We start from the raw sequence: 55,745 nt of genomic DNA on the forward strand, positions 1-55,745 counted from the left end.
CCTCTACGTACTGCACCACAAGCACTGGGTCAGCGAAATGCTGCGCGCCATCGACAAAGAGCGCAGTCAGTTTATCGCCACCGCGACCGCCTAAGCGCCCGATGCCTAAAGAAAGGAGAGAAAGGCCATGAGTATCAGCTATCACGACATCCAAGCCTTTTTATACCGCGAAGCCCGTCTGCTGGACGACCGCGAGTGGGACGAATGGCTCACGCTGTATCACAAAGACGCCGAGTTCTGGATGCCGGCCTGGGACGACGACGACCAGCTCACCCGCGACCCCCATAGCGAGATCTCCCTGATCTACTACCCCAACCGCGAAGGGTTGGAAGACCGGGTGTATCGCATCAAGACCGAGCGTAGTGGTGCCAGCACACCGGAGCCGCGCACCACGCATCAGGTAACGAACCTTGAGGTCTTGTCGCAGGAAGGAGACACGGTTGCGCTGCGGTTTAACTGGCACACGTTAAGTCACCGCTACAAAAAGACCGACAGCTTTTTTGGCACCTCGTTTTACACCCTGGACGTGTCGGGCGAGCGCCCGCTGATCACACGAAAGGTCGTGCAGCTAAATAACGACTACATCCATCAAGTTATTGATGTGTATCACGTTTGAGAACTAGCGGTGAAGACAAGGATGTCGCTTATCGTGCTTTTTATAAAACAGAAGCACGTTGGAAATAACAATCTAAAACAAAACAATCCTGGTGAAAATATAATGAAAACTTTCAAAAAGACTTCCCTCATTACGTTGCTGGGTACTACAGCCGCTTTGTCAGCAATGAGCGTTTCAGCTAATGAAGACCCTGTAAAACTTGGCTTAATGCTACCTTATTCAGGTACCTATACCGCCCTTGGAGAAGCCATCACTAACGGCCTGAAGTTGGCCATTGAGCAAGAAGGTGGCCAGTTAGGTGGCCGTGATGTGGAGTACATTGAACTTGATTCAGAGGCTGACCCTTCCAAGGCACCTCAGAACATGAGCCGTTTGGTCAATGGAGATAATGTTGACTTCGTAATCGGCCCGGTTCACTCCGGGGTTGCAATGGGAATGTTGCGTGTTGCCAAACAGACTGGCGCTATCACCATCATTCCGAACGCAGGGTTGGGTGCCGCCACCAATGAGCTGTGCATGCCGAATGTGTTCCGCACTTCGTTCAGCATGTGGCAAGACAGCTATCCAATGGGCAAGGTGGCGTACAATCAAGGGCATCGAAAAATTGTCACCATTACATGGGATTACGCTGGGGGCAAAGAAGACCTGGCTGGCTTTGAAGAGGCTTTCACCGCTGAGGGTGGCGAAATCGTTCAGCAGATTTTGGTGCCATTCCCAAGCACCGAGTTTCAGAGCTACCTAACCCAGATTGCCAGCCTAGAGCCGGATGCCGTCTACACCTTCTTTGCTGGCGGCGGCGGTGTCAGCTTCGTTAGAGATTATGCTGCAGCAGGGTTAAAGGAGAGCATACCCCTGCTGGGTTCAGGTTTCCTAACTGAAGGTAACTTGGAAGCGCTGGGCGAGGCGGGTGAAGGGGTAATGACGACGCTGCATTACGCTGAAACCCTCGAAAATAACGCCAATCAGTCTTTCTTGACCGCCTACGAGAATGCTTACGGAGAAACGCCTGATACCTATGCCGTGCAAGGTTACGACACAGGTATGATGCTGGCACAGGCGCTTAGCGTGCTGGGTGGTGATACGTCTGATCGGGAGCGTTTGATCGATGTGTTGGCCAACGTGCAACTGGCTAGCCCCCGTGGCCCGCTCAGCTTCTCTGCTTCCCATCATCCTATCCAGAATGTCTATCTGCGCGAGATTCGCGACGGCAAACATGAGGTCGTCAGTATCGCTGCTGAGAATCTTGAAGTCCCTGATGACGCTTGCCAGATGTAACGGCTTATCGCATCACCTTGGGGCGGGTATAGCCCGCCCCTCACTCGGATTCTCGGAGGGATCGTATGGATCTCGCATTTTTTTAGCGTACAGCTTTTGAATGGATTGCAGTACGGGTTGCTGCTGTTTTTGATCGCCAGTGGGTTAACACTGATTTTTGGCATTATGGGCATCATTAATCTCGCCCATGGTGCCATGTACATGATTGGTGCCTATTTGGTGTATGACCTGACTCTGCGCTTTGGCAATTTCTGGCTGGCCATGTTGGCGGCCATCCCCATCGCGATTGCCCTGGGGCTCATCATTGAGCGCTTGTTTCTCGATACGCTTTACAAGCGTGACCATCTGTACCAGGTCCTGCTGACCTTCGGGCTGATTTTAGTGCTTAACGAAGCACAGCGAATGATCTGGGGAGGCGATGTGCATCGAGTGCCGGTACCCGCACCATTTGACGCCAGCATCCCACTGACCGACAACCTTCAGTACTCGGTCTACCGACTCTTTGTGATGGGCGTCTGCTTGGCCTTGGCCGGGGTGATCTATGGGGTGATTCGGCATACGCGCCTGGGCATCATCATTCGTGCTGGGGCTGTCAATCGCGACATGGTGGAAGGGCTGGGGATCAATGTTCGTACTCTTTTTACGCTCATCTTCAGTGTTGGTGTGGCGCTGACAGCCTTTGCGGGCATGATCGCCGCACCACTCACCTCTATTGCGCCGGGCATGGGCGACAGCATTTTGATCACGTGTTTTGTGGTTGTGGTCATCGGCGGGATTGGTTCCATTAAAGGGGCATTTTGGGGCGCCATTATCATTGGCATGGCCACCACCTTTGGGGCGGTGCTCATCCCCAGTCTCGCCAGCATGGTGATCTATCTGATCATGGCGGCGGTTTTACTGGTGAAACCGCGCGGTCTTTTCGCGTGAGGAGAATAAGCAATGTTACATAGATACCCCAAGCGCGTTGCCTACATCATGCTGGCATTGACGGCGCTGGTAGCTACTTTCCCGCTTTGGGGAGTGGCCGTGTTCGGCAGCCAAGCTAACTTCATGTTAGAGAAGCTGACGTTGATGCTGATTCTGGCTCTGTTTGCGATGAGCCTGGATCTGTTAGTGGGCATCGTAGGCCTAGTAAGCCTCGGGCATGCGCTCTTTTTCGGTTTAGGAGCTTACACGCTGGCCTTGGCCAGTCCTGATTTTAGCCCAGCGTCTATGTGGTGGATGTTACCACTGGTCATAGGCGTCTCGGCCTGCGTTGGGCTAATAGTAGGCATCTTGGTCATTCGTACTAAAGGCATCTTCTTTATTATGACGACCCTGGCATTTGGCCAGATGCTTTACTACTTCATTAGCACTTCCCAGTTTGCGGGTGGAACCGACGGTGTCTTTATTATGTTCCGACCCAGCCTCGCAATAGGCGATACCACGCTGGTGGATCTGGATAACCCTTACAGCTTCTTTTACTTCTGCCTGGGAATGCTGCTGGTCGGGTATCTCTTTCTACGCTGGCTGACCCGTTCCTATTTCGGCCAGGTGCTGGACGGTATTCACGACAACGAGCACCGCATGCAGGCCCTAGGCTATGCCACCAGTGGCTACAAATTGATTGCCTTTGTGATTGCCGGGGTCATGGCAGCCATTGCTGGCATGTTGGCGGCGATGCAGTACGGTTTCGCCAACCCGGCTCAGCTTGGCTGGCACACCTCTGGCGAAGTGTTAATGATGCTGATTTTAGGCGGCATGGGTACCATTTTTGGCCCCATCCTAGGCGCTTTTGCTTACGAGATACTGCTGTTTGTCTATGAACACGCCACAACGCACTGGCCGATCCTGATGGGCTTGACGATTATCGTCGCTGTCTTGGTTCTCCCTCGAGGTATTGCAGGTGTGATGATAGCGCCCCCCTGGCAACGCAAACGCACTACGGTTTCTAGCAACGAGGACGAGACAAAACAAGCATCTTCAGTCTCCGCTCAACCCGCTACACAGAGTAAGGGGGACTAAACCATGCGCAATGATATCGTCTTAGCCACCCAGGGCCTGACCCGTCGTTTTGGTGGTCTGGTCGCCGTCAACGACGTTGATTTTGATGTAAAAGCTCACGAGATACATGCCATCTTGGGACCGAATGGAGCTGGAAAAAGCACGCTGATCAATTTGCTTTCTGGCGAGATTCCACCCTCGGAAGGCGAGGTGCTATATCAACAGCAACCGATTCAAGGCAAAAATGCGCGTCAGATCGCACGCCTAGGTATCGGTCGCAGCCATCAAAAGACCAATATATTCCCCCGCCTTACATGCCTGCAAAACTGTGAGCTCGCAGCGCGTATTCATCTGGGCGGTGTGTTTGGCAGTTGGCGTTCACGGCATACCGCTCGACAGGTGAGCGAGCGGGCTCAAGAGGTACTGGAGACCTGTCAGCTGAACCATCGGGCGCATACGACCGCCTCGGACATGAGCTACGGTGAACAGCGCCAGCTCCAAATTGCCATGGTACTAGCAACTGCTCCGACACTAATGCTGTTGGATGAGCCGATGGCAGGCATGGGGCGTGAAGAGACTGCCCAGGTCACGGAGCTGCTCGCCAGTTTGACCGACCGCTACACCCTGGTGCTGATTGAGCACGATATGGACTCGGTCTTCCGCTTGGCCGACCGTATCACGGTCATGGTCGATGGCTGTGTGCTAGAAAGTGGCCCAACGGAGCAGATACGTAACAGTGAGAAAGTCCGTGATGTCTACCTGGGACGCCATGATGAGGGGGCAACCGCATGACCACAAACGCTACAGAGACGCCCTTGATTGATGCCCGAGGGCTGCATACCTACTACGGCGAAAGCCATGTATTGCATGGGGTCGATTTGACCCTAATGCCCGGAGAGACCCTCAGCCTGCTGGGCCGTAATGGCATGGGCAAGACCACCACGTTGAAGTCTATCCTCGGCTTTGTACCGCCACGCCGGGGGGAAGTCTTTATCAAGGGTGTGTCAACCGCGAAGCGTCGTCCCTGGCAGCTGATGCGTCAAGGGATCGGATACGTGCCGGAAGGGCGTGGGATATTCCCCGGCATCAGCGTGCGTGAGCACCTCATCATGGCGGCGCGCCCCAATGAGCGGGGAGAGACCCCCTGGACCATGGAGCGAGTTTTGGACACGTTTCCGCGCTTGGGGCAGCGCATTAATCATGATGGAGCGCTGTTGTCAGGCGGAGAGCAGCAGATGCTCTCGATTGGTCGCGCACTAACGACGAACCCAGATCTGATGATTCTCGATGAGGCAACGGAAGGGTTAGCGCCGCTGATCCGTGATGAAATCTGGAAGATCATTCGTACGATTAAGGCGACGGGCATTTCGACCATCATTGTCGATAAGAATATCGATAACCTGCTGGAAGTAGCCGAAAAACAATTACTGCTAGTCAAGGGTGAAGTGATGTACAGCGGCGATTCTCAGGGGCTAAAAAACAACCCTGCGCTCCTGGAAACTCACCTAGGCGTTGCCTGAGAAGAGAGCCCGGCAAGCCAATACTTGTCGGGCTATTGATGGCAGGCAGTGCAATTCAATGGCACTAGGAAGTTTGTTGCATGCAATTACATAAGGATTGGTCGGTTCCCGCGATCACCGCAGGCTTTGTGGCAGTGCTGGTCTCGTACTCTGGCCCGCTGGCTATCTTTTTTCAGGCGGCTCAGAGCGCTGACATCTCAAACACGATGATGACCTCTTGGGTCTGGGCCATCTCTATTGGGGCTGCTGTCTCGGGTATCTTGCTGAGCCTGTGGCTGAAAGTACCGGTCGTGACTGCCTGGTCTGCTCCGGGCACTGCCTTGCTGGTCACCCTATTTCCGGGATTATCTCTCAATGAAGCAGTGGGGGCGTATCTGACGGCAGCGATGATCATTTTCGTGATCGGTATAACGGGCTCTTTTGACCGTATTATCCAGATGATTCCGCCCGGCATTGCCAGTGCCATGATGGCGGGCATCCTATTTCAATTCGGTATTGGCGTCTTCGTTTCATTGGAAAGTGTGCCAGCATTGGCGATTGGTATGTTGATTGCCTACTTGGTATTTAAACGGCTAACACCGCGTTACAGCCTAGTACTGCTATTGGTGGTCGGCGTTGCCTTGGCGGTCTTATTAGAAGGTGCAAGTTTGGAAGGGGTTGCAGTGGAGTTTGCGCAGCCGCAGTTCATCCGTCCGGAGTGGACGTGGAACGCTACCTTGAGCTTGGCTATACCTTTGGTCTTGGTCAGTCTAACGGGGCAGTTCTTGCCCGGCATGGCCATTCTGCGTACCTCAGGCTATTCAACACCAGCTAAGCCAATTGTTACTGTGGCTAGTCTAACATCTTTCGGGACGGCCTTTTTCGGCGGTATTACCACTGTGATCGCCGCGATTACAGCAGCTATCTGTACCAGTAAGGAGGCTCATGAAGACCCCGATAAGCGTTACGTCGCAGGTGTAGCAAATGGAGTGTTCTATCTAGTTGGTGGCATTTTTGCGGGCACCATTGTGGCGCTATTTACCTCCTTGCCTAGCGAATTTGTTGCGGTACTTGCAGGCTTAGCACTGATTGGCGCTATCAGTAGCAATATCAGCGCGTTCGCTGCCGAGAAAAGCCATTTAGAGGCCTCTGTGATGACGTTCATTGCCACGGCATCGGGAATCAGTTTTTTAGGTCTTGGTTCAGCTTTCTGGGGAGTGATCGTTGGAGCGCTGGCGTATAACTTGCTGCACCGGCGTTTCACCCTACTTAACCACAAGGCTTAATAACAATAAGGACTGCTTAAACAGTCTTTGGAGAATAACTATGCATAATATAGTGGTTGCTATTGATGACAGCGAGTACTCACTGAACGCTGTAGAGTTTGGACAACGTCTCGCATCGCAGCTGGGCATAGAGGTAAAGGCTATCTCTGTGGTGCCAGAGCAAGATGCGGTAGCTTCACGCCGTGCTACGCTGAAAACACGCTTTGAGGCCCACCAACTCCATAACATAGCTATTGATGTTGTCGTTCATGACAGCGCTAAAGCTTACCTTGGTCAGCTTGCCAGTCGCGAGGATACAGGAGTGTGCATGATGGCACACGGGCGGCGCCCTGTACCGGAGATGCTGATCGGCAGCGTAACGGCAGGCGTTGTGCGGCGCTCTCAGCGGCCGGTGTTTCTGTGCGGGCCGCGCTATAATAACCGTCTTCACCAGCAAGTTGACGTATTGGCTGTTTGCGTTGATGGTTCTACGCTATCCGAACAAATACTGCCCTATGCCGCAGCGCTGGTGAAGCGATTAGGAGCGCGCTTACAGCTGCTTCAGGTAATAGATACGTTTGCTGTTAGCAAACCAACGTCGTTAGGTCATACCGACGTGTTAGAGTCGGCCTATTTGGCTGAATTGGCACGCCGTGTTGAAAGCGAGCAAGCGCTTGAGGTTGACTGGGAAGTGCTCCATGGCGATCCGGCTGACTCTATCGTGAATTACTTAGCAGATAGCCACAATACCATGCTGGCCATGACCACCCATGGCCGTAGTGGTATCACTCAGGTAGTCACAGGAAGCGTTAGCCATGAGGTCGTCCATGAAGCTCCTTGTCCGGTCGCTGTGCTCCGACCTTAAAACAGAACATTTCCACAATTATGGATACCGGCCTGAGCGCCGGTTTTCAACCAGCACATCTAAAATAGCATTGGCTGTTTGCATGAGGTGAGAAGGCTTTTCACCACGACGGCGGCTACATATAACAGGTGATGTGATACTGCTATCCGCTAGCGGTACATAGGTAATACCATCTCGCTGAACACGCTTGACCTGTTCTGGTACGAGTGTAATGCCTATACCTGAAGCTACTAGGCTCAGAGCGGTTTGTACTTCATTCGCTTCCTGAACAACCTGTACTTTCAGCCCCCTTCTACGAAAAATACCCAGCACCATATCAGCTAAGCTCGGGCGTGGCTTGGCTGGGAAGAGAATGAGAGGGTAGCAGGCCAGCTCTTCACAGCTTGGGGCTGTGCCTTCAAGTGGGTGCCCGCTGGGTAAAGCAGCAATAATTGGCTCATCGAAAAGAATTTCTTGCTCTACGTCTGGGTCATCAATCCGTATACGGCCAAACCCCATATCGATCCGACCTGCCTTCAAAGCCTGAATTTGCTGAACTGTCGTAAGCTCTGCTAAAGATAACTCGACATTGTCCATTTGTCGCAAGTCGCGAACCAGCATGGGAAGCTGACCGTAAAAGACGGAAGGAACAAAGCCAATACCAAATAGTTGACGCTTGTTACGGGCCATATGCCGTGTAGCTTCAATGGTGACTTCGACCTTTTCGAGTATCTGGATGGCGTGTTGCTGGAAGAAGATTCCAGAAGGAGTTAACTGTAGCCCTCGTGAGTTACGTTCGAAAAGCTCTGTACCCACCTCTTGTTCTAGCTGCTTGATTTGGCGAGACAGCGGAGGCTGAGACATGTGCAGCCGTTCAGCGGCACAGGTGAAGTTGAGCTCTTCGGCAACAACGCAGAAGTATCTGAGGTGGCGTAGTTCCATGATACCTCCAGAGTATAGTCAGTTATTCAAATAATATTGGAATTGTTGTATGAGAGGCCACAAGCTATCGGCTGTATGGTTTTAATACATAACTGTTTGGAATACTTAAAAAGTATAGCCTACCAGTTTTAAGAAACAAAACGCCTAATGCTTTAGTTGAATAGGAGACGAGGCCCTTATGTATACACGTATTTTGGTTCCCATAGATGGCTCTGCTCATGCACAGCATGCCCTGCGGATTGCTTGCCAGTTATTAGATAGCAACGATGCAACACTCCATCTACTGCATGTGCCCGAATCACTGATGTATGCAGCCACCTTGGTATGGGGGCTTGGTGCCGTTAATGCGGAAGCTTCCAATGCTGAGCGGGAAAAGTTGGGCAACGAGCTTTTAGAGCAAGCAGCAAAATCAGCCAAAGAGCATGGTGCTCAGCATGTGGAAAAGCAGCTTATCAACGGCGATCCAGTACGGGTGATATTAGCGACTGCAGAGGAGTGTGGAGCTGATGCCATTGTTATGGGGAGCCGTGGGCTAAGCGATTTAGGCGGGGTTGTAATTGGTAGTGTTTCACACAAAGTGAGCCACCTCGCTAAGTGCCATGTCATTACCGCAAGCCAGTAGCGCGCAACAACCAAATTGCGTCAACACTAAAAAAGGGTGCCCAATGATAGGCACCCTTCCTTAAGTTTAGAGCATAAGGTTAACGCTCGAAGATAGCGGGTTAGGCGCTTTTCTTCTGGTTTTCCTTCTGATCAACGGTTTTACCTTTCTGGTCGCTCTGCTTGCTGTCACTGGCGTCGCTGGGTTGGGGCAGCGATGGCAGAGATTTGGCTAGCATATCAACACTGTGACGATAGTAGAGCTGGCTCTTGTTGTGCTCGCCTAGGCTTGCGTAGAGGCGAGCAAGCTCGGCACACACTTCGCCATTGGGGCGCTGGCGCTGGCTGGCTTCAAAGTATTCCAGCGCTTTTTCCCACTGGCCAACACGTAGTGACAGGCGTCCACAGGCGAGCAGCAGCTCGGGGTCGTTGGGGCGCTCTTGTAGCCACTTTTCGGCCTTGGCGAGCTGGCGAGCGGCATCGACATTGAGCAGGCCGTAGCGCTTGACCAAGCGGGCGTCCCAGTGGTTATCCAGTGAGTGGTTCAGCAGACGCTCGGCAATCGGCTCTTCGTTGGCATGTAGCAGTGCCTCGGTATAGAGCACGATCAGCTCGGTATTGCCGCGCAGGTAGTCGGGCATATCCGCCCACAGCCCGCGAACCCGTTCGATATTGGTAGGGTTCTTCGCTTCGAAGATGATCAGCTCGCGATACGCTTTGAGTTCCAGCTGTTCGCGCTCTTGCTGGGTAATCAGCTTCTGCGCGGCCAGACGTGGAATCAGGCGGCGCAGGCCTTCCCAGTCGTTGACGCTCAGGTGTACCTGCTTCAAAAGCTTCAGTACCTGCGGGTGATTGGTGAGCTGCTTATCCAGGCGAGTGAGAATTGCCAGAGCCTCTTCCGGCTGCTGACGGTCAATCATCAGCTGCGCCTGCATCAGGCCAACGGCGGTATCCGCACCGTCGGTGGTCAGCTGGGCCTGGTTCAGATGCTCCTGGGACTTCTCGTGGTCGCCCTGATAGTGGGCTGCCAGCGCGGCCGATAGGTAGTTCACCAGCGGTGTGCTGGAGTCGTCGGCGGCGCGCACCAAGGTTTTCTCGGCTTTTTTCCAGCGGCCTTCGGTGAGTGCCACCAATCCACGCACGGTGCGTTTCATGGCGCGACGGTTACGGGCGCGGCTATTCCAGGTACGGAAGCGACCAACCGGGCGAATAATGCCGGTAAGCAGGCGTAGCGCGAAGTGCAGCACAATAAAGGCACCCAGCAGCAGCACCAGACCAAACCAGAACGAGGTTTGAACCGAGGTGTCGCCCACTCGAATCAGCCAGTAACCGGGCACTGACATCATCAGGTGCCCAAAGAGCGCGCCAACCGCAAGGCCCGCGACGATCAACAGGATGAGTTTTCTCATGCATCACCTCCATCCTGACGACGCGACTCGAAACGGTTGTCGATGAAGCTGGCCAGCGCTTGCTGTGAGGCGCTGATATCCGGCAGCTCGGGCTTTACTTCGGCCTGCTTCAGCTCTTGAAGGCGGGCTATGACGCTCTGGGTCTCTGCACGCTCGGTGTCGTAGTAGCCGTTCAGCAGCTCCAGGGCTTTGTCGATGCTCGCTTCGTACAGCTCGGGCTCCTCTTTGAGCAGCGCTAGCTGAGACTGCTCGAGAATCAGGCGCAGGCTCTGGCGCAGGTAGGACTCCTGCTCCGGCGTGATCAACGCTTCCAGCGCTTCATCGTGCTGACGAATGACCACGAGATCTTTTAGCTCTTCACCGAAGCGGGCGAGCTGGCGCTGGAAAGTGCCGGTAGGCGGCTGCTCAATGCTCGACGTCACGGCGCGCTCTTCGATCTCTTGAGATAGGCGCAGACCCGCTACGCGCTCTTGCTGGGCATTCAGAGCTAAGTAAATGCCTGTGCGGTCCACTTGAGGAACGGCGTCCAGCGCGGCGAGCTCGTTGGCAATTTCACGACGCACGGGCGTTAGCGCCGGGTTATCGGCATCGGCCAGACGGGCATCGGCGGTGCGCAGCAGAGCGGCGGCACCTTCCACATCACCCTCCAGCTGCAGGCGCTGATTCGCCAAACGCAGCAAGTAGGCTGCTTCGGCGTGAAGCCAATCGCGCTCGTCGGTGTCCTGCTCTTGTGAGAGCTGCGTCAGCACCTCGTCCAGCGTGCTGTTGATGTCGCTGCGATAGCTATCCAGCTCGCTGCGCAGTTCGCTCACGGTACTCTCCAGCGCTTGGCTTCGTTCGGCTTCGCCCTCTTCGATCCGTGACTCAAGCTCGCTGACCGCTTGCTGGGAAGCGCTGTTTTGCGCTTGCTGGGCCAATTCGTCCAGGCGCTGCTGCTGACTATCCAGGCGCTGCCAGCCTTGCCAAGTGATCAGGCCCAGGGCGAGTGCCAGGATAATCACCAACGCGATGGCAAGACCGCCGCCTTTGCTGCCACCACTACCGGCTGTAGTGGCGGGCGGGATTGGCTTACCGGCACTGCCCGACGAAGCGGCTGGCTTGGTGTCGGCGGCGCTGTTCTTGGCGTCCTTAGTGTCCTTCGTGTCTTTCGTGTCCTTGGTGTTGCTAGCGGCGGACGTTTTGGCCGAGTCAGACGTCGGCCCGTTATTGCTCGCCGTGCCGGTTTGCGGTGCCGAAGAGGCACTGTTGCCACTCTTATGGCGGCGGCGCGAACGGCTATTTTTGGCCGCGTAAGAGGAGGAGACGCTGCCAGCAGTCGACTCGCTTTTCGCCGATGATGCCGTAGTATCGCTCGGTTGCGCGTTATCTTGGGATGCATCGGCAGACGTGTTGTTAACGCCTTCCTGCTCGTTTGGTTGTTTGCTCATCTGTCGCTAGCCCTTATTAAGTTCCTTGATCGACATCGGCACCCTATGGGTTGCAGGACCGATCCAACGCGGCCACCAGCGCAGCCGGCGTTGCTCCCGACGCCACCTTGAGGTCACAAAAACCCAGTTTACCGGCCAGTGTAGCTAAACGGTGACTGGAAACGATTAGCGGTTGGTTCAACGCTGCTGGACCACACCATTTTGCCAGATATTCAAGCAGTTCGCCGCTGGTGACGATGAGCGCCCGGTAGGCACCTGTGGCGAGGCGCTTTTGCATCGCTGGCGAAGGCGGCTGATAAACCCGCCGATAGACCGCCAGCCGGGTAATAGTGGCCCCGCGTGCCGCTAGAGTATCGGCGATCAGCGTGCGGCCGCCTTCTCCTGCCACCAGCAGTACTCGTTGATGTGCTAGGTGGCGAAGCGACGCTAGCGAAAGCAGCGCTTCGCTGGTGTCTTCACCCTGCTGGGGCGGAGGAATACGTACCCGAACCCCAAGCTGATCGAACAGTATGCTGGCAGTGCCCCGTCCAACGCTATAGTAATCAATACCGATAGGTAGCTGTGGCCAGTAGCGATCCAGCGCCTCGCTTAAACAGTAAGCGGCAAAGGGGCTGACCACCACTATCTTATGGTACTGATCAATATCCAACCAGACTTGGCGCTGCGTAGCATCTTCAGGCAGCGCTTCCAGATGCATCACGTCAAGCGACTCCACCCAGCCTTCGCTTGCCCGCAGGGCATCAGCCAGCGTTTCGCCCCGCTCCCCAGGGCGGCAAATCAGTACCGGCTGGCTCATACGTTGCGGCCGTAAACCTCTGCCAAGATATCGCCGGCGCCTTGATCCAGCAGCTCTTCGGCAATACGAATGCCGAGCGCTTCCGGCTCATGGATAGAGCCACGGCCCTCGGCACGCAGTACCTCGGTGCCCTCTGGGTTGCCCACTAGCCCGCGCAGCCACAGGGTATCGTTGGCTTTATCCAGTACGGCGTGCCCGGCAATCGGTACTTGGCAGCCACCTTCCAGGCGCGTGTTCATGGCGCGCTCGGCGCGCACGCGGGTGGCGGTATCCTGATCGTCCAAGGGGGCCAGTAGCGCAATCAATTCGGGGTCGTGCAAGCGACATTCGATGCCTAGTGCGCCCTGGCCGCAGGCGGGCAAGCAGATTTCAGGGGGCAGTGCTTGGGCGATTCGCGCATCGAGCCCCAGGCGCTGCAGGCCAGAGGTGGCCAGAATGATAGCGTCGAACTCGCCATCGTCGAGCTTCCCAAGGCGAGTCTGGACGTTGCCGCGCAGGTTGAGGATTTGCAGGTCCGGACGGGCTTCACGTATTTGTAGGCCACGACGTAGGCTGGCGGTACCGATGCGCGCACCTTCGGGCAGCTCGTCGATGCTGTTATAGTGGTTGGACACGAATGCATCGGTGGGGTCTGCCCCCTCTAAAATCACCGATAGCCCCAAGCCTTCGGGGAAGTGCATGGGTACGTCTTTCATGGAGTGAACGGCAATATCGGCGCGTCCATCCAGCATGGCGTCTTCAAGCTCCTTGACGAATAGCCCTTTGCCACCAATTTTGGAGAGAGGCGTATCGAGAATTTTGTCGCCTTTGGTGGAGAGGGGGACAAGCTCAACTTCCAGACCGCTATGTGCCGCCACCAAGCGGTCGCGGACGTACTCGGCCTGCCACATGGCCAACTGACTTTTACGCGTGGCGATGCGCAATTTAGTGATGGATGACACCTGATTCTCCCTTTGCCGCTGACACGGCGCGTCGAACTGTGATAGTTCTCATCATAAAGCACCCAGCCACACAGTAAAAATAACCGGCCGAATTTAGGGCCAGCGCTGAACGCGTTTAACGCCTGTTAGGAAATGCCATGCCCCCTGTTGAACCGCAAGGCAAGCTAGACCAATTCTTTCTGCTTTCGCAGGATTTGTTCTGCTGCATTGACTTTGCGGGCACGCTGCTCAGCATCAACCCAACCTTTGAGTCGTTACTGGGTTACCAAGCAGAAGCGCTGCTGGGTAGGCCCTGTGGTGTCGTGGTAGAGCCGCGTGATCATCCCGTTATCGAAGCAGCGTTGGCAAGGGTATGCCGGGGTGAAAAAATTAATGCCTTCGATATTTGTGCGTTAGCGGTAGATGGTAGGCGCGTTTGGTTGGAAGTGTCCGCTTCTGCCGGTGAGCAGGTGATTTATGTGATTGCCCGAGATATTTCTCGTCGCAAAGCGGTGGAAAAGCAGCTACGGCGTAATCAGCGGCTGTTCCGTATTGCCGGTGAGACAGCGCATATAGGCGGCTGGTATATGGATTTAGCGGTGGGGCTGCCGATCTGGTCGGAGGAGGTGTGCCGCCTTCACGATATGCCTGTTGGCCACCAGCCCACGCTGGAGGAGGCGATTGCTTTTTACACGCCAAGCTCTCGGTCGCGTATTCAAGCCGTGTTTACCAACTGCTGTGAGAAGGGGATAAGTTTTGACGAAGAGCTGGAGATTATTACCCAGCAGGGGCGACGGCGTTGGGTGCGAGTGATTGGCCGAGCGGTGCGCGATGAGCTAGGAAAAATTATTCAAGCTCAGGGCTCTACTCAGGATATTACCGAGCGCAAAGACACTGAACGGCAGTTGGCGCTGCTGGAGCGCAGCGTGGAGTCTAGCACCAATGGCGTGGTCATTGTGGATGCTCAGCGCCCTGATCTGCCGATAGTGTATGTGAACGCTGCCTTTGAGCGCATCACCGGCTACTCGCGAGAGGCCGCGCTGGGCCGCAACTGCCGTTTTCTACAAGGAATCGACACGGACCCTGCGACCCAGGTGCAATTGCGCAAAGGCATCAAAGAGCAGCGCGAGGTGCACGTGGTGATTCGCAACTATCGCCGTAACGGTGCGCCTTTCTGGAACGATCTTTATATCTCCCCGGTGCGCGATGAAGCTGGCGTAGTCACACATTTTATCGGCGCGCAAAACGATATTACTGCCCAGCGAGAGTATCAGGCCCAGCTGAGCCATAACGCCAATCACGATGCGCTGACCGGGCTGCCCAACCGGCTGTTGCTGGACCAGCGCCTTGCCCAAGGTTGTTTGTTAGCCAGGCGCTACCAGCGTTATTTAGCAGTGCTGTTCATTGATTTAGACGACTTTAAGCCAATCAATGACACCCTCGGCCATGAAGTGGGCGACTATATTTTGCTAGAGGTCGCCAAGCGCTTGGAGGAGGAGCTGCGCCCCTGGGACACCGTGGCCCGATTTGGCGGCGATGAGTTTATCGTACTGTTGCCGGATTTAGCCCACGAAGACGATGTCTTACAGGTGGTCGAGCGGCTGCTGGCACGAGTTTCGGCACCTTACTGGTATCGCAGCAACGAGCTAAGAATTACTGCCAGTATTGGGATTGCCACCAACGATGGCACTATTCAAACGCCGCGTCAGCTCATTCAGCAGGCCGACCTTGCCATGTACAAGGCCAAACGCAGGGGGCGCAACACCTTTCAGTGGTATACCGACGAACTTAACCGCAAGGTCACCGAGCGGGTGAATTTGCGCCATGCCCTGCAGCAGGCCATTGAGCAGGAGCAGTTTGAGCTCCATTACCAGCCGCAAATTCACCATAGTGGGCGGGTCGCTGGGGTTGAAGCGCTGATCCGTTGGTACCACCCAGAGCGTGGCAACATCCCGCCAGGGCAGTTTATTCCTTTGGCCGAGGATACCGGGCAGATTATCCCCATCAGTGAGTGGGTGATGGAAACCGCCTGCCGCGATGCGGTGGTGCTCAATGCCGAAAGCGCGACCCCCATCACCATGGCGATTAACGTATCACCCATGCAGTTTCAGCGCCCAGGCTTTTTAGACTCCGTAAAGCAGGTGCTGGCGCGTAGTGGCTTGCCCCCCGCGCTATTAGAGCTGGAGCTGACCGAAGGTGTGTTAATGGATAGCGCCGAACACACCATTCAGGCTTTACAGGCCCTGCGCCAACTGGGCGTGCACATTGCGCTGGATGACTTTGGCACCGGTTTCTCAAGCCTTAGCTATCTAAAACGCCTACCCATCAATAAGCTGAAGGTTGACCGCTCGTTTGTGGGCGATGTGGCCGTTGATTCCCGTGACGCCGCTATTGTAGAGGGTGTTGTCACCATGGCAGATAAGTTGGGACTCGAGGTGTTAATTGAAGGCGTTGAAACCGCCGAGCAGTTTCACTTCCTGCGTACCCTGCAGTGCGACCACTACCAAGGCTACTACTTTGCTCGTCCCATGGCCTTGAGTGCGCTGAAGGCATATTTGAAAACGCCGCTAGTAGTCGTTGCTAGCCAAGAATCTCCTGCCTCGTTATAAACACTGCCATAAAACGGCATGCCGCTCTACGCAGTGACTCTGGTACACTTTCTTTTAACGACTCCATTAGATTTGTCAGCAGGATATCTCTCCGATGAGCCAAGCTACGAACCAGTCTTGGGGCGGTCGCTTCAGCGAGCCCACCGATGCTTTTGTTGCACGCTTTACCGCGTCTGTGAACTTCGACCAGCGCCTAGCGCGCCAGGATATTCAGGGCTCGATTGCCCATGCCACCATGCTGGCGCGGGTGGGCGTGCTCACCGAAGAGGAGCGCGACGCCATTATTAACGGCCTGACCGAGATTCAGGGCGAGATTGATCGCGGTGAGTTCCAGTGGTCGGTACCGCTGGAAGACGTGCACATGAACATCGAAGCGCGCCTGACCGATAAAATCGGCATTACTGGCAAGAAGCTACACACTGGCCGCTCGCGCAACGACCAAGTGGCCACCGACATTCGCCTGTTCATGCGCGATGAAATCGACGTGATCGAAGCGGAGCTGACCCGTCTGCGTGACGGCATGATTGAGCTTGCCGAGCGGGAAGCCGACACCATCATGCCCGGCTTCACCCACCTGCAGACGGCACAGCCGGTCACCTTCGGCCATCATCTGCTGGCGTGGCAGGAAATGCTGGCCCGCGATCACGAGCGCCTGCTGGATTGCCGTAAACGGGTGAATGTGATGCCGCTGGGCTCCGCGGCGCTGGCGGGCACGACCTACCCCATTGACCGCCACGTGACCGCTGAGCTGCTCGGCTTTGATCGCCCGGCAGAAAACTCGCTGGACGCCGTGTCAGATCGTGATTTTGCAATTGAATTCACCAGCTTCGCCAGCATCCTGCTTATGCACCTGTCGCGGATGAGCGAAGAGCTCGTGCTGTGGACCAGTGCGCAGTTCAACTTCATCGACCTGCCCGACCGCTTCTGCACCGGCTCCTCCATTATGCCGCAGAAAAAAAAACCCCGACGTGCCTGAGCTGGTGCGCGGTAAAACCGGCCGTGTGTATGGCCATCTGATGGCGCTGCTGACGCTGATGAAGTCGCAGCCGCTGGCCTACAACAAGGACAACCAGGAAGACAAAGAGCCGCTGTTCGACGCCGTCGACACCGTGCGCGACTGTCTGAAAGCCTTTGCGGACATGGTGCCTGCCATTGAGCCGAAGAAAGAGAGCATGTACGAAGCGGCGCGGCGCGGCTTCTCCACCGCCACAGACCTGGCGGATTACCTGGTGCGTAAAGGCGTGGCCTTCCGTGATGCTCACGAGATCGTGGGTCTCTCCGTGGCCTACGGCCTGAAAACCAAGAAAGACCTCTCTGAAATGACCCTCGAAGAGCTCCAGCAGTTCTCCGATATCATTGAGCAGGACGTATTTGAAGTGCTGACGCTGGAAGGCTCGGTCGCTGCCCGCAACCACATTGGCGGCACGGCGCCTGACCAAGTGCGCGCCGCTGCAAACCGTGCGCGAGAAGCGCTGGCAGCCCTGAAAGGTGCGTCATGAAACGCAGTGCAATCACACTTAGCGCGCTGCTGATGGCCGCATTGCTGCTTGTTGGCTGTGGTCAAAAGGGGCCACTTTATCTGCCTGACGATACCAATGATTCGGCCGCCGAGCAGGAGGGGTAATGGATCACTTTAACTACCGCGATGGCGTGCTCTACGCCGAAGATGTGCCGCTAACGCAGCTGGCCGCCGAGCTGGGCACGCCCTGCTATGTCTACTCAAAAGCGACCTTTGAGCGCCATTTTCGCGCCTACACCGAAGCCTTGGGTGGCCACTCGCACTTAATCTGCTACGCGGTGAAAGCCAACTCTAACCTTGCCGTGCTGGGCCTTTTGGCCCGCATGGGGGCCGGGTTTGATATTGTCTCCGTGGGTGAGCTTGAGCGGGTGCTAAAAGCGGGCGGCGACCCCGCCAAAGTGGTGTTTTCTGGCGTGGCTAAGCAGCCCCATGAAATGGCGCGGGCGCTAGAAGTCGGCATCAAATGCTTTAACGTCGAGTCGCGCCCAGAGCTTGAGCGCCTGAATGCCGTGGCAGGTGAGCTGGGGAAAATCGCTCCGGTCTCGCTGCGCGTCAATCCTGATGTGGATGCGGGCACTCACCCTTATATCTCTACCGGCCTGAAAGATAACAAGTTTGGCATTCCGGTGGATGACGCGCTGGAGGTGTACCAACTGGCTGCCAGCTTGCCAAACCTGCGTGTGACGGGCCTGGATTGCCATATCGGCTCGCAGCTCACCGAAACCGCGCCGTTTCTAGATGCCCTGGAGCGCCTGTTGGTGCTGATGGAGCGCCTTCGCGAGCGGGACATCGAGATCGACCATCTGGATTTAGGCGGCGGCTTAGGCGTGCCCTACCGTGACGAGAAGCCACCCCAACCGTTCGATTACGCTAGCCAACTGCTGGCGCGCCTCTCCCGCTGGGAAGGCGGCGAAAAGCTCACGCTGCTGTTTGAGCCGGGTCGCTCTATTGCGGCCAACGCCGGGCTGATGCTCACCCGGGTAGAGTTCTTGAAACCCGGCGAGACCAAGAACTTTGCCATTGTCGATGCGGCCATGAACGACCTGATTCGTCCGGCGCTGTATCAGGCGTGGCAGGCGATTGTGCCGGTGGATACCCGCCAGCCTCGTGAGAGCGCCACCTACGACGTGGTCGGCCCTGTGTGTGAAACCGGTGACTTCCTGGGTAAAGAGCGTGAGCTTGCTATCGCCGAAGGCGATCTGTTGGCGGTGCGCTCCGCCGGAGCTTACGGTTTTGTGATGACGTCGAACTACAACAGCCGCCCGCGCCCGCCAGAGGTGATGGTGGATGGCGACACGTACCACGTGGTGCGCGCTCGGGAAACGCTGGAAAGCCTGTGGGCCGGTGAGGCGCTGCTGCCGGAAGGGGCGCGCTGATGCTGCTGCACTTCACCAAAATGCACGGCCTGGGCAACGACTTCATGGTGGTGGACCTGGTCACTCAGCGGGCGCGCCTGCGGGACGAGCAGATCCGCCAACTGGCGGACCGGCGCTTTGGCATTGGCTTTGACCAACTGCTGATCGTCGAGCCGCCCCGCGACCCGGACATGGACTTTCGCTACCGTATCTACAACGCCGACGGCAGCGAAGTGGAGAACTGTGGCAACGGCGCGCGCTGCTTTGCCCGCTTTGTGCGCGACCAGCGTTTAACCCACAAGCATGAAATCCATGTGGAAACCGCCGGTGGCCCGCTGGTGCTCAATGTTCAGCACGATGGCATGGTACGGGTCGATATGGGTAGGCCGCGCTTCAACCCGGCGACGCTGCCGTTTGAAGCGCCGGGTGATCAACCGCTGCATGAGATAGATGTAGGCGGTGAAACGCTGCAGCTTGGCGTGGTCTCCATGGGCAATCCCCATGCTGTCCTCCAGGTAGAGAGCGTGGATAGCGCCCCGGTGGAGCGCTTGGGGCCGCTGTTGGAGTCGCATCCTCGGTTTCCCAAGCGGGTCAACGTCGGCTTCATGCAGGTGGTCTCGCCCAGCGAGATTCGTCTGCGGGTGTTCGAGCGTGGCAGCGGTGAAACCCTGGCCTGCGGCACCGGTGCCTGTGCGGCGGTGGCCAGTGGGATTCGTCAGGGGCTTCTGAAGAGCCCAGTGAAAGTGCACTTGCCCGGCGGGCAGCTCAGTATCGAGTGGCCTGACCCCGAAGCGTCACTCGTCATGGTGGGCCCTGCTACCCGGGTGTTTGATGGTCGGGTATCACTCAACTAATGCGAGGAGAACGGCGATGTCTCAAGCTCCTGAGCCGCGCAAAACGCTCGACCCTGACCAAGTAGCGTTTTGGCTGGCCCGTCACCCCGATTTTTTTATTGGCCGTGAAGGGCTGCTGCAGCAGCTCAAAGTGCCCCACCCGAATATCGATGGTGCTGTGTCGCTGCTGGAGCGGCTGGTGATCGACCTGCGCCAGCGAGCTGAAACGGCGGAAGGGCGGCTTGAGCATTTGCTGGAAACCGCTCGTCATAACGAGGCTCAGTACCGTCGCCTGCGGGAAACGCTGCTCAGCTTAGTTGAAGCGGAAGACCGTGATGCCCTGGCCCAAGCGCTGGCGACTCAGCTTAACGAGCGCTTTCAAACCCCGGCGATGGCCCTATGGTGTCCCGCGTCGTTAAGCGATGCAGAGTCCACGCCACCCCAGCCGCCACGCCATATTCTCGACCAGCACGCCAGCGCTCGCTTGGCGGCGCTGCTGGATGGCCGCACCAGTCGCTGCGCCAAGCTGAGCGTCAGCGATTGGAAGTGCCTACTGCCCCATACCAAAGCACCCCGTAAAGCGGGTTCCTGTGCGATTACGCGTCTCTCGGCGGGGGAGCAGCTGGGTTATTTGCTGCTCGCTAGCCCCGACCCTGAATGTTACCGCGCCAGTATGGATACGCTGTTTACCGAGTACCTGGGCGATATTGTCGCGCGCCTACTGCTGCGGTTGGGATCGGAGCCGCATGGACAGCGATAGCTTGCTGGCAGACACGGTCACTAACTACTTAGCGCAGCTAGCCACCCATGCCAGCCCGGCCACGGTGGCGGCCTATCGTCAGGATTTATCCGCCTTTTGCCAGTTTGCCGAACAGCGTGGCATCACTCAGGCCAGCGCGCTGGACACGGCGCTGGCGAGAGCCTTTTTAGGCGCTGAACGTAGCCGGGGGCTGGCACCGAGAAGCCTAGCCCGCCGACGTGCGGCGCTATCTCGCTTTGCCGATGCGCTAGTGCAGCATCGCGTGTTGGCAGATAACCCGGTCAGCCTACTGCGCACCCCTAAGCAGCCCAGTCATCTGCCCAGACCGCTGGATGTGGATGCGCTGGCGCGCTTTCTGGATACGCCCCACGACGGCTCGCCGCTGGCGCTTCGCGACCAAGCCATGCTGGAGCTTTTCTACTCCAGCGGCCTGCGCTTAGCCGAGCTGGCGGCGCTGGATATGAGCCACTTAACGGCCAATCATGTGCGGGTGATGGGTAAGGGCAGCAAGCCCCGCCAAGTGCCGGTGGGACGGCGTGCCCAGCAGGCACTCACCGCGTGGCTCACCTGCCGGGCCAGTTTGGCGGCCAGCGCTGAAACGGCGCTGTTCGTCGGGCAGCGGGGGCAGCGGTTGGGGCATCGAGCGATCCAGAAACGCTTAGCACAGCTCTCGGTGGTGCGCGGCCTGCCCGAACATCTTCACCCCCACCGCCTGCGCCACTCTTTTGCCAGCCACCTGCTGGAATCTAGCCAGGATCTGCGTGCCGTGCAGGAGTTGCTTGGTCATGCCAATCTATCCACTACTCAAGTGTATACGCGGCTGGATTGGCAGCACTTGGCAGACAGTTACGATGCCGCCCACCCGCGTGCCAAACGCCGCCCCAGTGAGAGTTAATCATGGTCACGTTAGACGCCATCACCTTTGATTTGGACGACACCCTATGGGACAACCAGGGCGTCATGCTGAAAACCGAAGAGGGCCATTACCGCTGGCTGCTGGAAGCGCTGACAGCATGGCGTGCTGCCCGTCAAGAGGCGCCGCTACCGTTAACGTATGATGAGGGCGTAGCGGATTACCTGAAGCGCCGCCAGCAGTGGGCAAGCCAAGTGCCTGAACGGCGAGGTGACTTTACCTGGCTAAGGCTACGAGCGTTGGAGGCCCAATTGGAAACCAGCGGTTTGCCACGCAGCGCTGCGCTGTTATGGGCCGCTGCGGCAATGAATGAGTTCCACCGCCTGCGGGTGCAGGTCACGCCGCACCCAGAGGCTGCTGGGCTGCTATCGGCGCTTGCCGAGCGCTATCGGCTAGCGGCGATTACCAACGGCAATATTCACCTTAAGCGCCAGCCATTGGCGGCCCACTTTCCGGTAGCGATTGCCGCTGGAGAGCTGCTGGCTCCCAAGCCTGACCCCAAGCCTTTTCTCACCGCGCTGGAGCGACTGAATACCGTACCGCAGCGCGCCATGCACGTGGGCGACTCCTGGAATGAGGATGTGCTTCCCGCCCAGCAACTGGGTATGCATGCCGCCTGGGTGGCTGAATGCGGCGACCAAACGCTGCCCGAGCGGGTGCACCGTGTTGCTCATGTCAAAGAGCTACCGGAGCTGATTGAGTGGCTGGAAAAACGCGCCTAGACCACGCCTATTAACGGGCGTCTTCTGGAGTGTGCAGCCACTGGTCTAGTTTTTGGGAAAGGGTATCGACCCCGTCGCGTTTCAGCGATGAAAACAGCTGTACCGATACGAGGTCTTCCCACTCTTTTAAGCGGGAGCGCACTTTCTGCAGGGCGGCGCTGGCTGGACCACGCTTCAGTTTGTCGGCTTTGGTCAGCAGAATATGCACCGGCATCCCGCGCTGGTCAGCATAGTCGAGCATCATTTGGTCGAACTCGGTCAGCGGGTGGCGCACGTCCATAAGCAGCACTAAACCACGCAGGCTAAAACGGCCGCGCAGGTAGTCAGAAAGATGCTTTTGCCACTCGATTTTGACCGCTTCAGGCACTTTGGCGTAGCCATAGCCGGGTAGATCCACCAAGCGGCGCGACTCGTCGTTCATCACAGTGAAGAAGTTGATGAGCTGGGTTCGGCCCGGGGTGCGCGAGGTGCGCGCCAGCGCATTTTGCTGGGTTAGCGCGTTAATGGCGCTGGATTTACCGGCATTTGAGCGTCCGGCAAACGCTACTTCTGCACCGGTATCGTCAGGACACAGTGCCAGGGTTGGCGCGCTGATCATAAAACGCGCCGTGGGGTAGTTCAGCCGAGGGACTGGGCTATCATGGGGGGTAGACATGGAATTAATCCTGAAAAACAAACGTATAACACGGCCCGCTGGCCAACCCTAGTGTGAGAGAGAGCGGTACCGCGACGAATTACCCCAAAAGCAGACCTGGACTTGCATTCCCGCCGCTAGGGTGATTCGTTATAATGCAAGCGGTTTATAACTGCGACCTGGGGCGCTAGTGTACCATCGCGCTTTAGCCAGCAGCGACCAACACGACATTGTTGTTCGTTTTGGCGGAGCTGACCCTGGTAATGTGCTGAACCTGGGCAGCGCCCAGGGTGCGTACCAGTCAATAATCAAACGGCATAGTGGATTAGCAATGAGAAAGTTACTGGCAAGCCTGGCAATTACCATGGGTGCCGTTGGCACCGCCCACGCCCAAGCGGACCTTCAAGCCGACGCTGACGCAGCGGCAGGACGTGAACTCGCCCAAACCTGTGCAGCCTGCCATGGCCAGCAAGGTATCAGCGCAGTGGGTACTTTCCCCAACCTGGCAGGGCAGCAAATGTCCTACCTCGCCAAGCAAATCATGGATATCCGTGATGGCAATCGCGTGGTCCCGCAGATGGCAGGGTTAGTCGATGACTACTCCGACCAAGATGCTTGGGATGTGGCAGCACACTTTGCAGGCCAAGATGCCAACCTCGGCCAAACCAGCGATGAAGATGCTGAGCTGCTGGCCCGCGGTGAAGAGCTTTACCGCGCAGGCGATATGTCCAAAGGCATTCCCGCCTGTAGCGCTTGCCACACTCCCACCGGGGTAGGTATTGGTAGCGCTGTGTATCCGGCTCTTTCTGGTCAGCATGCGGAATATACCATCTCTACGCTGCAGGCATTTGCATCGGGTGAACGTACCAATAGCCCGAACAACCTGATGGGCGATATCGCTTCCAAAATGAGTGACCAGGATATGGAAGCTGTAGCCAACTATGTACTGGGCTTGAACTAATTCCCCCACTGTTGGCCTCCCCATTCTGTGAAACATCAACAGAGTGGGGAACCTGTCTGACACACTAACGGTCACAGGTTCACTTTTGTTGGCCGCTTATTTGGAGAGTGCTCGTTATGTTGAAAACGTTGATGGTCGCGCTTGCTGGTCTTGGCCTGTCTGCTGCGGTAAGTGCCCAGGAGCTGGTAGAAGGTCAGCACTACACGTTGCTTGAATCGCCAGTGGCGACCCAGGTAGACGAAGATCAGATTGAAGTGACCGAAGCGTTCTGGTTTGGCTGCCCGCACTGCTACCGGCTGCAAACGCCAGTAAACGAGTGGTACGAAACCCTGGATGACGATGTCAGCATTGTCAAAATGCCAGCGACCATGGGCGGTGACTGGAACACCCATGCCACGGCCTTCTATGCGGCCAAATCGCTGGGTATTGAAGAGGAGCTGCATGCGGATTTCTTCGATGCGATTCACCAGGATGGCCGTTCACTGACCGACGCTGACAAGATTGCGGAATTCTTCTCTGATTACGGCGTTAGCGAAGAGGAAGCCAAACAGGCGCTCACCGCCTTTAGCGTGCGTAGTGAGGTCAATAAGGCCAACAGCCGTATGCGTGAAATGCGCCTGATGGGGGTTCCTGCGCTGATTGTGGATGGCCGCTATGTAGTGTCACCGCAGTCGGCAGGCAGCTTGGAAAACATGCCGCAAATCGCTGACGCGTTGATCGAAAAAGTTCGCAGCGAGCGCACACAATAACGGTGCTTGAGCACGGCCACACAGGCGGACAGACACGTTCGCCTGCGTCCCCGTCCACCTCCGCGCTGGTTGAGCGTGGTCATATCCGGCTGCTAACATTTAATTTGCAGGTGGGCATTCAAACCTCAGCCTACCACCACTATCTCACGCGGAGCTGGCAGCACGTGCTGCCTAATCCTCAGCGGCTTAAGCGTTTAGCGCTGGTAGGTGGCGTATTAGAGCAGTTTGACGTGGTGGGGCTGCAGGAGGTGGATGGTGGAAGCTTTCGCTCCAGCCGTGTGAATCAGGTGGAGTACTTAGCCGCCCAGGCCAAGTTTCCTCACTACTTCCAGCAACTTAATCGTAACCTAGGCCATTTTGCACAGCATAGTAATGGTCTACTTTCACGTTTAACCCCTAGCCATATTGAAGAGCACCGGCTGCCTGGAATGTTGCCTGGACGCGGCGCTATTCACGTGCGCTACGGCGAAGGCCCTGATGCCCTGCATATTTTTGTGGCGCATTTGGCGCTTAGCCACCGTGGCCGTGTGCGCCAGCTCAATTATTTAAGCGATATTATTGAGCCGTTGCGCCATGTGGTGATGATGGGCGATTTAAATTGTACGCCTGAGCAGCTCCATGCTCACGAGCGGTTTAGTACGTCATTGCCGCTACACCCGGTCAAGCCGCTGCTTAGCTATCCATCGTGGCAGCCGCGCCGCGCGTTGGACCATATTCTACTCTCGCAAACCCTTGAAGCGGCCGATGTGCGCGTGCTGGATCACCTGTTCTCTGACCACCTGCCGATTGCAGTTGATTTGCCGCTGCCAGCGGCGTGTCTCGCGGCGATTCAACCAAGCGTTTAACAAGAAGCTCGCAGAACGCTTGTCGGGCGCTGCATTGTCTGCGTATATGCGCTATTGTCTGGGCCGCTGACCCCCCTTAGTCGTTTTACGCGAGACACTTCCATGTCGGACACAACACAACTACCTGCGTTTATTGGTGCGCTGGACCGCGCTTCGGAGTGGTTCGGGCGTACCCTTGCGTGGCTGATCATCATTATGATGTTGATTCAGTTCGCGATTGTACTGCTTCGTTATATGTTCAGTGTGAATAGCATTTTTATGCAAGAGCTGGTGATGTACATGCACGCCAGCGTCTTCATGCTCGCTGCTGCTTACACCTTTCGCCACGATGGCCACGTGCGCGTCGATATTTTTTATCGAGGCATGACACCCCGCCGACAAGCACTCGTAAATATCCTGGGCATCCTCCTGCTCTTGATTCCGGTGATGGTGTTTGTCATCGCGTCAAGCTATGGCTACGTCGCTAACTCCTGGCGCATCATGGAAACCTCCTCAGATTACGGTGGCATCCCCGCTGTATACGCACTGAAAACGCTCATTCCAGTTTTTGCCTTATTGATGATTATTCAAGGCCTGATTGAAGTAGTGCGCAATGGCTATATCTTCACCGGGCGGATAACGCCGCCAGCCGCCGATGAAAATCACCTTGAGGAGCGTGTTTGATGCTCGAATTTATGCCGCTTATTCTGTTTGCCGCCATCTGTATCGTGTTGATGTTCGGCTTTCCTGTGGCGCTTTCGCTAGCGGGAACCGCGCTGCTGTTTGCTGGCATGGGGCTAGGCCTGGAAGCCGTTGGTATTGATGCCAATTTTGATAGTGGCTACCTTGCCGCCCTGCCGAACCGGCTCTACGGCATTATGACCAACCAGACACTCCTGGCGGTGCCGCTGTTTGTGTTAATGGGCGTGCTGCTAGAGAAGTCAAAAGTGGCCGAAACGCTGCTGGATGCCATGGCGCTGCTGTTTGGCTCCATACGCGGTGGCTTAGGTATTTCGGTCACGCTGGTGGGCATGTTGATGGCTGCCTCCACGGGCATCGTGGGTGCCACAGTGGTGACCATGGGCCTGATGTCACTGCCCACTATGCTTAAGCGTGGCTACAGCACCTCTCTTGCCACCGGTACCATCTGCGCTACCGGTACGCTTGGTCAGATTATTCCGCCTTCCATCGCCCTGGTACTGCTGGGCGACGTGCTCTCTTCTGCATATCAGCAAGCACAGCTGGATATGGGGATCTTCAGCCCGAAAACGGTCTCGGTTGGCGATCTGTTTATGGGCGCGCTGGGGCCGGGCCTGATTCTCGTCGTCATGTACATGATCTACGTGGGTTTGGTGGCGTTTTTCCGCCCCAGCATGGCGCCCGCGGCTGACCGCGAAGAGCTGATGGCAGAGCTTGGCCACACCTCGGGGTTAGGCATCCTGTTGCTCAAAGGCTTGGTGCCGCCAGTAGTGCTGATTGTGGCGGTGCTGGGCTCTATTCTGAGCGGCTTTGCCACGCCCACCGAAGCCTCGGCCGTGGGTGCCTTTGGTGCGCTGGTGCTGGCGTTGGCCTATCGCCAGTTGGACTGGGCCACCCTGAAAGAGGTGCTGCGCTCTACCACCCATGTAACCACCATGGTGTTTCTGATTCTGATCGGTGCGGCGCTATTTTCGTTAGTGTTCCGTGCCTACGGCGGTGAGCACATGGTCACCGAGCTGTTTGAAGGCATGCCTGGGGGCGTGGTGGGCGCGACGATCGTTGTCATGCTGGTAATCTTCCTGCTGGGCTTTATCCTCGACTTTATCGAAATCACCTTTGTGGTGGTGCCGATTGTCGGGCCGATTCTGCTGGCTATGGGATTAGATCCGATCTGGCTGGGTATCATGATCGCCATTAACCTGCAGACCTCGTTCCTGACCCCGCCGTTCGGCTTCGCACTGTTTTATCTGCGCGGCGTGGCACCGCCATCGGTGCCTACCTCGGCGATTTATCGCGGTGTGGTGCCATTTATCTTGATGCAGTTAGGCATGCTGTTGCTGCTAACGTTTTTCCCGCAGCTGGCAACATGGCTCCCGACCCAGTTCTAATGTGTTCTGAGTTGAAAAATAACCCTGCTATCAACGCAAGGGAGTGGCAACCTTAACCAAAAGCAGCCAAGCTGCAGAGCACATAATGGCTTGCTTCCAGGATAAAGTAGAAGATTACCACGCGATTTCCGAGCAGGCGTACTACAACGCCCGTAACCCGGAAGGTGACACCTCGCAGTAACAGGTGTAGCGCAGTACCCTTACCATGGCCGCCTTCGGGCGGCCATTTTGTTATAGGCAGGCTAGGGTTGCGATTAAAGCAGCGTAAGCGCCACCGCTTGGGTATCCTAGGGCATATACTGTTCTGTCTCGTAAGGAGCGCTATGTCTACCGAATCCCGCCTTCGTAATGTGCTCACCATTGCAGGCTCCGACCCTTCCGGTGGTGCTGGGCTGCAGGGCGATTTAAAGACGTTTTCTGCCCTGGGTGTGTATGGCACAAATGTCATCACTGCGGTGATTGCCCAGAACACCTGTGGCGTGGCCTCGGTGTATCCGGTTTCCCCACAGGCAATTCGTGAGCAACTTGAACACCTGTTAAGCGATGTGACCATTGATGCGGTGAAAATCGGCATGGTAGCCAGCCGCGATGTGGCCGAAGTGATTGCCGATGTACTGCGCCAGCAGCGCCCGCGTTGGATCGTGCTCGACCCGGTGATGGTGGCGAAGAGCGGTGACATCCTGGTGGATGACGCGGGTATTCGCGCCGTAAAAGAGATTTTAGTGCCGTTAGCGGATGTGATTACTCCTAACCTGCCGGAAGCCGCCGTGCTGCTCGATTCCCCATCGCCCGCCAGCCTGGACGAGATGGAAGCACTGCTGCCCAAGCTGGTGGGGCTAGGCGCGCCCTATGTGGTGCTGAAAGGCGGCCACTTACGGGGTGATACCTGCCCGGATCTGCTGGCGACCCCTAACGGTCATCAGTGGCTGCCCGCCTCACGCATTGCCACTGAAAATCTTCACGGCACGGGCTGCGCGCTGTCATCCGCTATTACGGCTTGCTTGGCCAAGTTGCCGGAAGATGCCGGGGTAGAGGCCCCCGAGCAGGCGATTACGGAGGCCAAACAGTGGCTTCATAGTGCCCTGGCTGCGAGCCACCGCTTAAGTGTTGGCAAAGGGCGAGGCCCAGTACACCACTTCCATGCTTGGTGGTAACTTCATGGCCGTTGCGTTGCGGCCGCAGAGTCTCCTTGCGGGATAAGCCAACGGGCACCATGCTGAAGGGTGCCCGTTTGTTTGCCTACTAGGCTGAACTGTTCGGCCAAGGAGCTGCCCATGTCCCGCACGCTGCTGTTTGCCACCGACCTCTCCCAGGAAAACCGCGCGGCCTTTGCCCGCGCGCTGCGCTTAGCCCATCAGCAGGGCGCGCAGCTTGATACCCTTCACGTGCTTGACCCTTACCTTCCGCATCGCATGCTCCATGACCTGGAACTCGCGGTAAACGACGATATTAGCGCGATGCTCACCGACCTGCGCGAAGATTACGCCTTGGAACTGCCATCGCTGATGATTCAAACGGTGGTTGGGGAGCCTCATGTAGAAATCGTGAGGGAAGCCCACGAGCGTCAGGCGTCGCTCATCGTGCTGGGTATGCACCGCAAACGTGGTCAAAAAGACCTGCTTTACGGCACCACCATGATGCGTATTTTGCGTAGCGCGCCGTGCCCCGTGGTGGTGGCGTCTTACCTGCCTACTCAGCCGTGGCAACATATTGTGGTGCCTATCGACTTCTCGCTGACGGCTCGGCAGACCCTGAAAGAAGCGCTGATTCGCTTTCCTGAGGCCAAGCTAACGCTTCTACACGCCTGGAGCCTGCCCGGCGAATTGGAGCTGGGGAATCAAGCATTCTACGCCCAGTGGCGTGACCACGAGGTCAGTCGCCTGCGGGAAGCGCTGGATAACGAAGTCGAGAGCCTGCTGCGGGAGTTGGATGGCGTGCCGGACATTGAGCTTGCGCTAGAGCCGGGCCAGCCCTGCGATGTGCTGCATGACTATGTTAAACGGCACTCGCCAGATTTGGTCATGTTAGGCAGCCGCAGTCGACCACACCAACCTAATCCGCTAACCGAAATGCTGCTCAGTGAGCCCCACTGCGATGTGATGCTCTGTCGGCCTTGGTAAAGGCTTTGTGGCGGCGCAATGACTCCTCAATCGAGTGGTTGTATGGAGCCTTTATGAGCTGGTTGTGTGTGTATAGCTATGCATAGTGTTACCCAAACCAACAAAGAGTACGCAGCTGCTAGCAGCGGCACTGGTCGTGACGAGCGTAGCGCCCAGTAACGCGGCTAGCAGCTGCGTCTCGCGCTCAATGGCGAAACGCTCTATGAAGATAGCAGCGCCGAGTTTGCCAGGCTGAAATTGAACTCGCTTGGGTCAGCACTCACCTGCGTTTACACTCTGCCCTTTCAACAGCGCCTAATGAACGGACGAAGGGGCAAGCGTGAAAGCACTGATTCAACGGGTTAAGAGCGCCAGTGTCACGGTGGAAGGCAACAGCGTCGGTGCCATCGGCCATGGGCTGCTGGCACTGGTGGGGGTGGAGAAAGGTGACAGCGAGGTGGATGCCGATAAGTTACTGCATAAGCTGCTTCACTACCGCGTGTTTAGTGACGAGGCGGGCAAGATGAACCATAACCTGCAGCAGGCCCAGGGTGGGCTGCTGCTGGTATCACAGTTCACGCTCGTTGCCGATACCCGCAAGGGTCTACGCCCTAGCTTCTCCAGCGCCGCCCCGCCCGACGAGGGGGAGCGGCTGTTTAACTATCTGGTAAGTCAGGCCCGCGCCGCTTGGCCCCATATTGCGGAAGGGCAGTTCGGCGCGGACATGCAGGTTGCCCTGGTCAACGATGGGCCGGTCACCTTTTTGCTAGAAAGCTAGGGCTGATCAGGCGTTTTCGCTGGCCAGCAGCTCGGCTTCCATGGCCTCTAACGCCTCTTCTGCAGCGAACCATGTCTGCTCGGCGGCATCCAGGCGCGCTTTAATCTCCGCCTGCTTGGCGAGTGCTTGGGTCAGCTCTGCCTTGCGGGTGCTGTCGGTGTAGAGCTCGGGGTCGGCGAGTACCGCTTCTACTTCCTCAAGTGCCTGCTGCGCTTTTTCCATGCTCTTTTCCGCCTGGTCGCGCTCTTTTTTCAGAGGGCGCAGCTTTTCGCGCAGCTCCGCTGCTGCTTTGCGGGCGGCTTTACGGTCGCCGCTGGGCTGTTGGCTCTGGCGTTCGCTCTTTTCGCTACGGGCGTCGCGGCGGTTCTCTTCCAACCGCGCCTTAAGCCAAGCCCGGTAATCCTCCAAGTCGCCGTCGAAGGGCTCAACCCGGTGGTCGGCCACCCGCCAAAACTCATCCACCGTGGCACGCAATAGGTGTCGGTCGTGCGAGACCAGGATGACCGTGCCCTCAAAGCTTGCCAGCGCCTCGGTCAGCGCTTCGCGCATTTCCAGATCCAAGTGGTTAGTGGGCTCATCGAGCAGCAGCAGGTTGGGCTTTTGCCAGGCCACGAGTGCAAGTGCCAGGCGTGCTTTCTCACCGCCAGAGTAAGTGGCCACCTCGCCAAAGGCGTCATCGCCTTTGAAGCCAAAGCCACCTAGGAAGTTGCGAATTTCTTGATCACTTGCTGTGGGAGAGAGGCGTTGTACATGCACAAAGGGCGTGGTGGTCACGTCCAGGCTTTCTAACTGATGCTGAGCAAAATAACCAATGGCTAAATGTTCACCGGGTACGCGTTTGCCTTCTAACAGCTCAAGCTCGCCCGTGAGTGACTTGATCAGGGTCGATTTACCCGCACCGTTCGGACCTAATAAGCCGATACGGCTCCCGGGGAGTAGCGTAATGTTGACCTTCTCTAACTGAGCGATATCGCCCGCTTCGCCGCGATAGCCAAGGGTGGCTTGGTCCAGCACCAGCAGCGGGTGCGACGTTTTATCAGCGGCAGGCAAGGTAAAGTGGAAAGGGGAGTCCGTGTGGGCGACGGCGATATCCCCCATGCGTTCTAGCATTTTTACCCGGCTTTGCGCCTGCTTGGCTTTTGTTGCCTGAGCGCGAAAGCGGGCAATAAAACGTTCAATCTCTTCACGGCGGGCCTGCTGCTTGGCCGCTTCAGCCTGTTGCAGCGCGAGCTTTTCGGCCCGCGTGCGCTCAAAGCGAGAGTAGTTGCCCCGGTAAAGCTCTAGCGTTTGGTGATGCATATGCACAATGTGATCGCACACAGCATCAAGAAAGTCGCGGTCGTGAGAAATCAGCAGCAGCGTGCCGGGGTAGCGGGTGAGCCACTGCTCTAGCCACAGCAGGGCGTCCAGATCCAGGTGGTTGGTCGGCTCATCGAGCAGCAGCAAGTCGGAAGGCATGAACAGCGTACGGGCAAGATTGACCCGCATTCGCCAGCCGCCGGAAAAATCTGAAAGCGGGCGCATCAGGTCCGACTGGACGAAGCCCAGCCCCACCAGTAGCTGGGCCGCGCGGGATTCGGCGGTGTAGCCATCCAGCGTTTCGATCAGCCCGTGTAGCTCCGCTTCGCGATGGGCATCGCCCGCTTCCCGAGCGGCGAGCAAATCGGCTTGCGCCTTGCGCAATGCGTGATCGCCATCCAGCACGTACTCCACGATGGGGCGATCCAGCGCCTCCACTTCCTGGGCCATGTGGGCGATCCGCTGGCCACCGCTCATCTCTACATCGCCCTGGTCCGGGCCCAGCTCGCCCAGCAGGAGTTTGAATAGACTCGACTTACCGGCACCGTTGGCTCCAATGATGCCGGCCTTGACGCCGTTATGGAGCGTCAGATCGGCGTTTTCTAGGAGCGTTTGCGTGCCCCGTTGCAGGGCGACTTGGCGCAGTGCGATCATGTTTTCTCCCGAAAAAAGTGGGTAAACCAATGCGCGATTCTAACCGATTGCAGCGCTTGCAGCAGAGGCCGCTGTGGGATTTTGCCTTAGCGCTTTATGCAAAGCCTGGCGTAGAGCACGCCTGTCTCATCTTGCAAGATGAGGCAGGCGTGGATGTGTGCGAGCTGCTGTTTCACTGTTGGCTTTATGAGCATGGCTTAGCTGCTGAACCCGGCCCACTGAAGGCGATACGTGAGGAGCGATGCCGCTGGCAGCAGCAGGTGACGGCCCCGCTGCGCCAACTGCGCCGAGGATTAAAACCCCAAGCCGCCCAGAGCGAATCCATCAGCACGCTGCGTAAAACGCTACAAACCGCTGAAATTCAAGCCGAACGTGAAAATCTTCAATGTTGGCAACAGTGGGCGTTACTCTCATCGGAGCAGGAGGTGAGTGTAATAAAAGGCAGCATAAACCAGCACAATGTTGCACAGTGGCTGCAAGATACGCTGTTTTCGGCACCGCTTGACAACCGTTCGCCGCAAGCGTCACGCGTACGCGAAAACACACAAACGGCACTAATGGCCCTGACAAGCCAGCTTGACCGCTGTGATCCACCACGTTAGCCTGAATTTAAGCTGTTTTTGATCAACCCGCGTTGGCAGCGCTTATTTCGCCCGCTAACCCACAGCAATGCATACAAAGTTACGAATGACGTTTCTGCGTGTTAGCGGCTGAGCCTGAAAGTGAAGCAGCACGGGATAGACAAAAATTAGATTCTGGCGCTCTCGTACGGCGCGCTTACCACTGCTAGGGGAACTCTGCATGAAGGCAAGCAAATTAGTTTCAACTCGTTCCGTTACCACCAAATTAATCACTACGGCAAGCGTAGGTGCTCTGCTGTTGGGCCTAAGCGCCACTGCCCAGGCGGATAACTGGCGTTATGCCCACGAAGAGTACGAAGGCGACGTGCAGGATGTGTTCGCTTACGCGTTTAAAGAGTACATCGAAGAGAACTCCGACCACTCTGTACAAGTTTACCGTTTTGGTGAGTTGGGTGAGTCTGATGACATCATGGAGCAGACTCAGAACGGCATTCTCCAGTTTGTTAACCAGTCGCCTGGTTTTACTGGTGCACTGATTCCAGAAGCCCAGATCTTCTTTATTCCTTACCTGCTGCCGACCGACGAAGAGACCGTTCTAACATTCTTCGACGAGAGTAAAGCGATCAATGAAATGTTCCCGGAGCTTTATGCGGAACAGGGACTTGAGCTGCTGAAGATGTACCCAGAGGGTGAAATGGTAGTCACTACCGACGAGCCGATCAGCTCGCCGGAAGATATGGATAATAAGAAAATCCGTACCATGACCAACCCGCTGCTGTCGGAAACCTACGACGCCTTTGGTGCGACGCCGACGCCGCTGCCCTGGGGTGAAGTTTACGGTGGCCTGCAGACCGGTATTATCGATGGTCAGGAAAACCCGATTTTCTGGATCGAGTCCGGCGGTCTGTATGAAGTATCTCCGCACCTGACCTTTACCGGCCATGGCTGGTTTACCACTGCCATGATGGCCAATCAGGACTTCTACGAAGGCCTGTCTGACGAAGATAAAGAGCTGGTGCAGGAAGCCTCCAACGCGGCTTACGACCACACCATTGAGCACATCAAAGGTCTGGCCGACGAAGCACTCGCCAAGATTCAGGAAGCGTCTGATGAAGTCACCGTCACGCGTCTGAACGAAGAGCAGATCCAAGCGTTCCGTGATCGTGCGCCGCAGGTTGAGGAAGTGTTTCTCGAAATGACGGGCGATCGCGGTGAAGAGCTGTTGCAGCAGTTCAAGGCGGACCTTGAAGCCGTTAACAGCGACTCCTAATGGGTTAGCGCTTTTACGTTAATCAAGTAACGTCATAAGGGGCAGCCAGCGCTGCCCCTTTTTTGTTGCCAAAGTGCCCTGCAGGTGAGTGGGTTCATCGGCGCAGCTCGCCCCACCACGAAAAAAATGTGTACCTCGGCGGCGTAACACAGAAAAATCTACGTACATCCAGCGTTGAAGCGAAAAGAGTCATTACCCGTTACGCTACAAAATGAAGCAAGGCCGAACATACTCCGTTCGGTGGTCAGTGACGGGAGAGTCGCTACGCTGAGATAGCAAGCGACCACGCTGGGTTTAAAGGAGAACGGCCATGACCGAAGAAGAGTCCGAAAAGAGCTACCGGTCCGGTTTGCCCGGGTTTTTGGGAGTGATCGACACTGCAATTAGCAAAATCGAGTCAGTGATACTGGCGATGGGGGTTTTGCTAATGGCGCTGAATACGGTCACCAACGTGATTGCCCGCTTTGTATTCGGCAATAGCATTATGTTCTCAGGTGAGCTGAACCGTATCTTGATTATCATGATTACCTTTGCGGGCATTGGTTACGCTGCCCGCCACGGTCGTCATATTCGGATGTCGGCGATTTACGATGCGCTGCCGGTGGGTGGCCGTAAAGTATTGATGATCGGCATTGCGTTCCTCACCTCGCTGGTGATGTTTTTCCTACTTTATTACTCGGTGGTGTACATCCTCGACCTGTATAGCAAAGGGCGCGTGCTGCCGTCGCTAGGTTTGCCGGTATGGATTATTTATATCTGGGTGCCCATGGGCTTTTTGATTACCGGGATTCAGTACATGCTGACCGCGATTAAAAACCTGACTACCCGAGACGTGTATCTCTCGACTGGGGTTGTGGACGGCTACAAAGATACCGAAACAGAAGTGTAAAGCAGGGATTGCACCCTAGGGGAACGCTATGACGACGATAATGGTAGTCACCATGATTGCCCTGCTGCTGCTGGGCTTTCCAATGATGATCCCGCTGATCACCGCCGCGGTGATTGGCTTCTATATGATGTTTAACGGCTTTGGCCAAATGGATACGCTGATTCAGCAGATGATGGCGGGCATTCGCCCTGCCTCGCTGATCGCCGTACCGATGTTTATTCTGGCCGCCGATATTATGACTCGTGGGCAATCCGCGAACCGCCTGATTGATATGGTGATGTCGTTTATTGGCCATATTAAAGGTGGGCTGGCGGTGAGTACTGCCGCTTCTTGTACGCTGTTTGGGGCGGTATCGGGTTCGACCCAGGCCACCGTGGTGGCTGTGGGGTCTCCGCTGCGTCCGAAGATGTTAAAAGCGGGCTACTCTGATCCCTTTACGCTGGCGCTGATTATTAATGCCAGTGACATTGCCTTTTTGATCCCACCCAGCATCGGCATGATTATTTATGGGGTGATTTCCGGTACCTCGATTGGCGAGCTGTTTATCGCTGGGATTGGGCCGGGCCTGTTAATACTGTTTATGTTCTCTGCCTACTGCATCGTTTATGCCATCGTAAAAGATGTTCCTACCGAAGAGCGTGCCAGTTGGAAAGAGCGGGCCACCGCCGTGCAAAAAGCGCTCTGGCCGCTGGGTTTCCCGGTGATTATCGTGGGTGGTATTTACGGCGGTATCTTTAGCCCCACCGAAGCGGCGGCAGCCTGTGTGCTGTACGCGGTGCTGTTAGAGTTTGTGGTGTTCCGCTCGCTGAAAATGCGCGATATCTACGCCATCGCCAAATCCACTGGCCTGATTACCGCCGTGGTATTTATCCTGGTGGCCGTAGGCAATGGGTTCTCCTGGATTATCTCTTTTGCGCAGATACCCCAGGCTATCCTGGAGGCCGTGGGCGTGAATGACGCCGGGCCAACGGGCGTACTGATCGCTATCTGTATTTCGTTCTTTGTGGCCTGTATGTTCGTTGACCCTATCGTGGTTATTCTGGTGCTGACGCCTATCTTTGCACCGGCGATTGCGGCCACCGGGCTAGACCCCGTGTTGGTGGGTATTCTGATTACCTTGCAGGTGGCGATAGGTTCGGCAACGCCACCGTTTGGCTGCGATATCTTTACCGCTATTGCAATCTTTAAGCGCCCCTACTGGGAGGTGATCAAAGGCACGCCACCGTTTATCTTTATGCTGATTTTGGCGGCGGCGCTGCTGATTATGTTCCCGCAAATTGCGCTGTTCCTGCGTGATGTTGCCTTCCGTTAAGCAGTCACAAGGAGAACGCAGATGTTTAATCGCATTTTGGTCCCGGTCGATGGCTCCAAGGGGGCCATCAAAGCGCTAGAGAAAGCCGTTGGCCTGCATATGCTCACTGGTGCAGAGCTGTACCTGCTGTGCGTATTTAAGCACCACAGCCTATTGGAAGCGTCGCTCTCTATGGTGCGCCCCAATAAGCTGGATATCCCCGATGATGCGCTCAAAGAGTACGCCACGGAAATTGCTGTGCACGCTAAGTCCCACGCCATTGAGTTAGGGGCGGATAGCATGCGAGTACGTGCCTTTGTGAAAGGAGGACGACCCTCCCGCACAATTGTACGCTTTGCCCGTAAACGGGAGTGCGACCTGATTGTGATTGGCGCTCAAGGCACGAACGGTGAGAAAAATCTGCTGCTGGGCAGTGTGTCCCAGCGTGTTGCCGGGGCCGCCCACTGCCCAACGCTGGTGGTGTAACGTACGCGGTAGCACTGGCTAAACCTCTACGCATCATTGTGGTCTGACTAACACCCGCCGTTTCAGGTAATGCAGCCTGAAGCGGCGGGTGTTAGTCTTTGAGGCACCCAAAAACATTTGGCGCGCTGCGCCGCTGGATAAGGTTTTTTCCATGAAAGCACTACTCTCTTCTACCGCGTTGACTGGCCTTCTGCTGGTAGCGCCGTTTGCCGCCGCCGCCCCGGAAACCGACGAGCAGCGCTTGGCTTACAGCCTGGGTGTTACGCTGGGCGAAAGCATGCAGGCAGATATTGAAGATCTCGATATTGATGCGTTCACCGACGGTATGCGCGATGTCTTCGATGGCAACGAGCTGGCGATGAACGAAGAAGAGATGATGGAAGCGCTAATGGCTTTCCAAGAGAGTTCAATGGAGGCGCGTGAACAGCAAGCCGCCGAGCTGGCGCAGACGAATCTTGAAGAAGGACAAGACTTCCTGGCAGAAAACGCTGAGCGGGATGAAGTCGAAGTAACCGAGTCTGGCTTGCAGTACGAAGTGCTTGAGTCTGGCGACGGCGCAACGCCCGGCGCAGAAGACACCGTAGAGGTGAACTACGAAGGCATGCTGCTCGACGGTACCGTATTTGATAGTTCCTTCGAGCGCGGTGAGTCGGTTAGCTTCCAGGTCAACCAAGTGATCGAAGGCTGGCAAGAAGCCCTGCAACTGATGAGCGTTGGCGATAGCTGGATGCTCTATATTCCTGCTGATCTTGCGTATGGCGAACGCGGCCAAGGCCCCATTGGCCCGAATGAAATGCTCACGTTCCGCGTTGAACTGCTAGGCATTGAATAAGCCATGGGCATAGCCGTTCATCAGCGCCGTCTCATGGCTGCGCTTATTCTGTTGGGCAGCGCCGTTGCCCACGCCAAGGAAGAGGCACCCGGCCTACCTGCGCTGGGTGCTGCTAACGACCAAGCCAGCGTGGTAGGAGTCTCTTCTGGCGGCTATATGGCCTCTCAGTTGGCAGTTGCTTGGCCTGAGCGCTTTAGCGGTGTGGGCATGCTAGCCGCAGGCCCATGGGGGTGCGCTCAAGGGGCATTAAGCCTAGCCCTGAACCAGTGCATGATGACACGCCGCGGGCTCCCATCGCTGGATGAACTGGAACAGCGGCGTGAGCGCTATCTTTCATTAGACCAAGTAGGCAGCCAAGACGCGCTAAGCCAGCTACGCGCTTTTGTGTGGCATGGCGATGCGGACGAGACGGTGTCGCCTGCGTTAGGAGATCTGCTGGCTCAGCAGTGGCAAGGCTGGCTGGAAAGCCCTGAGCAGCAACTGCGCTACGTTCAACGGGCAAACACCGGGCACGGCTGGCCGGTAGCGATGCCAAAAGACGCCCCTATTGACCCGCAGTCTTTGGGCGATTGTCGCAACGGCGGCGGCAGTCATGTGCTGGCGTGTGGAGAAGACGTGGCCGGTGAGATGATGGCTTGGCTCTATCCCGAGCGTGAGACGAACGCCAGCGAAGGCGAGCTGTTAGCTTTTGACCAGTCCGACTTTGCAGCGAAGGGCTTTGCCGATACCGGTTATGTGTTCGTACCAGAGGCATGTGAGGCGGGCGGCTGCCCGGTAACGGTGGCGCTGCACGGCTGCCAGATGAACGCGGAGGCCATCGACGACACCTTTGTTCGCTACAGCGGCTTAAACCGCTGGGCGGCGGAGCATGGTCAGGTGGTACTTTACCCACAGGCAGAGAGCAGCATGGCCAACCCGCAAGCGTGCTGGGACTGGTGGGGCTTTGCCGAGAGTACGTGGCAGATCAATCCGCTGCACGATACCCGCGATGGCACCCAGACACAGGCGCTGATGGCGATGTTGGATCATCTACAATCGGCAACTGCTAACAAAGCCGCAACGGCTGAGTAACTACATGGCAGCTAACTTATTGAGGTTCCCCTTTTAGCGTTAGCTGCCAAGTTCGCTTTCCAGCGCCGATACTAACCCGTGGGGCGTTGGAGAGTAGAGCACCCGCTGCAATATTTCCCCTTCACGGTTGACCAAAAACAGCGAAGCGCTGTGGTCGATGGTATACGCCATGGCCGATTCCGGCGCTTCTACCCGCCGCCAAATCACCCCGTAACGCTCAGCCACATCGGTAAGCTGCGCTTGGCTTCCCACTAAGCCGATAAACTCACTGCCGAAGAATTGCATATATTCGCTCATCCGGTCGAGCGTATCGCGCTCTGGGTCGACCGTAATCATGACAGGCACAACCCGCTCACGTTGAGCATCGCTCAATTGAGCCAGGGCTTGGCGTTTGACCGCCTGATTCATGGGGCAGACATCGGGGCAGTAAGTGTAGCCAAAGGAGATAATGGCAATTTCATCATCGCCTAGCTGGGTAAGGGAGACGTCACCCAGGGTAGAGGGCATTGCGATAGGGCCGCCCTGCGGTTCGTCGCTCTCCTGGCCGACGCCTAGCTGGTAAAGGCCCAGGGTGGCCGCCACCACTAGCACGCCTAACAGGGCTAGGCCAAGCCAAAGCGGCTTGCATTTTATGGAGGCTGCCATGCGCTTAACTCCTTTTAACATCGAAATCGAACCAGCTACCCAGCTTACCGTCAGGCGTCTCCAGAATAACCCTAGCGCGCCACGGCATCACCTCTTGCGTGCAAACGCCCACTTGGCCCTGGCCATGAAAGTGTCCGGGCGCAGTGGTGGTAAGCGCAAAGCGGTTTAACCCCATATCCATATCGCGGCCAACAAAATCCACCGTCACTTGGCTGGGGGTGATGCCCTCCACCTCGACATCCAAGGGCAGCACTTCAAGCGCCTCGATACGGCCATCGGCATCAATGGCTAACGTAAGACGGCCTCTGTCCCCCAGCGTTGTCGAACAGGGAGTCATATGCAAGTTGCATTCGCCGCTAGGAGAGAACCACACGATATCGCTATCGGCGCGAAGCCAGTTAGCGAACACGTACCATGTGCACGCAGCCAGCGCGAGGCCAGTCACCAGGATAAGCACTTTTAGCGCTGGAAAACCCGTAACATCGACAGGTTTAGGCAAATTCTTCATGGCAGAATAGTCGCTACGCAGGCCATAAGGCGGGGAAATTTATTACATGGTATGCGTTTCATGGTAACAGCTATCCCGCAGATGTCGCTGTGCTGGGATGTCGCACTTAATAAGGAAGAACAATGGAGAGCATTACCGGAGCACTAGGACCGCTGTTTTTATTGATTTTATTGGGTGCCGCCATGGGGTATGGGCGCTGGCCTCATCTCGATTTTTGGGCGCAAATGGAGCGGTTTATCTATTTTGTGCTGTTCCCTGCCATGCTGGTGGGCACGCTGGCGACAGCCGATGTGAGCCAAGTGCCCGTTGGCCGGTTGGCGCTGGCATTGCTGGGGGCAATGGCGCTGTTTGGCCTTGTACTGTGGCATTTTCGAGCCTGGTTACAGCTCAGCCCGGCGGCATTCACCTCGGTGTTTCAAGGTGCCGTGCGCTTTAATACCTATGTGGGCGTAGCGGGGGCCGCCGCGCTGCACGGCTCGTTGGGGGCCACAACGGCTGCGGTCGCCGTGGCGCTGATGGTGCCCGTGGTGAACGTTATGTGCGTGGCCAGCTTTGTGGCGGCGGGCACGCTGGGTCGCGCAAGCCTAGGTAAAAGCGCGCTAGCGCTGGCGAAAAATCCGCTGATTTTGGCTTGCTTGGCAGGGATTGGGCTGAATCTTAGCGGCGTTGGCCTGCCCGGCTGGAGCGAAGATACCGTCACGTTACTGGGACGCGCAGCACTACCGCTGGGACTGGTGGCCGTGGGGGTCGCGCTTAAGCCTATGGCGCTGCTGCGTATTGACCGAGGGGTGATTGCTACTAACGCCATTAAGCTACTGTGCATGCCAGCATGTGTACTGCTGTTAGCGTGGCTACTGGGGCTCGACCCCGTCAGCCGGGACGTCGCGCTGCTGTTTGCTGCGCTACCCACGGCCACCTCGGCATACATCCTTGCCCGCCAGCTGGGCGGCGATGCGGAATTAATGGCGGCCATTATTACCGGACAAACGCTGCTTGCCATGCTGACGCTGCCATTTTGGCTCAAGCTGGTCGGCTGAAAAAATAAATAAAAAGTATTCGCATTTGTGTTGACGGGGTAAATGAGAATGATTATATTGTGTTTGTCAGCGTTTGATGAGCCGCTGGCAACCACGACAGCGACTAGGCAGTTCAGCGCCGGTACCCTGTCATGGTTTCTCCCTCTCATTGCTAGTCACGGTCTTTTGCCGCTCCTTTGGAGCGGCTTTCTTTTTTTCTATTCCCCCTTTTGTTGATGCCAGCCAAGCTTTTTCCGCGTGATGTGTGCAGATAATGGCGAGTACGTCGCCTACCCTGATAACACTGCTACCGGGAGTTTTCGTCATGCGTATCGCCGTGTTTAGCGCTAAACCTTACGACCAAACCTTTTTATCCCGCGCCAACGCCGCGGGCCGCCATTCGCTGAGCTTTTTTGATGCGCGGCTCACCGTCGAGACCGCGCCGCTCGCCGTTGGGTTTGAGTGCGTCTGCGCGTTTGTGAATGACCACCTGGATGCAGCGGTGATGGAGCAGCTTCATCAAGGCGGTACGCGGCTAGTGGCGCTGCGTTCGGCCGGGTTTAATCACGTGGATCTAGAAGCGGCGCAGCGGCTGGGGATGACGGTAGTACGGGTGCCTGCCTATTCGCCCCACGCCGTAGCAGAGCACGCAGTAGCGCTGGTGATGAGCCTGAATCGCATGACCTTTCGAGCTTATAACCGAGTGCGGGAAGGTAACTTTGCCCTTGATGGTCTGCTGGGGTTCGATCTACACGGCAAAACCGTGGGAGTCATTGGAACGGGCCATATCGGTCTCATCTTTGCCGACATCATGCACGGGTTTGGCTGCCGCATTGTGGCCTACGACCCTTACCCAAACCCTGAAGCGAAAGCGTTTGTGGAGTATGTGCCGTTAGAAACGCTCTATGTCCAAGCGGATATTATTTCCCTGCACTGCCCGCTTACGCCTGACACCCACCACCTGATTAACGCGAGCGCCATTGCCCAAATGAAGCGGGGAGTGATGCTGATTAACACCGGCCGTGGGCGGGTAGTGGATACCCAAGCCGTCATCGCCGGTCTCAAAAGTGGCCATATTGGCTACTTAGGGTTGGACGTATACGAAGAGGAGGAGCAGCTCTTCTTTGAGGACCACTCCCATCAGGTGATCGACGATGACCGGTTCATGCGCCTAACGACCTTCCACAACGTGCTTATCACCGGCCATCAGGCTTTTTTCACCCAGGAGGCGCTAACCAATATTGCCGAGACGACTCTCGCCAATATCGATGCCTTCGAAAGTGGTAGCGGCACGCTGCATCGGGTATTGCAGAAATAGTTAATTGCTCTGCTTATTATGATCTTTTCATCCAAGTATCGAGCTTATCTAGGAACTCAAGGCACAAGCTTAATTGGTTAATTTCAATAAACTCATCTGGCTTATGAGCTTGTCGAATAGAGCCGGGACCTAAAATCACGGAGGGTATGCCGCCATCTATCTCGAATACGCCGCCTTCAGAACCATATGATACTTTGCCGCCACGCACAGGAAGAATAGGTTCAAGCTTCTTGAACATCTCGCTATCAGTGGCATCACCCATTGCGGGGTATGCAAAGATCTCTTTCCATTCAATAGATGATTCAGCGGATTGGCGCTTCATTTCGGGCAGTAGGGCAGTCTCAATATCGCTGATCAGCGCTTGAATATCAGTGGCGGCCGCTTCCTGATCAATGCTGCGTAGCTCAAAGATGAAGCTACAGGTGTCAGGGGTAACGTTGGTCGCCACACCGCCTTCTATTATGGTGGTAAGTGTTGTGGCGTGGGGAACGGTAAAGTCTTGGTCGAAGGGGCCATCTTGCTCATATCGTCGTGATCGCTCGGCGATCATGGTGATGATGCGCGAGGCATACTCTACCGCATTGACATGTTGAGGGGAAAACGACGAGTGGCCCCCTTCACCGCGTACTGTTACCCGCATGGCGATCTTGCCTTTCTGGCCGTTGATCAGTTTCATTTCGCTGGGTTCACCGATAATCGCCAGCGCTGGTGGCACCTTGAGATCTGCTAAGTAACGGGCAATGGCGGGCGCTCCCAGGCAGCCCACTTCTTCATCGTGAGAGAAGCAGAAATAGTATGGGCGCTGCAGTTCACCGTTGGCAAAAGCCGGTGCCGCGGCCATAACGCAGGCTGCAAAGCCTTTCATATCGCAGGTGCCACGACCAAACAAGCGACTGCCGCGCTGCTCCATTTTGAAAGGATCGCTTTGCCAGCTTTTTGGGTTGGCGGGTACCACATCGGTATGGCCCGAGAGGACGATGCCAGGTACGTCGGCGGGTCCCAGGCGGGCGACCAAATTGGCTTTTTCTCCGCTCTCATCCGGCAATACTGTTACCTCCGCGCCAAGACTGGCGAAGAAACTCTCCATGTGATGAATAAGTTCGAGGTTGGAGTAAGCACTCGTTGTGTTGTAAGCAATCAGGTTAGCGAGATGTGATATCGCGGCTTCCAACTGCGGGTGAGCGTTAGGCGTAGCACTAGCTTGCATAGGGTTAAATCCTTGGCAATAAGGGAATCTTTGGCTCAGACCTTGGCTTTCTTAAGCTGCTGGCGAATCGTCACTACCACCACGAATATCGCCAGCGAAGCGAATAACCAAGTGATAGGTGACGACACCAGAATGCTTGGATCTCCACGAGAGAGCGCAAGTGCACGACGCAGGTTCTCTTCCAGCATTGGGCCAAGAATGAAGGCGATTAAAAAAGGGGCGGCAGGAATGGCGAAAAGGAACATGAAAAAGCCAAATACGCCCATCGCCAACAGCACGATGACGTCATACATGCTGTTGGAGATCGAAAAAATACCGAATACGCACAGAGCGAGTACGATCGGTGCCATTAAGCCGGGAGGAATTCGCGAGATATGCGAGAAAAAGCGCATCGTTGCTTTACCAGCACCAAACAGCAAAACAGATGAGAGCAGCATGCCAATAAACAGCATATAAACTTCATGAAGGTTGTTCTCAAATAGCATTGGGCCTGGTGTCATGCCGTGAATCATAAAGGCGCCCAGCATCACGCCCGTAATCACATCGCCCGGTACGCCCAGTGCTAGCAAAGGGATCATGGTGGAGCCACAGCAACCATTATTGGCTGACTCTGATGCTGCGATCCCTTCTAGTTCACCCTTGCCAAAGTTCTCGCGATTTTTTGAGCTGCGCTGTGCTTCACCATAGGAGGAGAACGCTGCTGCCGAAGGCCCAATGCCGGGGATGGCCCCCATCACGACGCCAATCATGCTCCCTTTGAGCATTGCCTTTAAGGATCGGCGTAGCTCATCTCGCGTCACACGGTTATCGCCCAGCTGCATGGGCTTATGACTTTGGTTGTGTCGAAAGACGATAATTTTAAGCAGCTCAGGAATCGCAAACAGTCCGATGAGCACGGGTGCAACGGCAAGCCCGCTCTGCATATCCACGGTGAGGTCAAAGCGGAACGAGCCGTACATATCTTCGCCCACTGTGGCGAGCAGTAGCCCTAAGCATGCAGAAACAAGCCCAAGCAAAAGTGAGCGCCCTGACACACCAGCGACGGTGGTGAGCGCGAAAATCATCAGCATGAAATATTCGGGTGGCCCAATACGCAGCGCGAGAAGCGCCAGTGGCGCGGCGATAAAAATCAGCGAGAGGTTGGAAATAAAGTCCCCGGTACAGGACGAATAGAGCGCCATGTTGAGGGCTTTGCCCGCCTTGCCTTGTTGGGCCAACGGGTAGCCGTCAAGGGTAGTACAGGCGGCTGAAGCAGTACCTGGCGTCTTGATCAATATCGCGGATACCGAACCACCATAGGTTGAGCCCTTATAAAGCGCGACAAGTAGTAAAATACTCGGAATCGGCTGCATATAGAAAGTAAAGGGCAGCGCCAGCGTAACCGCCATGGTGCCGGTCATGCCGGGAATAGCGCCGATAATTACGCCACCCCAAATACCGGCGGCCATGATTAAAAAATTCTCAATGGTGGCAACCGCCTGGAAGGCTACCAGCAGATCGTTGAGCATAGTGGTCAGTCCTATACGCGGTAGGTTAAATACCGATAGCCTTGAAGAGGCTGCCGACAGGGAAACGCGTATTGAGTGCGCTGGAGAAAAACAGGTAGAGAACCAGTGGGAGTGCGACGGCAACGATGGCCGCCACCACTTTGTGGCGCCAATAACCCGTCAGTATCAGCATCGCTATTAACAGTAGAATGCTTGATAGCAAAAAACCTAGCAGCATCACTGAGCCGATAAAGAGCGCAAAGACAAGCATCGTCCAACCAAAGCGAGTGAGTAGCGTGCCCAGTGGCGTGTCACCGCGGATGGCGCTGGCATCTTCAGGGTCGGCGATTGCTTCGGTTTTACGTGAAAAAGACAACCCAACGAGCAGTATGCCCAGGGCCATGCCTAGCATGGAGACCGTTCTTGGCCACATATCCGGCGGTGGCGCAAACCCAGGAATAAAGCGTGGGCGGGGCACATAGGCTGGAATCAGTAAAAACAGAACGACACCGAACAGCGCTGTAATAACTAAACCGCGTGTTATACCCATGACCCCTCCATTGATGAAATGATGTTTACCGTGACGCCCGCGTGCCTAGCGCTGGCTCACTCTAGATAGCCAAACTGCTCCGCCAAGGTGCGATAAAATTCATACTGTTCCTGTGCGTAGGTCTCCATATCGACGCTGCCGATAGTGGAAATTGAGCCGCGATCATCGGCACGGCTGAGCCACATTTCATCCTCAGCAACCTTCTCCATTATCTCGGCCCAGATGTTCATGACCCCTTCAGGTAGGTTCGGCGGACCATACAGAGCGCTCCAGCCAATCACTTGCCCAGCTAGCTCATAGCCGAGCTCTTCAGCGGTGGGCACTTCCGGCAGTGTTTCCATACGCTCAGGCGAGAACACCATTAACGGGCGCATGTCACCGCTCTCAATATGGGGCATCAGTGATGCTGCTGCGATGGCGAGAAAATCAACATGACCACCCAGTAAAGCGGTCGCAAGTTCACCGCCCCCACGATAGGGAATCAGTGTCGCCGCTGTCAGTGGATCCATTTCTGCATCAGCAAGTAACGACTGCACCGTAAAACCATCGATGGCGGTGGCACCAGAGGCTGCATAGCTCATTGCGCCAGGGTCGTTTTCGATGCCTTCCAGCAAGTCCTCAACGCTTTCATAAGGTGAGTCTTCTGCCACGGCAAGAATCATTGGAGTGGCTTCAAGCGGACTGATGAAGGTGTATTCGTCCCAATCAACGCTGCTGTTTTCGTTTACCGCTGGCGACAGTGCCATGCCTACGCGGGCTAAAAGCAGGGTGTATCCATCGGGATCTGCCTGTGTCACATCGCGAGCGCCGGTCATTCCACCCGCACCGGCTTGATTGACGACCGTGACAGGTTGTCCTAAGTACTCACGAGCAGACTCTGCTAGTGCTCGACCAGCCAGATCGGAGGCGCCACCTGGGCCATAGGGTACTACCAGCGTGACGGGTTCGGAGGGGTAGCTCTGGGCATAGGCGGTGGAGGCAACGAGAATCGATGCTGCCGCTAAGCTTAAGGTGAATTTCATACTTATCTCCGCAATGGTTATGCATAGCTGTTGTGGAATTAGTTATTAACAGCCGTTTGAATCCAGCGCTTTTAACATAGACAGGTATGAAGTTAATTGCAACAATGAGGCTTGGTATTCGTTTTTGTTCTAGCGGAGATTCAAAGTTGCAATCTTGTTTTTTATAAAGACCTTTTAATCTGAATATGACGAAAACAAATATTGCTATACGGAGGCTAATGTAATGAAAATAAAAGAAATTGAAGCTTTTGACGCATTTATGAAGCACGGCACTACAAAGGCTGCTGCAGAGACATTAGGCATCAGTCAGTCTATGGTCAGTCGCTTGTTAATCGGCTTAGAGGATGAGCTAGGATTTGCGTTATTTAAGCGCACTCGTAATCAACTTTTTCCAACTTCAGAAGCTTTTTTATATCACGCGTCCGTTTTACGTCTGATTGCAAGTATTCGAGATACTCAAAAAGATGCTGACGCCATCTCTAATAATCAACTAGGCAGTGTGGTAATCGCTGCGCAACCTATTTTTTGCGATACCTTTTTACTTGATGTAATTAAGCGTTTTAAAAAAAAACCATTCTAATGTAGGCGTTCGAGTCATTGATGCAGGGTTGCAAGAGTTGCTTAAAATGATCGACAACAATACCTGTGATGTGGCGCTGGGAATAACGCTTGAAGCAGACACTTATGGAGCAACTGCCAGTAGCCTTGCCCGCTGCTCTGCGCGCTGCATCATGCATCGAACGCATCCGCTTGCGAAGCAAGACGTCGTATCGATTTCTAGCCTACAAAATCAGACGTTTGTGGAGTTGATGGCAGATAGCCCTTTGCGTGCCCGAGTAGATTATATTATGCAGACGGTGGATATAAAGAGGCATATTGCCGCTGAAATGCGCCATATGCGTGGGGTATGTGCATTAGTTGATCGCGGGCTTGGAGTCGCAGTGATTGATCCGATCGCCGAGTTACTGCTTCAAGGTACCGCCGTTATCTCAAAGCCTATAGAGCCAACTATTGAATGGGAAATTGCCTTGCTTAAGTCTAAAAACAAGCCGTTAAGTAATGTGGCAGGATCATTCTGTGAAGAAATATATACTGAAATCGATAGCCTACATAAAATGGGAATATTGACCTCACTAAAATAAACCAATAATGCACAATATACAGACTAACAGGAGGACGCTCTATGCAGCTCTATCTCAATACTTCTTCACCTTACGCCCGTGTCGTGCGGGTATGCCTGTATGAAAAAGAGCTAATGGAGCGCACAGAGCTCTGCTGGTGCGACCCCTGGGCGGCGGATAGCGAGCTTTTAAAGATTACCCCGCTGAGTCGTATTCCGACGCTGGTGACGGAAGGCGGCGAGGTGCTGACAGAGTCGCTACTGATTGCCCACTATCTGGATGCCGTGGGCGAAGGCGCGAAGCTGCTACCAGCGGATGGTTTAGCGGAAACCCTGGCGTTGGCGGGGCTGGGGCAGGGCTTGATGGAGGCGGCGTTTAACGTGGTGATTGGCCGCAAGCATGGTGGGCCAGACGTGGATGAGACGCTGTTAGGAAACCGGCGGTTAAAAGCGATTGAGCGCACACTGGTGACGCTGGAAGCGCACCCTAGCGTGCTGGCTGGCCATACCCAGTGCACGCTAGGGGCGATTGTGGTCGCTGTTGCCCTGGCTTACCTCAGCTTTCGCTTACCGGCCTTTGATTGGCCGAACCGCTTTCCACGGCTGCAGGCGTGGTTTGCCAAGGTGACCGAGTGCGACAGCTTTGCGCTAACGGCGTTTGAGTAAGCGTTACGCTTCCCGCCGGTAAATCAGATCCCAGACGCCGTGGCCGAGCTTTTCGCCGCGGGCCTCAAACTTGGTGAGCGGGCGGAAGGCCGGGCGGGGCACGTAGGGCGACGTCTCGGCGGTGGCGGTGTTAGCGTAGCCGGGGGCGGCGTCCATCACTTCCGCCATCCACTCGGCGTAGGCTTCCCAGTCGGTGGCCATGTGGAACGTGCCGCCGGGCTTGAGGCGTGTGCGAATCAGCTCCACGAACGCAGGCTGCACGATGCGCCGCTTATGGTGCTTCTTTTTCGGCCACGGGTCGGGGAAGAATAGCTGCAGCGTAGTCAGCGAGCCTTCGGGCAGACACTGCTCCAGTACTGCCAGGGCGTCTTCCCGGTAAACGCGCAGGTTGGTCAGGCCGCGTTTATCCACTTCATCGAGCAGTTTGCCAACGCCGGGGGCGTGCACTTCGATGCCGATAAAGTCGGTATCGGGATGAGTTTCGGCCTGCTCGATCAGCGAGTTGCCCATACCAAAGCCAATTTCCACCACGCGGGGGGCTTGGCGACCGAACAGGGCGTCTAAATCCTGGCGGCCATCGGCAATGGTCAGCCCCAGGCGCGGCCATACGTCTTCCAGGCCGCGTTGTTGGGCTTGGGTCATGCGCCCGGCGCGAATCACATAGCTTTTAATGCCGCGGCGGTGCAGCGGCGCATCGGCACTTTCGGGGCCAGTGGTGTTGCTCTCGGGCGCGGTGTCGTTCGTATCGGTCATGGTGTCTCTGTATCAGCCGTTGATTCGGCCTGCAAAAGGCGAAGAGGGATCGGCATTTTGGCGGCGCGGCATGCGGCCTGCCAAGAACGCATCGCGGCCAGCCTCGACGGCGAGCTTCATGGCGTTGGCCATGCGCAGCGGATCGCGGGCGTGGGCAATGGCGCTGTTGAGCAGCACGCCGTCGCAGCCAAGCTCCATGGCCATAGCGGCATCGGAGGCCGTACCAATGCCTGCATCCACCAGGACCGGCACGCTGCTCTGCTCCACGATCAGGCGGACATTATGCGGGTTTTGAATGCCGTGGCCCGAGCCAATCAATGAGCCCAGCGGCATGATGGCGCAGCAGCCCATGGCTTCCAGCTCGCGTGCCACAATCGGGTCATCGCTGGTGTATACCATCACGTCGAAACCGTCGGCCAGCAGGGTCTCGGCCGCTTTGAGCGTCTCGACCACGTTGGGGTAGAGCGTGTGATCGTCGCCGAGCACTTCCAGCTTGACGAGGTTGTGGCCGTCCAGCAGTTCGCGGGCCAAGCGGCAGGTGCGCACGGCATCTTTGGCGTTGTAGCAGCCAGCGGTATTGGGCAGCAGGGTGTACTGCTTGGGCGAGATGACGTCGAGCAGGTTCGGCGCATCGGCATCCTGGCCAAGGTTGGTACGGCGCACGGCAAAGGTGACGATTTCGGCACCGCTCTGGGCAATGGCAGCACCGGTTTCGGTAAAGTCTTTGTACTTGCCGGTACCCACTAACAGGCGGGAGCTAAAATCACGTCCGGCAATGGTGAACGGTGTATCAGTCAGTTGCGTCATAGCGATTCCTTGAAAAAGCACCGGCAGCTAGCCGCCGCCAATGGCGTGGACCACTTCGATCTGGTCGCCTGCGGCCAGCGGGGTCGCGGCCAGTTGGCTCTTAGGCACAATCTGTTCGTTGATTTCGACAGCGATACGACGCCCGCCCAGGCCAAGCTGCTCGACCAAGTCGGCAGCGGTGAGGCCTGCGGTCATGGCGTAGGGTTCGCCGTTGAGCGTAAGCTGTATCGACTCATTGGGGGTAGGCATAAACAGTAAGCACCCTGGTGGATGAGGCAAAACGGCCTCTATTGTAGCGGTTTCGACCCGTGCAAGGTATGCAGCGGGGTGAATATCTCATGATTAACGGGGTGGCGATGCGCCGCCAACATAGGTGAAAAGGAGTCAGGCGTGCAGCGAATCGACAAGCTGTGGTGGTGTGTGGTGGCGCTTTTAGGGGCAACCATGGTGATGCTGGGGGCTTACGCGGCCCATGGGCTCTCGGCACGCACCAGCGCTGCCATGGTAGATATCGTAGAAACCGGCGTGCGCTACCAAGCGTGGCACACGCTGGCCATGCTGGCGGTGCTTGCTTGGCGCAGCCAACGTCCGCTCCCCGGTCAGCAGGTCGTACTCGCCTTATGGGCGTTAGGTGTGCTGGCCTTTGCTGGTTCGCTCTACCTGATGGCGCTGGCCGGGTTGAGCGTAGGTATCGTGACGCCGATCGGCGGGCTGCTGCTGATGGCCGGTTGGCTGGCCCTGGGCGTCACGGCGCTGCTAAGCCGCTCTTAATCGATGCTAGCCCAGTAGCATGCGCAGCGGCATCCACAGGCCCATGCCGATCATCACCAGGTTTTCGGTGAGCGACACAAAGCCGAGCGGTACGTTGCTGTTGCCACCCACGCAGGCGCACTTGAGTTCGCGCTTATCGATGTAAACCGCTTTGAAGACTGATACCGCGCCCACGGTGCCGACGAATAGCGCCAGCGGCGCGGCTACCCAAATCAGTGTACCAGCCAGCATCAACAGCCCGGCGGCGGTTTCGGCGTAGGGGTAAACGTAGCTATAGGGCACGTAGCGCTGGGCGAGCAGGTCGTAGTTGAGAAACATGGTGCTGAAGCTTTCGATATCCTGCAGCTTCTGCAGGCCCAGCAGCACCATCGCGGTCGCTACGGCAAACTCTGGCATGCGCGCCGTGAGCAGCGTGCCCTGGGTCGTCCAGCTCATCGCCAGGCCTATCAATAGCGCGATGGCAAAAATGGCCAGCACCGGGCGGTAGGTAGTCTCTTTGGCATTGGGAACGCTCATCCCTAGATGCTCACGCAGCTCTTCGTAGCCGCCGATACGCTCCCCATCGATATACACCTGCGGCGTGGTATCGACATCTTCTCGCGCCTTGAACGCGTCGATCTCCTCACGAGAGGTGAGGGTGTGGTCATCCACCGCGTAGCCTTTGCGTTTGAGCAGGTCGACGGCCTTCAAGCCGAACGGGCACATGTGCTCGGCGGTTTTCATCCGATACACCTGTGCGGTGTGGTGGGTCGTTGCTGCCATCATCAGCCTCCTTGTCGTCTTACGATCAACGTCCAGCCTTTAGCGTAGAACACCAGTGCCGCCCATAGGTCAAATGAGAGGGAAAGACCGTTGTCTGGTCCTTGACCTGTGGGTAGCCCCAAGGTGGTAAGCTTTGCAAAAAACGGTGTCATAGGAGAGCGATATGAAACGACATGCCACTGCGCTGCTGGTATCCGGTGCTTTGATGTTCGGCGCTGCGACCGCCCACGCCGCGCTGCCGGATGAGGCGACGCTGTATAAGAACCCTCAATGTGGCTGCTGCGATGAGTATGCGCGTCATCTTGAAGAACTTGGCGTAGACGTCACCATCATCGATGACGTCGAGCTGGGTGATATTAAGCAGCAGGCGGGCGTGCCTTACGGCATGGGCTCGTGCCACACCATCGAGATAGGCAACTACTGGATCGAAGGGCACGTGCCGATGGAAGCGGTTGAGGCACTGTTTGAACAGCAACCGGATGTCGATGGCATCGGCTTAGCCGGTATGCCAATTGGCACACCGGGCATGCCTGGGCCCCAAAGCGAGCCTTACAACGTTTACCTATTCAGCGATCAAGACGCCCAGCCGTTTATGACGCTGTAGGCGAAGAAGCGCCGTTGCGTCGCGCAAACTCTGCTGCGGGTGCTGGCTTGCCAAAATAGTAGCCTTGATACACATGGCATCCTAAGCGAACCAGCACCGTGCACTGGTCGGCAGTTTCCACACCCTCGGCAATCACATCAAGCCCTAGGCTCTCTGCTAGGGCGATAATGGTGGCGGCTGCCAGGTGGCTGTGGCGGGGTTTGTGCAGCGTTTCCTTAACGCCACCGGTATTCGCGTACGGGACTACCCGATGACGCTGGATCGGCTGATCGACCAGCTCCCCAAAGTGAGTTGAGCGCGTTAAAGCGTGAACGACCGCGCTGTTCGGCTGCCTAGAGTTTATCCGGCAGCGCATAGCTGGCGGTGACATGCACCACGGGGCGCGTGTCATCGCTGGCGGAGAAAATCTGTACTTCGCCCACCGCCAGGCGGCGGCCCAGCTTAATCAGCTTGGCGTGGGCGATAATATCGTGATCGCCGGAGGCTGCGCGTAGAAAGTGGCAGTTTAAATCGCTGGTCACGGCCATCGCTTCGGGGCCTATTTGGGCGAGTATCGCCACGTACAGCGCCACATCCGCAAAGCCCATCATGGTAGGGCCTGACACGCGGGGGCCAGGGCGCAGGTGCTCATGGCCAATGTGTAGGCGCATGGTGGCGCACATCTCTCCAACGCTCACTATCTTGCCCATCCGCTGGGGAAAGACTTCATCTAAAAAGTGCTCAATCTGCTCGGCGGTCATCACGGTCATTGTTGTTATTCACTCTGACAGGCTGGGGATCTGCTGCCAGTAGGTCGCCAAGAGGGCGCTGTGAACCCATCCCTGGGCGCTACTTATGCCATCCTTGGCATAAGACCCTCTCGGCAACCTACTGCCAGCGCATTAAATTGTCGCGTAGCTTGCTGTGTGTTTCTTTTACGTCAACGTAAGGCTAGCATAAATAAAAAAGCCCCAAGGCGCGAGCCTTAGGGCTGGGTGGCTATTAAGCGATTGGGCTTACTTAGCCTTATGCACCTGACGCCACGCGTGCAGGAGCGGTTCGGTGTAGCCAGAAGGCTGTTCACGGCCCTTGAAGATGAGGTCTGAGGCCGCTTTAAAGGCGGTAGAGCCTTCAAAATCGGCGCTCATGGCGGTGTAAGTGGGGTCGCCAGCGTTCTGCTCGTCAACTACTTTCGCCATACGCTTGAGGGTTTCCTCAACGCGGGGTGCATCAACGATGCCGTGGTGCAGCCAGTTGGCAATGTGCTGGCTTGAGATACGCAGCGTGGCACGGTCTTCCATCAGGCCAACGTTGTGAATATCCGGCACCTTGGAGCAGCCGACGCCGTGTTCAACCCAGCGCACCACGTAACCCAGAATACCCTGGCAGTTGTTATCCAGCTCTTGCTGAATCTCTTCATCCGACCAGTTGGGGTTTTCCGCTACCGGCACGGTGAGCAGGTCATCCAGGAAGTCCGGCTCGCCCTGGGCTTCCAGCTCGCGCTGAACGTCGTTCACGTTTACTTGGTGGTAGTGTAGCGCGTGCAGGGTCGCCGCTGTGGGGGAAGGTACCCACGCGGTGTTGGCACCGGCTTTCGGGTGGCCAATCTTCTGCTCCAGCATGCTGTGCATCAAATCGGGCATGGCCCACATGCCTTTACCGATCTGGGCGCGGCCACGCAGGCCACAGGCCAAACCGACCTGCACGTTGTTCTTCTCGTAGGCGGTGATCCACGCAGCGCTCTTCATGTCACCCTTGCGCACCATCGGGCCGGCTTCCATGGCGGTGTGCATCTCATCGCCGGTGCGGTCCAGGAAGCCGGTGTTGATGAATACCACGCGCGAGGTCGCTTCGGCAATACATGCCTTGAGGTTGACCGTGGTGCGACGCTCTTCGTCCATGATGCCCATTTTCAGGGTGTCACGGCTCATGCCGAGAATGTCTTCCACGCGGCCAAACAGCTCGTTAGCGAAGGCGACTTCTTTAGGGCCGTGCATCTTCGGCTTGACGATATACACCGAGCCTGCACGGGAGTTGCGCGGCTGGTCGGCATCTTTTTTCAGGTCGTGCAGGGCCAGCAGCGAAGTCACCACCGCGTCCAGAATGCCTTCCGGCAGCTCGTTGCCGTTTTCGTCCAGAATCGCCGGGGTGGTCATCAGATGACCCACGTTGCGCACGAACATCAGCGAACGGCCCGGTAGCGTGACGGTGTTGCCGTCAGTGGTTTGCCAAGTGCGGTCGGCGTGCAGCTTACGGGTGAAGGTTTTGCCGCCTTTCTCGATGGTCTCTTCCAGGTCACCCTTCATCAGGCCGAGCCAGTTGCTGTACACACCGACTTTATCTTCAGAATCCACCGCCGCAACGGAGTCTTCGCAATCCATGATGGCGGTCAGCGCGGCTTCAACCACGACGTCTTTGACGTGTGCCGGGTCGGTCTTGCCGATGGGGTGGCTGGCGTCGATCTGGATTTCCAGGTGCAGGCCGTTGTTGGCCAGCAGAATCGATTCGGGGGCGGAAGCATCACCGTTAAAACCAATCAGCTTACCGGAGTCTTTTAGGCCGGTTTCACGGCCGCCTTCCAGACTGACGACCAAGTGGCCGTCGCGGATGGTGTACTTCACGGCATCCCGGTGCGAGCCAGTGGCCAGCGGGGCGGCACGGTCCAGCACGCCACGGGCGTAAGCGATGACTTTTTCGCCGCGTTTCGGGTTGAAGCTGGTGCCTTTTTCCGCGCCGTCCTCTTCGGAGATGGCGTCGGTGCCATACAGCGCGTCGTACAGGCTGCCCCAGCGGGCGTTGGCCGCGTTCAGGGCGTAGCGGGCGTTGCTCACCGGCACCACCAGCTGCGGGCCTGCTTGCGTGGCGACTTCGCGGTCAACATTGGCCGTGGTGGCTTTCACGCTATTTGGCGCGTCTACCAAGTAACCCACTTCTTTCAGGAAGCTGCGGTAGGCGGGCATGTCGCTGACCGGGCCGGGGTTTTCACGGTGCCAAGCGTCCAGTTTCTCTTGCAGCGTGTCGCGCTCTTCGAGCAGCTGGCGGTTTTTCGGGGTCAAATCGTGAAATAGAGCATCGACACCGGCCCAGAAGGCGCTTTCGTCGACGCCGGTGCCCGGCAGAGCCTGCTCGTTGATGAAACGATCTAGGTCGGCTGCCACCTGTAAACGGTGACGCGTGATACGCTCGCTCATGGGGTTCTCCTGTGAAGGTGCCCGTGGTTGGTTTGAGTGCCACGGTTCGGGTGAAGGGTGATTTATGGAAAATACTTCCACACCTGCGTTGGCATGTAAACAGCGTAGACCCTAAAGCGTTAAAATGCTCGACCAAATGATAAGAGCGGGCGGCACCGCCGCTGTTATTTTGTGCTGTTACTCAGCCCATGGAAGTGTGGTGTTCACGGAGAGATGTCAATGCATAATTTCCAGCACTTGGAAGACCTGTTTCGGCAGGCGCAAGGGGAGTCGTCGCTCTCCCGCTTGACGCCAGGCGACGCGCTAACGGACGCTGTGCATGACTACTTTCGCCACTACGGCTTAGAGGCGCTGCTCAACGACACTAGCGAAGTGCATGCTGGATTCGTCGATACCGGACGGTTCGCGCTGTGGTGCCAAGTGTGGAGTCCCCCCGAGCCTACCGGCACCGCCTTTGTCATTCATGGCTATTTCGATCATTTGGGCCTGTACCGCCACCTGCTCAGTTGCCTGCTGGCCAAAGGCTGGCGCGTGGTGCTGTGGGATT

59 protein-coding genes and 1 pseudogene (1 of these 60 running past the window's edge) are annotated in these 55,745 nt (G+C 56.5%); 40 read left to right on the plus strand and 20 right to left on the minus strand.

What is annotated here, in order from left to right:
- The first annotated feature begins 127 nt into the window (after positions 1-127).
- The 8 genes from benB to A3220_RS02765 all read left to right on the plus strand — a co-directional run bounded on the left by benB (position 128) and on the right by A3220_RS02765 (position 7,503).
- Positions 128-616, plus strand: a complete 489-nt coding sequence (gene benB / locus A3220_RS02730) for a benzoate 1,2-dioxygenase small subunit (RefSeq protein WP_062372975.1) — start codon at positions 128-130, stop codon at positions 614-616.
- Between the two features lie 21 nt (positions 617-637).
- On the plus strand, positions 638-1,891 hold the full coding sequence (locus A3220_RS02735) for an ABC transporter substrate-binding protein (protein WP_337954875.1): 1,254 nt from the start codon (positions 638-640) through the stop codon (positions 1,889-1,891).
- A gap of 96 nt (positions 1,892-1,987) precedes the next feature.
- The gene (locus tag A3220_RS02740) at positions 1,988-2,818 is read left to right on the plus strand and encodes a branched-chain amino acid ABC transporter permease (RefSeq protein ID WP_252860408.1); all 831 of its coding nucleotides are present in this window, start codon (positions 1,988-1,990) and stop codon (positions 2,816-2,818) included.
- A gap of 12 nt (positions 2,819-2,830) precedes the next feature.
- Positions 2,831-3,895 (plus strand): branched-chain amino acid ABC transporter permease, encoded by a 1,065-nt coding sequence (locus A3220_RS02745; RefSeq protein WP_062372990.1) that lies wholly within the window; start codon positions 2,831-2,833, stop codon positions 3,893-3,895.
- A gap of 3 nt (positions 3,896-3,898) precedes the next feature.
- Positions 3,899-4,666, plus strand: a complete 768-nt coding sequence (locus A3220_RS02750; protein WP_062372993.1) for an ABC transporter ATP-binding protein — start codon at positions 3,899-3,901, stop codon at positions 4,664-4,666.
- Positions 4,663-5,394: an ABC transporter ATP-binding protein gene (locus A3220_RS02755; protein ID WP_062372996.1), complete on the plus strand. Its 732-nt coding sequence runs from the start codon at positions 4,663-4,665 to the stop codon at positions 5,392-5,394. The genes A3220_RS02750 and A3220_RS02755 overlap by 4 nt, the downstream gene beginning before the upstream one ends.
- 80 nt (positions 5,395-5,474) lie before the next feature.
- Positions 5,475-6,659, plus strand: coding sequence for a benzoate/H(+) symporter BenE family transporter (locus A3220_RS02760; protein WP_062373001.1), 1,185 nt, complete (start codon positions 5,475-5,477; stop codon positions 6,657-6,659).
- A 40-nt stretch (positions 6,660-6,699) separates the two neighbouring features.
- Positions 6,700-7,503: a universal stress protein gene (locus tag A3220_RS02765; RefSeq protein ID WP_062373003.1), complete on the plus strand. Its 804-nt coding sequence runs from the start codon at positions 6,700-6,702 to the stop codon at positions 7,501-7,503.
- Between the two features lie 18 nt (positions 7,504-7,521).
- Here A3220_RS02765 and A3220_RS02770 read toward each other — a convergent pair whose 3' ends face one another.
- Positions 7,522-8,424: a LysR family transcriptional regulator gene (locus A3220_RS02770; RefSeq protein ID WP_062373006.1), complete on the minus strand. Its 903-nt coding sequence runs from the start codon at positions 8,422-8,424 to the stop codon at positions 7,522-7,524.
- A 178-nt stretch (positions 8,425-8,602) separates the two neighbouring features.
- On the opposite strand from A3220_RS02770, the gene A3220_RS02775 reads away from it, so the two are divergent.
- Positions 8,603-9,046, plus strand: coding sequence for a universal stress protein (locus A3220_RS02775; protein ID WP_062373007.1), 444 nt, complete (start codon positions 8,603-8,605; stop codon positions 9,044-9,046).
- 100 nt (positions 9,047-9,146) lie between these two features.
- Here A3220_RS02775 and A3220_RS02780 read toward each other — a convergent pair whose 3' ends face one another.
- From A3220_RS02780 to hemC, 4 genes are read right to left on the minus strand one after another with little or no spacing between them, the layout of a single operon-like run.
- Positions 9,147-10,433 (minus strand): heme biosynthesis HemY N-terminal domain-containing protein, encoded by a 1,287-nt coding sequence (locus A3220_RS02780; RefSeq protein ID WP_062373009.1) that lies wholly within the window; start codon positions 10,431-10,433, stop codon positions 9,147-9,149.
- Positions 10,430-11,860: a uroporphyrinogen-III C-methyltransferase gene (locus A3220_RS02785; RefSeq protein ID WP_062373011.1), complete on the minus strand. Its 1,431-nt coding sequence runs from the start codon at positions 11,858-11,860 to the stop codon at positions 10,430-10,432. The genes A3220_RS02780 and A3220_RS02785 overlap by 4 nt, the downstream gene beginning before the upstream one ends.
- 43 nt (positions 11,861-11,903) lie before the next feature.
- Entirely contained in the window at positions 11,904-12,656 is a 753-nt protein-coding gene (locus A3220_RS02790) for a uroporphyrinogen-III synthase (protein WP_044629839.1), read from the minus strand.
- Complete coding sequence (gene hemC / locus A3220_RS02795) at positions 12,653-13,597, minus strand: hydroxymethylbilane synthase (protein WP_062373012.1); 945 nt, start codon at positions 13,595-13,597, stop codon at positions 12,653-12,655. Before hemC ends, A3220_RS02790 begins: the two co-directional genes overlap by 4 nt.
- Before the next feature lie 137 nt (positions 13,598-13,734).
- Between hemC and A3220_RS02800 the strand changes: the two genes are divergently transcribed.
- The 8 genes and pseudogenes from A3220_RS02800 (at position 13,735) to A3220_RS02830 (ending at position 22,287) form a co-directional block, all read left to right on the plus strand.
- A complete protein-coding gene (locus tag A3220_RS02800) occupies positions 13,735-16,185 on the plus strand; it encodes an EAL domain-containing protein (RefSeq protein ID WP_062373015.1) in 2,451 nt (816 codons plus the stop codon).
- A 94-nt stretch (positions 16,186-16,279) separates the two neighbouring features.
- Positions 16,280-17,684, plus strand: a pseudogene (argH, locus tag A3220_RS02805) (argininosuccinate lyase).
- A complete protein-coding gene (locus tag A3220_RS16735) occupies positions 17,681-17,809 on the plus strand; it encodes a lipoprotein (RefSeq protein WP_074211274.1) in 129 nt (42 codons plus the stop codon). The pseudogene argH and the gene A3220_RS16735 overlap by 4 nt, the downstream one beginning before the upstream one ends.
- On the plus strand, positions 17,809-19,080 hold the full coding sequence (gene lysA / locus A3220_RS02810; RefSeq protein WP_062373017.1) for a diaminopimelate decarboxylase: 1,272 nt from the start codon (positions 17,809-17,811) through the stop codon (positions 19,078-19,080). The genes A3220_RS16735 and lysA overlap by 1 nt, the downstream gene beginning before the upstream one ends.
- Complete coding sequence (dapF, locus tag A3220_RS02815; RefSeq protein WP_044629844.1) at positions 19,080-19,913, plus strand: diaminopimelate epimerase; 834 nt, start codon at positions 19,080-19,082, stop codon at positions 19,911-19,913. The genes lysA and dapF overlap by 1 nt, the downstream gene beginning before the upstream one ends.
- 16 nt (positions 19,914-19,929) lie before the next feature.
- Entirely contained in the window at positions 19,930-20,652 is a 723-nt protein-coding gene (locus A3220_RS02820; protein WP_054640742.1) for a DUF484 family protein, read from the plus strand.
- A complete protein-coding gene (locus A3220_RS02825) occupies positions 20,639-21,547 on the plus strand; it encodes a tyrosine recombinase XerC (protein WP_062373020.1) in 909 nt (302 codons plus the stop codon). Before A3220_RS02820 ends, A3220_RS02825 begins: the two co-directional genes overlap by 14 nt.
- A 2-nt stretch (positions 21,548-21,549) precedes the next feature.
- The gene (locus tag A3220_RS02830) at positions 21,550-22,287 is read left to right on the plus strand and encodes an HAD family hydrolase (RefSeq protein WP_062373023.1); all 738 of its coding nucleotides are present in this window, start codon (positions 21,550-21,552) and stop codon (positions 22,285-22,287) included.
- A 10-nt stretch (positions 22,288-22,297) separates the two neighbouring features.
- Here A3220_RS02830 and yihA read toward each other — a convergent pair whose 3' ends face one another.
- Positions 22,298-22,942 carry a ribosome biogenesis GTP-binding protein YihA/YsxC gene (gene yihA, locus A3220_RS02835; RefSeq protein WP_044629848.1) on the minus strand — a complete coding sequence of 215 codons (645 nt, stop codon included), beginning with the start codon at positions 22,940-22,942 and terminating at the stop codon, positions 22,298-22,300.
- A gap of 310 nt (positions 22,943-23,252) precedes the next feature.
- On the opposite strand from yihA, the gene A3220_RS02840 reads away from it, so the two are divergent.
- The 8 genes from A3220_RS02840 to dtd all read left to right on the plus strand — a co-directional run bounded on the left by A3220_RS02840 (position 23,253) and on the right by dtd (position 30,419).
- Entirely contained in the window at positions 23,253-23,882 is a 630-nt protein-coding gene (locus A3220_RS02840; protein WP_044629849.1) for a c-type cytochrome, read from the plus strand.
- 116 nt (positions 23,883-23,998) lie between these two features.
- Positions 23,999-24,631: a thiol:disulfide interchange protein DsbA/DsbL gene (locus tag A3220_RS02845; RefSeq protein WP_044629850.1), complete on the plus strand. Its 633-nt coding sequence runs from the start codon at positions 23,999-24,001 to the stop codon at positions 24,629-24,631.
- Between the two features lie 2 nt (positions 24,632-24,633).
- A complete protein-coding gene (locus A3220_RS02850; protein WP_062373025.1) occupies positions 24,634-25,476 on the plus strand; it encodes an endonuclease/exonuclease/phosphatase family protein in 843 nt (280 codons plus the stop codon).
- Positions 25,477-25,578: 102 nt separating this feature from the next.
- Positions 25,579-26,139, plus strand: coding sequence for a TRAP transporter small permease subunit (locus tag A3220_RS02855; protein ID WP_062359237.1), 561 nt, complete (start codon positions 25,579-25,581; stop codon positions 26,137-26,139).
- Entirely contained in the window at positions 26,139-27,542 is a 1,404-nt protein-coding gene (locus A3220_RS02860) for a TRAP transporter large permease subunit (protein WP_054644907.1), read from the plus strand. Before A3220_RS02855 ends, A3220_RS02860 begins: the two co-directional genes overlap by 1 nt.
- 323 nt (positions 27,543-27,865) lie before the next feature.
- Positions 27,866-28,696: a bifunctional hydroxymethylpyrimidine kinase/phosphomethylpyrimidine kinase gene (gene thiD, locus A3220_RS02865; protein ID WP_062373028.1), complete on the plus strand. Its 831-nt coding sequence runs from the start codon at positions 27,866-27,868 to the stop codon at positions 28,694-28,696.
- Between the two features lie 120 nt (positions 28,697-28,816).
- Positions 28,817-29,662 (plus strand): universal stress protein, encoded by an 846-nt coding sequence (locus tag A3220_RS02870; protein ID WP_062373031.1) that lies wholly within the window; start codon positions 28,817-28,819, stop codon positions 29,660-29,662.
- 319 nt (positions 29,663-29,981) lie between these two features.
- Positions 29,982-30,419: a D-aminoacyl-tRNA deacylase gene (gene dtd, locus A3220_RS02875; RefSeq protein WP_062373034.1), complete on the plus strand. Its 438-nt coding sequence runs from the start codon at positions 29,982-29,984 to the stop codon at positions 30,417-30,419.
- 6 nt (positions 30,420-30,425) lie between these two features.
- Here dtd and A3220_RS02880 read toward each other — a convergent pair whose 3' ends face one another.
- Positions 30,426-32,372, minus strand: coding sequence for an ATP-binding cassette domain-containing protein (locus A3220_RS02880; protein WP_062373037.1), 1,947 nt, complete (start codon positions 32,370-32,372; stop codon positions 30,426-30,428).
- Positions 32,373-32,401: 29 nt separating this feature from the next.
- On the opposite strand from A3220_RS02880, the gene A3220_RS02885 reads away from it, so the two are divergent.
- The 7 genes from A3220_RS02885 (at position 32,402) to A3220_RS02915 (ending at position 38,792) form a co-directional block, all read left to right on the plus strand.
- Positions 32,402-32,974 (plus strand): TIGR02444 family protein, encoded by a 573-nt coding sequence (locus tag A3220_RS02885; RefSeq protein ID WP_062373040.1) that lies wholly within the window; start codon positions 32,402-32,404, stop codon positions 32,972-32,974.
- A 199-nt stretch (positions 32,975-33,173) separates the two neighbouring features.
- On the plus strand, positions 33,174-34,223 hold the full coding sequence (gene dctP, locus A3220_RS02890) for a TRAP transporter substrate-binding protein DctP (RefSeq protein ID WP_054644906.1): 1,050 nt from the start codon (positions 33,174-33,176) through the stop codon (positions 34,221-34,223).
- 310 nt (positions 34,224-34,533) lie between these two features.
- Positions 34,534-35,112, plus strand: coding sequence for a TRAP transporter small permease (locus A3220_RS02895; protein ID WP_044629861.1), 579 nt, complete (start codon positions 34,534-34,536; stop codon positions 35,110-35,112).
- 28 nt (positions 35,113-35,140) lie between these two features.
- Positions 35,141-36,424 carry a TRAP transporter large permease gene (locus A3220_RS02900; protein ID WP_044629862.1) on the plus strand — a complete coding sequence of 428 codons (1,284 nt, stop codon included), beginning with the start codon at positions 35,141-35,143 and terminating at the stop codon, positions 36,422-36,424.
- A gap of 21 nt (positions 36,425-36,445) precedes the next feature.
- On the plus strand, positions 36,446-36,889 hold the full coding sequence (locus A3220_RS02905; protein ID WP_044629863.1) for a universal stress protein: 444 nt from the start codon (positions 36,446-36,448) through the stop codon (positions 36,887-36,889).
- A gap of 151 nt (positions 36,890-37,040) precedes the next feature.
- Positions 37,041-37,721: an FKBP-type peptidyl-prolyl cis-trans isomerase gene (locus tag A3220_RS02910; protein WP_054640749.1), complete on the plus strand. Its 681-nt coding sequence runs from the start codon at positions 37,041-37,043 to the stop codon at positions 37,719-37,721.
- A gap of 3 nt (positions 37,722-37,724) precedes the next feature.
- On the plus strand, positions 37,725-38,792 hold the full coding sequence (locus A3220_RS02915) for a PHB depolymerase family esterase (protein ID WP_084812738.1): 1,068 nt from the start codon (positions 37,725-37,727) through the stop codon (positions 38,790-38,792).
- Positions 38,793-38,831: 39 nt separating this feature from the next.
- Here A3220_RS02915 and A3220_RS02920 read toward each other — a convergent pair whose 3' ends face one another.
- Both A3220_RS02920 and A3220_RS02925 read right to left on the minus strand, forming a co-directional pair.
- Positions 38,832-39,437, minus strand: coding sequence for an SCO family protein (locus tag A3220_RS02920; RefSeq protein WP_062373043.1), 606 nt, complete (start codon positions 39,435-39,437; stop codon positions 38,832-38,834).
- Between the two features lie 4 nt (positions 39,438-39,441).
- Positions 39,442-39,945: a hypothetical protein gene (locus A3220_RS02925; RefSeq protein WP_062373046.1), complete on the minus strand. Its 504-nt coding sequence runs from the start codon at positions 39,943-39,945 to the stop codon at positions 39,442-39,444.
- A 122-nt stretch (positions 39,946-40,067) separates the two neighbouring features.
- Here A3220_RS02925 and A3220_RS02930 point away from each other — a divergent pair, with 122 nt between their 5' ends.
- A complete protein-coding gene (locus tag A3220_RS02930; protein ID WP_062373051.1) occupies positions 40,068-40,982 on the plus strand; it encodes an AEC family transporter in 915 nt (304 codons plus the stop codon).
- A gap of 304 nt (positions 40,983-41,286) precedes the next feature.
- Complete coding sequence (locus A3220_RS02935) at positions 41,287-42,279, plus strand: 2-hydroxyacid dehydrogenase (RefSeq protein ID WP_062373053.1); 993 nt, start codon at positions 41,287-41,289, stop codon at positions 42,277-42,279.
- 16 nt (positions 42,280-42,295) lie between these two features.
- On the opposite strand, the gene argE is transcribed toward A3220_RS02935, so the two are convergent.
- The 4 genes from argE to A3220_RS02955 are packed head-to-tail and all read right to left on the minus strand — an operon-like array spanning position 42,296 to position 46,545.
- Positions 42,296-43,486, minus strand: a complete 1,191-nt coding sequence (gene argE / locus A3220_RS02940; RefSeq protein WP_062373056.1) for an acetylornithine deacetylase — start codon at positions 43,484-43,486, stop codon at positions 42,296-42,298.
- 35 nt (positions 43,487-43,521) lie between these two features.
- A complete protein-coding gene (locus A3220_RS02945) occupies positions 43,522-44,994 on the minus strand; it encodes a tripartite tricarboxylate transporter permease (RefSeq protein WP_062373060.1) in 1,473 nt (490 codons plus the stop codon).
- Between the two features lie 25 nt (positions 44,995-45,019).
- Positions 45,020-45,523 (minus strand): tripartite tricarboxylate transporter TctB family protein, encoded by a 504-nt coding sequence (locus A3220_RS02950; protein ID WP_062373063.1) that lies wholly within the window; start codon positions 45,521-45,523, stop codon positions 45,020-45,022.
- Between the two features lie 56 nt (positions 45,524-45,579).
- Complete coding sequence (locus A3220_RS02955; RefSeq protein ID WP_062373067.1) at positions 45,580-46,545, minus strand: tripartite tricarboxylate transporter substrate binding protein; 966 nt, start codon at positions 46,543-46,545, stop codon at positions 45,580-45,582.
- Positions 46,546-46,768: 223 nt separating this feature from the next.
- Here A3220_RS02955 and A3220_RS17750 point away from each other — a divergent pair, with 223 nt between their 5' ends.
- From A3220_RS17750 to A3220_RS02965, 3 genes are read left to right on the plus strand one after another with little or no spacing between them, the layout of a single operon-like run.
- On the plus strand, positions 46,769-47,125 hold the full coding sequence (locus A3220_RS17750) for a LysR family transcriptional regulator (protein ID WP_252860409.1): 357 nt from the start codon (positions 46,769-46,771) through the stop codon (positions 47,123-47,125).
- Between the two features lie 37 nt (positions 47,126-47,162).
- Positions 47,163-47,687: a LysR substrate-binding domain-containing protein gene (locus A3220_RS17755; protein WP_252860410.1), complete on the plus strand. Its 525-nt coding sequence runs from the start codon at positions 47,163-47,165 to the stop codon at positions 47,685-47,687.
- Between the two features lie 41 nt (positions 47,688-47,728).
- Positions 47,729-48,331, plus strand: coding sequence for a glutathione S-transferase family protein (locus tag A3220_RS02965; RefSeq protein ID WP_054640752.1), 603 nt, complete (start codon positions 47,729-47,731; stop codon positions 48,329-48,331).
- Between the two features lie 3 nt (positions 48,332-48,334).
- Here A3220_RS02965 and trmB read toward each other — a convergent pair whose 3' ends face one another.
- Genes trmB through thiS form a run of 3 tightly spaced genes read right to left on the minus strand, consistent with a single transcriptional unit; the run spans position 48,335 to position 50,140 of the window.
- Complete coding sequence (trmB, locus tag A3220_RS02970; RefSeq protein WP_054640753.1) at positions 48,335-49,084, minus strand: tRNA (guanosine(46)-N7)-methyltransferase TrmB; 750 nt, start codon at positions 49,082-49,084, stop codon at positions 48,335-48,337.
- Between the two features lie 12 nt (positions 49,085-49,096).
- Positions 49,097-49,891, minus strand: a complete 795-nt coding sequence (locus A3220_RS02975) for a thiazole synthase (RefSeq protein WP_062359228.1) — start codon at positions 49,889-49,891, stop codon at positions 49,097-49,099.
- Between the two features lie 27 nt (positions 49,892-49,918).
- The gene (thiS, locus tag A3220_RS02980; protein ID WP_044629870.1) at positions 49,919-50,140 is read right to left on the minus strand and encodes a sulfur carrier protein ThiS; all 222 of its coding nucleotides are present in this window, start codon (positions 50,138-50,140) and stop codon (positions 49,919-49,921) included.
- A 141-nt stretch (positions 50,141-50,281) separates the two neighbouring features.
- On the opposite strand from thiS, the gene A3220_RS02985 reads away from it, so the two are divergent.
- Entirely contained in the window at positions 50,282-50,662 is a 381-nt protein-coding gene (locus A3220_RS02985; protein ID WP_054640754.1) for a DUF423 domain-containing protein, read from the plus strand.
- A gap of 6 nt (positions 50,663-50,668) precedes the next feature.
- Here A3220_RS02985 and A3220_RS02990 read toward each other — a convergent pair whose 3' ends face one another.
- Entirely contained in the window at positions 50,669-51,424 is a 756-nt protein-coding gene (locus A3220_RS02990) for a glutaredoxin (RefSeq protein ID WP_074211279.1), read from the minus strand.
- 163 nt (positions 51,425-51,587) lie between these two features.
- Here A3220_RS02990 and A3220_RS02995 point away from each other — a divergent pair, with 163 nt between their 5' ends.
- Positions 51,588-52,028: a DUF411 domain-containing protein gene (locus tag A3220_RS02995; RefSeq protein WP_054640755.1), complete on the plus strand. Its 441-nt coding sequence runs from the start codon at positions 51,588-51,590 to the stop codon at positions 52,026-52,028.
- Here the strand turns inward: A3220_RS02995 and A3220_RS16740 are convergent.
- From A3220_RS16740 to A3220_RS03010, 3 genes are all read right to left on the minus strand, one after another.
- A complete protein-coding gene (locus A3220_RS16740) occupies positions 52,015-52,236 on the minus strand; it encodes an EAL domain-containing protein (protein WP_290123747.1) in 222 nt (73 codons plus the stop codon). The genes A3220_RS02995 and A3220_RS16740 overlap by 14 nt on opposite strands.
- A 124-nt stretch (positions 52,237-52,360) precedes the next feature.
- Positions 52,361-52,777, minus strand: a complete 417-nt coding sequence (locus A3220_RS03005; protein WP_054640757.1) for a PaaI family thioesterase — start codon at positions 52,775-52,777, stop codon at positions 52,361-52,363.
- 246 nt (positions 52,778-53,023) lie between these two features.
- Positions 53,024-55,198, minus strand: coding sequence for a malate synthase G (locus tag A3220_RS03010; protein WP_062373074.1), 2,175 nt, complete (start codon positions 55,196-55,198; stop codon positions 53,024-53,026).
- 219 nt (positions 55,199-55,417) lie between these two features.
- On the opposite strand from A3220_RS03010, the gene A3220_RS03015 reads away from it, so the two are divergent.
- A protein-coding gene (locus A3220_RS03015; protein WP_062373077.1) for an alpha/beta hydrolase crosses the window boundary here: on the plus strand, positions 55,418-55,745 show its start. It continues 641 nt past the right edge of the window; only the first 328 of its 969 coding nucleotides appear in the window; its start codon is at positions 55,418-55,420; its stop codon lies beyond the right edge, outside the window.

The organism is Halomonas sp. KX33721 (genome assembly GCF_001596805.1).
Taxonomy (GTDB): Bacteria; Pseudomonadota; Gammaproteobacteria; order Pseudomonadales; family Halomonadaceae; genus Vreelandella; species Vreelandella aquamarina.

Bases quoted from the DNA above. Each gene is read 5' to 3' on its own strand.
- benB (WP_062372975.1), top strand. From the start codon at position 128: ATGAGTATCAGCTATCACGACATCCAAGCCTTTTTATACCGCGAAGCC.
- A3220_RS02735 (WP_337954875.1), top strand. From the start codon at position 638: ATGTCGCTTATCGTGCTTTTTATAAAACAGAAGCACGTTGGAAATAAC.
- A3220_RS02745 (WP_062372990.1), top strand. From the start codon at position 2,831: ATGTTACATAGATACCCCAAGCGCGTTGCCTACATCATGCTGGCATTG.
- A3220_RS02750 (WP_062372993.1), top strand. From the start codon at position 3,899: ATGCGCAATGATATCGTCTTAGCCACCCAGGGCCTGACCCGTCGTTTT.
- A3220_RS02755 (WP_062372996.1), top strand. From the start codon at position 4,663: ATGACCACAAACGCTACAGAGACGCCCTTGATTGATGCCCGAGGGCTG.
- A3220_RS02760 (WP_062373001.1), top strand. From the start codon at position 5,475: ATGCAATTACATAAGGATTGGTCGGTTCCCGCGATCACCGCAGGCTTT.
- A3220_RS02765 (WP_062373003.1), top strand. From the start codon at position 6,700: ATGCATAATATAGTGGTTGCTATTGATGACAGCGAGTACTCACTGAAC.
- A3220_RS02770 (WP_062373006.1), bottom strand. From the start codon at position 8,424: ATGGAACTACGCCACCTCAGATACTTCTGCGTTGTTGCCGAAGAGCTC.
- A3220_RS02775 (WP_062373007.1), top strand. From the start codon at position 8,603: ATGTATACACGTATTTTGGTTCCCATAGATGGCTCTGCTCATGCACAG.
- A3220_RS02780 (WP_062373009.1), bottom strand. From the start codon at position 10,433: ATGAGAAAACTCATCCTGTTGATCGTCGCGGGCCTTGCGGTTGGCGCG.
- A3220_RS02785 (WP_062373011.1), bottom strand. From the start codon at position 11,860: ATGAGCAAACAACCAAACGAGCAGGAAGGCGTTAACAACACGTCTGCC.
- A3220_RS02790 (WP_044629839.1), bottom strand. From the start codon at position 12,656: ATGAGCCAGCCGGTACTGATTTGCCGCCCTGGGGAGCGGGGCGAAACG.
- A3220_RS02800 (WP_062373015.1), top strand. From the start codon at position 13,735: ATGCCCCCTGTTGAACCGCAAGGCAAGCTAGACCAATTCTTTCTGCTT.
- A3220_RS16735 (WP_074211274.1), top strand. From the start codon at position 17,681: ATGAAACGCAGTGCAATCACACTTAGCGCGCTGCTGATGGCCGCATTG.
- lysA (WP_062373017.1), top strand. From the start codon at position 17,809: ATGGATCACTTTAACTACCGCGATGGCGTGCTCTACGCCGAAGATGTG.
- dapF (WP_044629844.1), top strand. From the start codon at position 19,080: ATGCTGCTGCACTTCACCAAAATGCACGGCCTGGGCAACGACTTCATG.
- A3220_RS02820 (WP_054640742.1), top strand. From the start codon at position 19,930: ATGTCTCAAGCTCCTGAGCCGCGCAAAACGCTCGACCCTGACCAAGTA.
- A3220_RS02825 (WP_062373020.1), top strand. From the start codon at position 20,639: ATGGACAGCGATAGCTTGCTGGCAGACACGGTCACTAACTACTTAGCG.
- A3220_RS02830 (WP_062373023.1), top strand. From the start codon at position 21,550: ATGGTCACGTTAGACGCCATCACCTTTGATTTGGACGACACCCTATGG.
- yihA (WP_044629848.1), bottom strand. From the start codon at position 22,942: ATGTCTACCCCCCATGATAGCCCAGTCCCTCGGCTGAACTACCCCACG.
- A3220_RS02840 (WP_044629849.1), top strand. From the start codon at position 23,253: ATGAGAAAGTTACTGGCAAGCCTGGCAATTACCATGGGTGCCGTTGGC.
- A3220_RS02845 (WP_044629850.1), top strand. From the start codon at position 23,999: ATGTTGAAAACGTTGATGGTCGCGCTTGCTGGTCTTGGCCTGTCTGCT.
- A3220_RS02855 (WP_062359237.1), top strand. From the start codon at position 25,579: ATGTCGGACACAACACAACTACCTGCGTTTATTGGTGCGCTGGACCGC.
- A3220_RS02860 (WP_054644907.1), top strand. From the start codon at position 26,139: ATGCTCGAATTTATGCCGCTTATTCTGTTTGCCGCCATCTGTATCGTG.
- thiD (WP_062373028.1), top strand. From the start codon at position 27,866: ATGTCTACCGAATCCCGCCTTCGTAATGTGCTCACCATTGCAGGCTCC.
- A3220_RS02870 (WP_062373031.1), top strand. From the start codon at position 28,817: ATGTCCCGCACGCTGCTGTTTGCCACCGACCTCTCCCAGGAAAACCGC.
- A3220_RS02880 (WP_062373037.1), bottom strand. From the start codon at position 32,372: ATGATCGCACTGCGCCAAGTCGCCCTGCAACGGGGCACGCAAACGCTC.
- A3220_RS02885 (WP_062373040.1), top strand. From the start codon at position 32,402: ATGCGCGATTCTAACCGATTGCAGCGCTTGCAGCAGAGGCCGCTGTGG.
- dctP (WP_054644906.1), top strand. From the start codon at position 33,174: ATGAAGGCAAGCAAATTAGTTTCAACTCGTTCCGTTACCACCAAATTA.
- A3220_RS02895 (WP_044629861.1), top strand. From the start codon at position 34,534: ATGACCGAAGAAGAGTCCGAAAAGAGCTACCGGTCCGGTTTGCCCGGG.
- A3220_RS02900 (WP_044629862.1), top strand. From the start codon at position 35,141: ATGACGACGATAATGGTAGTCACCATGATTGCCCTGCTGCTGCTGGGC.
- A3220_RS02905 (WP_044629863.1), top strand. From the start codon at position 36,446: ATGTTTAATCGCATTTTGGTCCCGGTCGATGGCTCCAAGGGGGCCATC.
- A3220_RS02910 (WP_054640749.1), top strand. From the start codon at position 37,041: ATGAAAGCACTACTCTCTTCTACCGCGTTGACTGGCCTTCTGCTGGTA.
- A3220_RS02915 (WP_084812738.1), top strand. From the start codon at position 37,725: ATGGGCATAGCCGTTCATCAGCGCCGTCTCATGGCTGCGCTTATTCTG.
- A3220_RS02920 (WP_062373043.1), bottom strand. From the start codon at position 39,437: ATGGCAGCCTCCATAAAATGCAAGCCGCTTTGGCTTGGCCTAGCCCTG.
- A3220_RS02925 (WP_062373046.1), bottom strand. From the start codon at position 39,945: ATGAAGAATTTGCCTAAACCTGTCGATGTTACGGGTTTTCCAGCGCTA.
- A3220_RS02930 (WP_062373051.1), top strand. From the start codon at position 40,068: ATGGAGAGCATTACCGGAGCACTAGGACCGCTGTTTTTATTGATTTTA.
- A3220_RS02935 (WP_062373053.1), top strand. From the start codon at position 41,287: ATGCGTATCGCCGTGTTTAGCGCTAAACCTTACGACCAAACCTTTTTA.
- argE (WP_062373056.1), bottom strand. From the start codon at position 43,486: ATGCAAGCTAGTGCTACGCCTAACGCTCACCCGCAGTTGGAAGCCGCG.
- A3220_RS02945 (WP_062373060.1), bottom strand. From the start codon at position 44,994: ATGCTCAACGATCTGCTGGTAGCCTTCCAGGCGGTTGCCACCATTGAG.
- A3220_RS02950 (WP_062373063.1), bottom strand. From the start codon at position 45,523: ATGGGTATAACACGCGGTTTAGTTATTACAGCGCTGTTCGGTGTCGTT.
- A3220_RS02955 (WP_062373067.1), bottom strand. From the start codon at position 46,545: ATGAAATTCACCTTAAGCTTAGCGGCAGCATCGATTCTCGTTGCCTCC.
- A3220_RS17750 (WP_252860409.1), top strand. From the start codon at position 46,769: ATGAAAATAAAAGAAATTGAAGCTTTTGACGCATTTATGAAGCACGGC.
- A3220_RS02965 (WP_054640752.1), top strand. From the start codon at position 47,729: ATGCAGCTCTATCTCAATACTTCTTCACCTTACGCCCGTGTCGTGCGG.
- trmB (WP_054640753.1), bottom strand. From the start codon at position 49,084: ATGACCGATACGAACGACACCGCGCCCGAGAGCAACACCACTGGCCCC.
- A3220_RS02975 (WP_062359228.1), bottom strand. From the start codon at position 49,891: ATGACGCAACTGACTGATACACCGTTCACCATTGCCGGACGTGATTTT.
- thiS (WP_044629870.1), bottom strand. From the start codon at position 50,140: ATGCCTACCCCCAATGAGTCGATACAGCTTACGCTCAACGGCGAACCC.
- A3220_RS02990 (WP_074211279.1), bottom strand. From the start codon at position 51,424: ATGGCAGCAACGACCCACCACACCGCACAGGTGTATCGGATGAAAACC.
- A3220_RS02995 (WP_054640755.1), top strand. From the start codon at position 51,588: ATGAAACGACATGCCACTGCGCTGCTGGTATCCGGTGCTTTGATGTTC.
- A3220_RS03005 (WP_054640757.1), bottom strand. From the start codon at position 52,777: ATGACCGTGATGACCGCCGAGCAGATTGAGCACTTTTTAGATGAAGTC.
- A3220_RS03010 (WP_062373074.1), bottom strand. From the start codon at position 55,198: ATGAGCGAGCGTATCACGCGTCACCGTTTACAGGTGGCAGCCGACCTA.